The 56605-nt window shown below is 71.6% G+C and carries 52 protein-coding genes and 1 pseudogene (1 of these 53 cut by a window edge); 34 read left to right on the top strand and 19 right to left on the bottom strand.

Annotated elements, in window-relative coordinates; genetic code table 11:
• The 3 genes from AB0J04_RS23975 to AB0J04_RS23965 form a co-directional block, all read right to left on the bottom strand.
• A protein-coding gene (locus AB0J04_RS23975) for a S8 family serine peptidase (protein WP_363170594.1) crosses the window boundary here: on the bottom strand, positions 1-2032 show its 5' portion. The gene continues 1364 nt to the left of window position 1, outside the view; the window shows 2032 of its 3396 coding nt (coding positions 1-2032); it begins with the start codon at positions 2030-2032; its stop codon lies off the left edge, out of view.
• Between the two features lie 103 nt (positions 2033-2135).
• The gene (locus AB0J04_RS23970) at positions 2136-3002 is read right to left on the bottom strand and encodes a L,D-transpeptidase family protein (RefSeq protein WP_363170593.1); all 867 of its coding nucleotides are present in this window, start codon (positions 3000-3002) and stop codon (positions 2136-2138) included.
• A complete protein-coding gene (locus AB0J04_RS23965) occupies positions 2999-4282 on the bottom strand; it encodes an Ig-like domain-containing protein (RefSeq protein WP_363170592.1) in 1284 nt (427 codons plus the stop codon). The genes AB0J04_RS23970 and AB0J04_RS23965 overlap by 4 nt, the downstream gene beginning before the upstream one ends.
• A 248-nt stretch (positions 4283-4530) precedes the next feature.
• Here AB0J04_RS23965 and AB0J04_RS23960 point away from each other — a divergent pair, with 248 nt between their 5' ends.
• The 4 genes from AB0J04_RS23960 to AB0J04_RS23945 all read left to right on the top strand — a co-directional run bounded on the left by AB0J04_RS23960 (position 4531) and on the right by AB0J04_RS23945 (position 11115).
• Positions 4531-5103, top strand: a complete 573-nt coding sequence (locus AB0J04_RS23960) for a PadR family transcriptional regulator (protein ID WP_363170591.1) — start codon at positions 4531-4533, stop codon at positions 5101-5103.
• Positions 5100-5978 carry an ABC transporter ATP-binding protein gene (locus tag AB0J04_RS23955; RefSeq protein ID WP_363170590.1) on the top strand — a complete coding sequence of 293 codons (879 nt, stop codon included), beginning with the start codon at positions 5100-5102 and terminating at the stop codon, positions 5976-5978. Before AB0J04_RS23960 ends, AB0J04_RS23955 begins: the two co-directional genes overlap by 4 nt.
• Before the next feature lie 2 nt (positions 5979-5980).
• Positions 5981-7753 (top strand): FtsX-like permease family protein, encoded by a 1773-nt coding sequence (locus AB0J04_RS23950; RefSeq protein ID WP_363170589.1) that lies wholly within the window; start codon positions 5981-5983, stop codon positions 7751-7753.
• Between the two features lie 605 nt (positions 7754-8358).
• A complete protein-coding gene (locus AB0J04_RS23945; RefSeq protein ID WP_363170588.1) occupies positions 8359-11115 on the top strand; it encodes an AAA family ATPase in 2757 nt (918 codons plus the stop codon).
• A gap of 43 nt (positions 11116-11158) precedes the next feature.
• Here AB0J04_RS23945 and AB0J04_RS23940 read toward each other — a convergent pair whose 3' ends face one another.
• Positions 11159-11479 carry a DUF6191 domain-containing protein gene (locus AB0J04_RS23940; protein WP_363170587.1) on the bottom strand — a complete coding sequence of 107 codons (321 nt, stop codon included), beginning with the start codon at positions 11477-11479 and terminating at the stop codon, positions 11159-11161.
• A 278-nt stretch (positions 11480-11757) separates the two neighbouring features.
• Here AB0J04_RS23940 and AB0J04_RS23935 point away from each other — a divergent pair, with 278 nt between their 5' ends.
• Entirely contained in the window at positions 11758-12405 is a 648-nt protein-coding gene (locus tag AB0J04_RS23935; protein ID WP_363170586.1) for a dihydrofolate reductase family protein, read from the top strand.
• Here AB0J04_RS23935 and AB0J04_RS23930 read toward each other — a convergent pair.
• The gene (locus AB0J04_RS23930) at positions 12386-12553 is read right to left on the bottom strand and encodes a hypothetical protein (protein ID WP_363170585.1); all 168 of its coding nucleotides are present in this window, start codon (positions 12551-12553) and stop codon (positions 12386-12388) included. The genes AB0J04_RS23935 and AB0J04_RS23930 overlap by 20 nt on opposite strands.
• A 119-nt stretch (positions 12554-12672) precedes the next feature.
• Between AB0J04_RS23930 and AB0J04_RS23925 the strand changes: the two genes are divergently transcribed.
• From AB0J04_RS23925 to AB0J04_RS23860, 14 genes are all read left to right on the top strand, one after another.
• The gene (locus tag AB0J04_RS23925) at positions 12673-13362 is read left to right on the top strand and encodes a hypothetical protein (protein WP_363170584.1); all 690 of its coding nucleotides are present in this window, start codon (positions 12673-12675) and stop codon (positions 13360-13362) included.
• 191 nt (positions 13363-13553) lie between these two features.
• Entirely contained in the window at positions 13554-15686 is a 2133-nt protein-coding gene (locus AB0J04_RS23920; protein WP_363170583.1) for a glycoside hydrolase family 27 protein, read from the top strand.
• Positions 15687-15827: 141 nt separating this feature from the next.
• Positions 15828-17120: an ABC transporter substrate-binding protein gene (locus tag AB0J04_RS23915; RefSeq protein WP_363170582.1), complete on the top strand. Its 1293-nt coding sequence runs from the start codon at positions 15828-15830 to the stop codon at positions 17118-17120.
• Positions 17121-17122: 2 nt separating this feature from the next.
• Positions 17123-18019: a sugar ABC transporter permease gene (locus AB0J04_RS23910; RefSeq protein ID WP_363170599.1), complete on the top strand. Its 897-nt coding sequence runs from the start codon at positions 17123-17125 to the stop codon at positions 18017-18019.
• Positions 18019-18942: a carbohydrate ABC transporter permease gene (locus AB0J04_RS23905; protein ID WP_363170581.1), complete on the top strand. Its 924-nt coding sequence runs from the start codon at positions 18019-18021 to the stop codon at positions 18940-18942. The genes AB0J04_RS23910 and AB0J04_RS23905 overlap by 1 nt, the downstream gene beginning before the upstream one ends.
• Entirely contained in the window at positions 18939-21062 is a 2124-nt protein-coding gene (locus AB0J04_RS23900; RefSeq protein WP_363170580.1) for an alpha-galactosidase, read from the top strand. Before AB0J04_RS23905 ends, AB0J04_RS23900 begins: the two co-directional genes overlap by 4 nt.
• An 82-nt stretch (positions 21063-21144) precedes the next feature.
• Positions 21145-21903 carry a glucose 1-dehydrogenase gene (locus AB0J04_RS23895; RefSeq protein ID WP_363170579.1) on the top strand — a complete coding sequence of 253 codons (759 nt, stop codon included), beginning with the start codon at positions 21145-21147 and terminating at the stop codon, positions 21901-21903.
• Positions 21904-21954: 51 nt separating this feature from the next.
• Complete coding sequence (locus AB0J04_RS23890; protein WP_363170578.1) at positions 21955-22716, top strand: FadR/GntR family transcriptional regulator; 762 nt, start codon at positions 21955-21957, stop codon at positions 22714-22716.
• Positions 22713-23858 carry a galactonate dehydratase gene (gene dgoD, locus AB0J04_RS23885; RefSeq protein ID WP_363170577.1) on the top strand — a complete coding sequence of 382 codons (1146 nt, stop codon included), beginning with the start codon at positions 22713-22715 and terminating at the stop codon, positions 23856-23858. The genes AB0J04_RS23890 and dgoD overlap by 4 nt, the downstream gene beginning before the upstream one ends.
• Positions 23852-24649, top strand: coding sequence for a hypothetical protein (locus AB0J04_RS23880; RefSeq protein WP_363170576.1), 798 nt, complete (start codon positions 23852-23854; stop codon positions 24647-24649). Before dgoD ends, AB0J04_RS23880 begins: the two co-directional genes overlap by 7 nt.
• Positions 24650-24693: 44 nt before the next feature.
• Positions 24694-25323, top strand: coding sequence for a bifunctional 4-hydroxy-2-oxoglutarate aldolase/2-dehydro-3-deoxy-phosphogluconate aldolase (locus AB0J04_RS23875; RefSeq protein WP_363170575.1), 630 nt, complete (start codon positions 24694-24696; stop codon positions 25321-25323).
• Positions 25317-26123, top strand: coding sequence for an SMP-30/gluconolactonase/LRE family protein (locus AB0J04_RS23870; protein WP_363170574.1), 807 nt, complete (start codon positions 25317-25319; stop codon positions 26121-26123). Before AB0J04_RS23875 ends, AB0J04_RS23870 begins: the two co-directional genes overlap by 7 nt.
• 10 nt (positions 26124-26133) lie before the next feature.
• Complete coding sequence (locus AB0J04_RS23865) at positions 26134-27111, top strand: sugar kinase (RefSeq protein WP_363170573.1); 978 nt, start codon at positions 26134-26136, stop codon at positions 27109-27111.
• Positions 27112-27220: 109 nt separating this feature from the next.
• Positions 27221-27529, top strand: coding sequence for a hypothetical protein (locus AB0J04_RS23860; protein WP_363170572.1), 309 nt, complete (start codon positions 27221-27223; stop codon positions 27527-27529).
• Between the two features lie 449 nt (positions 27530-27978).
• Here the strand turns inward: AB0J04_RS23860 and AB0J04_RS23855 are convergent, their stop codons facing one another.
• A complete protein-coding gene (locus AB0J04_RS23855; protein ID WP_363170571.1) occupies positions 27979-28338 on the bottom strand; it encodes an excisionase in 360 nt (119 codons plus the stop codon).
• 68 nt (positions 28339-28406) lie between these two features.
• On the opposite strand from AB0J04_RS23855, the gene AB0J04_RS23850 reads away from it, so the two are divergent.
• From AB0J04_RS23850 to denD, 3 genes and pseudogenes are all read left to right on the top strand, one after another.
• Positions 28407-29378: a Clp protease N-terminal domain-containing protein gene (locus AB0J04_RS23850; RefSeq protein WP_363170570.1), complete on the top strand. Its 972-nt coding sequence runs from the start codon at positions 28407-28409 to the stop codon at positions 29376-29378.
• A 77-nt stretch (positions 29379-29455) separates the two neighbouring features.
• Positions 29456-30282, top strand: a pseudogene (locus tag AB0J04_RS23845) (FAD-dependent monooxygenase).
• Between the two features lie 167 nt (positions 30283-30449).
• Positions 30450-31469, top strand: a complete 1020-nt coding sequence (gene denD / locus AB0J04_RS23840) for a D-erythronate dehydrogenase (RefSeq protein WP_363170569.1) — start codon at positions 30450-30452, stop codon at positions 31467-31469.
• On the opposite strand, the gene AB0J04_RS23835 is transcribed toward denD, so the two are convergent.
• The 6 genes from AB0J04_RS23835 to AB0J04_RS23810 all read right to left on the bottom strand — a co-directional run bounded on the left by AB0J04_RS23835 (position 31464) and on the right by AB0J04_RS23810 (position 36286).
• Positions 31464-32084 (bottom strand): bifunctional 4-hydroxy-2-oxoglutarate aldolase/2-dehydro-3-deoxy-phosphogluconate aldolase, encoded by a 621-nt coding sequence (locus AB0J04_RS23835; protein ID WP_363170568.1) that lies wholly within the window; start codon positions 32082-32084, stop codon positions 31464-31466. The two genes, denD and AB0J04_RS23835, sit on opposite strands and share 6 nt — an antisense overlap.
• 129 nt (positions 32085-32213) lie before the next feature.
• Positions 32214-33230, bottom strand: coding sequence for a sugar kinase (locus tag AB0J04_RS23830; protein WP_363170567.1), 1017 nt, complete (start codon positions 33228-33230; stop codon positions 32214-32216).
• Between the two features lie 55 nt (positions 33231-33285).
• The gene (locus AB0J04_RS23825) at positions 33286-34059 is read right to left on the bottom strand and encodes an amino acid ABC transporter ATP-binding protein (RefSeq protein WP_363170566.1); all 774 of its coding nucleotides are present in this window, start codon (positions 34057-34059) and stop codon (positions 33286-33288) included.
• On the bottom strand, positions 34056-34706 hold the full coding sequence (locus tag AB0J04_RS23820) for an amino acid ABC transporter permease (protein ID WP_363170565.1): 651 nt from the start codon (positions 34704-34706) through the stop codon (positions 34056-34058). The genes AB0J04_RS23825 and AB0J04_RS23820 overlap by 4 nt, the downstream gene beginning before the upstream one ends.
• Positions 34706-35449, bottom strand: coding sequence for an amino acid ABC transporter permease (locus AB0J04_RS23815; RefSeq protein ID WP_363170564.1), 744 nt, complete (start codon positions 35447-35449; stop codon positions 34706-34708). Before AB0J04_RS23815 ends, AB0J04_RS23820 begins: the two co-directional genes overlap by 1 nt.
• Positions 35450-35497: 48 nt before the next feature.
• Positions 35498-36286, bottom strand: a complete 789-nt coding sequence (locus AB0J04_RS23810) for a transporter substrate-binding domain-containing protein (protein WP_363170563.1) — start codon at positions 36284-36286, stop codon at positions 35498-35500.
• Positions 36287-36616: 330 nt separating this feature from the next.
• Between AB0J04_RS23810 and AB0J04_RS23805 the strand changes: the two genes are divergently transcribed.
• The 3 genes from AB0J04_RS23805 to AB0J04_RS23795 all read left to right on the top strand — a co-directional run bounded on the left by AB0J04_RS23805 (position 36617) and on the right by AB0J04_RS23795 (position 39287).
• A complete protein-coding gene (locus AB0J04_RS23805; protein WP_363170562.1) occupies positions 36617-37441 on the top strand; it encodes an IclR family transcriptional regulator in 825 nt (274 codons plus the stop codon).
• 117 nt (positions 37442-37558) lie between these two features.
• Positions 37559-38539: a pyridoxal-phosphate dependent enzyme gene (locus AB0J04_RS23800; RefSeq protein ID WP_363170561.1), complete on the top strand. Its 981-nt coding sequence runs from the start codon at positions 37559-37561 to the stop codon at positions 38537-38539.
• 145 nt (positions 38540-38684) lie between these two features.
• The gene (locus AB0J04_RS23795) at positions 38685-39287 is read left to right on the top strand and encodes a sugar O-acetyltransferase (RefSeq protein ID WP_363170560.1); all 603 of its coding nucleotides are present in this window, start codon (positions 38685-38687) and stop codon (positions 39285-39287) included.
• Positions 39288-39407: 120 nt separating this feature from the next.
• On the opposite strand, the gene AB0J04_RS23790 is transcribed toward AB0J04_RS23795, so the two are convergent.
• Together AB0J04_RS23790 and AB0J04_RS23785 are read right to left on the bottom strand one after the other, a co-directional pair.
• Positions 39408-40157: a hypothetical protein gene (locus AB0J04_RS23790; RefSeq protein WP_363170559.1), complete on the bottom strand. Its 750-nt coding sequence runs from the start codon at positions 40155-40157 to the stop codon at positions 39408-39410.
• A gap of 106 nt (positions 40158-40263) precedes the next feature.
• Positions 40264-41340 (bottom strand): chitinase, encoded by a 1077-nt coding sequence (locus AB0J04_RS23785; RefSeq protein ID WP_363170558.1) that lies wholly within the window; start codon positions 41338-41340, stop codon positions 40264-40266.
• A 341-nt stretch (positions 41341-41681) separates the two neighbouring features.
• On the opposite strand from AB0J04_RS23785, the gene AB0J04_RS23780 reads away from it, so the two are divergent.
• The 3 genes from AB0J04_RS23780 (at position 41682) to AB0J04_RS23770 (ending at position 46382) form a co-directional block, all read left to right on the top strand.
• Entirely contained in the window at positions 41682-43196 is a 1515-nt protein-coding gene (locus AB0J04_RS23780; protein ID WP_363170557.1) for a glycoside hydrolase family 43 protein, read from the top strand.
• A 62-nt stretch (positions 43197-43258) separates the two neighbouring features.
• A complete protein-coding gene (locus AB0J04_RS23775; RefSeq protein WP_363170556.1) occupies positions 43259-45019 on the top strand; it encodes a cellulase family glycosylhydrolase in 1761 nt (586 codons plus the stop codon).
• Between the two features lie 82 nt (positions 45020-45101).
• The gene (locus tag AB0J04_RS23770) at positions 45102-46382 is read left to right on the top strand and encodes a hypothetical protein (protein WP_363170555.1); all 1281 of its coding nucleotides are present in this window, start codon (positions 45102-45104) and stop codon (positions 46380-46382) included.
• An 83-nt stretch (positions 46383-46465) separates the two neighbouring features.
• Here AB0J04_RS23770 and AB0J04_RS23765 read toward each other — a convergent pair whose 3' ends face one another.
• The gene (locus tag AB0J04_RS23765) at positions 46466-47524 is read right to left on the bottom strand and encodes a hypothetical protein (RefSeq protein WP_363170554.1); all 1059 of its coding nucleotides are present in this window, start codon (positions 47522-47524) and stop codon (positions 46466-46468) included.
• Positions 47525-47593: 69 nt separating this feature from the next.
• Positions 47594-47968, bottom strand: coding sequence for a helix-turn-helix domain-containing protein (locus AB0J04_RS23760; RefSeq protein ID WP_363170553.1), 375 nt, complete (start codon positions 47966-47968; stop codon positions 47594-47596).
• A gap of 97 nt (positions 47969-48065) precedes the next feature.
• Between AB0J04_RS23760 and AB0J04_RS23755 the strand changes: the two genes are divergently transcribed.
• Positions 48066-48947 (top strand): NAD(P)-binding domain-containing protein, encoded by an 882-nt coding sequence (locus tag AB0J04_RS23755; protein ID WP_363170552.1) that lies wholly within the window; start codon positions 48066-48068, stop codon positions 48945-48947.
• 52 nt (positions 48948-48999) lie between these two features.
• Here AB0J04_RS23755 and AB0J04_RS23750 read toward each other — a convergent pair whose 3' ends face one another.
• Positions 49000-49449 (bottom strand): carboxymuconolactone decarboxylase family protein, encoded by a 450-nt coding sequence (locus AB0J04_RS23750; RefSeq protein ID WP_363170551.1) that lies wholly within the window; start codon positions 49447-49449, stop codon positions 49000-49002.
• Positions 49450-49532: 83 nt separating this feature from the next.
• Between AB0J04_RS23750 and AB0J04_RS23745 the strand changes: the two genes are divergently transcribed.
• Positions 49533-50411, top strand: a complete 879-nt coding sequence (locus AB0J04_RS23745) for a sigma-70 family RNA polymerase sigma factor (protein ID WP_363170550.1) — start codon at positions 49533-49535, stop codon at positions 50409-50411.
• A gap of 44 nt (positions 50412-50455) precedes the next feature.
• Here the strand turns inward: AB0J04_RS23745 and AB0J04_RS23740 are convergent, their stop codons facing one another.
• Both AB0J04_RS23740 and AB0J04_RS23735 read right to left on the bottom strand, forming a co-directional pair.
• Positions 50456-50671, bottom strand: a complete 216-nt coding sequence (locus tag AB0J04_RS23740; protein WP_363170549.1) for a 4-oxalocrotonate tautomerase family protein — start codon at positions 50669-50671, stop codon at positions 50456-50458.
• Positions 50672-50751: 80 nt separating this feature from the next.
• Positions 50752-51534: an SDR family oxidoreductase gene (locus AB0J04_RS23735; protein WP_363170548.1), complete on the bottom strand. Its 783-nt coding sequence runs from the start codon at positions 51532-51534 to the stop codon at positions 50752-50754.
• 191 nt (positions 51535-51725) lie between these two features.
• On the opposite strand from AB0J04_RS23735, the gene AB0J04_RS23730 reads away from it, so the two are divergent.
• From AB0J04_RS23730 to AB0J04_RS23715, 4 genes are all read left to right on the top strand, one after another.
• On the top strand, positions 51726-52598 hold the full coding sequence (locus AB0J04_RS23730; RefSeq protein ID WP_363170547.1) for a helix-turn-helix transcriptional regulator: 873 nt from the start codon (positions 51726-51728) through the stop codon (positions 52596-52598).
• Between the two features lie 100 nt (positions 52599-52698).
• Positions 52699-53343: a DUF4232 domain-containing protein gene (locus AB0J04_RS23725; RefSeq protein WP_363170546.1), complete on the top strand. Its 645-nt coding sequence runs from the start codon at positions 52699-52701 to the stop codon at positions 53341-53343.
• Positions 53344-53431: 88 nt separating this feature from the next.
• A complete protein-coding gene (locus AB0J04_RS23720; RefSeq protein WP_363170545.1) occupies positions 53432-55705 on the top strand; it encodes a serine/threonine-protein kinase in 2274 nt (757 codons plus the stop codon).
• Between the two features lie 70 nt (positions 55706-55775).
• A complete protein-coding gene (locus AB0J04_RS23715; protein ID WP_363170544.1) occupies positions 55776-56234 on the top strand; it encodes a MarR family winged helix-turn-helix transcriptional regulator in 459 nt (152 codons plus the stop codon).
• Positions 56235-56605 lie beyond the last annotated feature (371 nt).

The raw sequence follows: 56605 nt of genomic DNA, 5'->3' as shown, positions 1-56605 counted from the left end.
GGCCGTAGGTGCCCTTGGGCAGCCGTACCGTGAGCTCGCCGTCCTGCCCGTCGGCGTACTGGGTGTAGAAGTCCCTGTCGAGGCCCTCCAGGCTGGTTACCCCGTCGCCGGTCGGCTCGCCGTTCTCGTCGATGTGCTTCAGCGTCAGGTCGAACGACTCGACCTCGCGCTGCACCCCGACGGCGGTGCGCACCGCGACCTTGTCGTCGGCCGAGACTGCCGACACCGAGCCGCCGAACGTGCCGTCGGCGCTGCCGGAACGGGTGTCCGCGGTCACGTCGGCACTGGCCTTGCCGCCCGCCGGGACGGTGAGCCGCTGCGGGGACACGGCGAACATGCCCTCGGCGGCGGGCTTGCCGTCCACCGAGAAGGCGTCGACGGAGAGGTCCAGGGTGACCGGTTCCGTACCGAGGTTCTCGTAGGTGAGCTGCTTGGTCACCGGTTCGTCGTCGTTGTGCGGCCACTGCTGCGCGCCGAAGTTGATCGGCTGCTGCTCGGTGATCACGCTCTGCTCCAGCGCCCGCACCAGATCCGTACGGCCGGTGCCCTGCTGGAAGGAGCTGTACGTGCCCGGCTTGGCGGAGCCGGTGAGGACGGCCTTGATGCGCTCGCCGGTCCAGTCGGGGTGCTGCTGGGCGAGGATCGCCGCGGCGCCCGCGACATGCGGGGTCGCCATGGAGGTGCCGCCGACGGTGATGTAACCGGGTGCCGGGGACGGCTTCGAGCTTTCCAGTTCGCTGCCGGCGGCCGCGGCGGCCGTGATGGCGGCACCGGGCGCGGTCAGGTCGGGCTTGACCCCGCCGTCACCGACGCGCGGGCCACGGCTGGAGAAGTCGCCGAGCGCGTCGGACTGGTCGACCGCGCCGACGGTGAGCGCGGCCTCGGCGCTGCCGGGCGAACCGACGGTCCCCTCGCCGAACTCGCCCTCAAGACCCTCGTTGCCGGCCGCGATGACGAAGAGCGCGTCGGACTGGGCGGAGAGCCGGTTGACCGTCTCCTCCAACGGGTCGATGCCGGGCATGTCCGTGTCGCCGAGGCTGAGGTTGACGACGTCGGCCCCCTGCGCCACCGCCCACTCCATGCCCGCGATGATCCCGGAGTCCGCGCCCCTGCCGTCGTCGTTGAGGACCTTGCCGTTGAGGATCTTCGCGCCGGGGGCGACGCCCTTGTACGTGCCGCCGGCCTTGGCGCCCGTCCCGGCCGTGATGGACGCCACGTGCGTGCCGTGGCCGAGCTTGTCGGCGGTGCCGGACTCGGAACCGGTGAAGTCCTGCTCGGCGACGACCTGGCTCGCGAGGTCGGGGTGGGCCTTGTCGACGCCGGTGTCCAGTACGGCGATCTTGGTGCCGGTGCCGTCGTACCCGGCGGCCCAGGCCGTCGGCGCGCCGATCTGCGGGACGCTCTTGTCCAGGCTGGCCTTGCGCCGCCCGTCGAGCCACACCTTCTCGACGGCGGTCGATGCGGTGAACGCGTCGGCGCCGGTATCGGTCACGGTGTCCCAGAAGTCGGTGCCGCGCTTCTTGACGGACCGCATCGCCTTCCCGTTGACCACCGGAAGCGCCCGGCCCATCTTCGCCCCGGCCCCGGTGAACGGGGTCATCGAGGGCGCCTTCTTGCCCTTGAACGTGACGATCAGCGGTACGTCGGTACGGCCCGCGTCGTCGTAGCCGTCCGCGACCAGCTGGGTCACGTCGAACAGTCGGGCGTCCAACTTGCCCTGCGCCAGCAGCAGTTCGGCGTCACCGGGCACCACCCGGGTGTGTCCGTAGACCACCCGGACGGAGAACGGCACCCGCTCCCGGCCCTCCGCCCGCACCACCCTGGCGACCTTTCCGCCACCGTCCACCGTGACCTGGTCACCGGTGACCAGCGTCACCGTCTTCACCGGACCGGGCTGGGCACTCCCGGTGGCCGATGTACCGGTCGGGGCGCCTTGGGCGACCTCGCCGGGGAGGACGGTCAGCACCAGGGCGGTGGTGGCCAGCCCCGCCGCCGCGGCGATCGCGCCTTTTCGTTTCGCGCCTAACTCCACCTGAGATTCCCTCTCGGTTCGTGATCGCACGGTCTTGATTGCTCGTGCGTGATTGCCTGTTCGTGATCGGTCGTGCGTGATGGGTCGTTCGCGGTATCGGTCGTCACCGTTCGAGGGACGTGCGGTCCCCCATCACGACCACCGGGTGCAGTGCCGGGTCGAGCGCGAGCAGCAGTTCCTTCATGTGCTGCTTCGCCAGGCTCACGCAGCCGTGCGTGGGTCCCCCGTGGTCGACGTGCAGCCAGATGCCGCCGCCGCGGTTCGTGCCGAGCGGGCGGGTCCAGTCGAGCGGGGAGGTGCCGGGCTTGCGGTTGTAGTCGATCGCGACCACGTAGTCGAAGGAGCCGGCGAGCGGCTCGCCCTCGAATCCGGTGCCGCCGATGGTGAAGCTGCCGGACTGGGCGTAGGGCAGCTTCGTGCCCGGGTCGGCGAGCAGTCCGCCCGCGTCGCTGAGGGTGAACACGCCGATGGGCGAGTGCAGGTCGCCCGCGTAGTGGTCGTCGGTCCAGCCCTCGCGCGCGTTGTGGGCGGCCCAGGTCTGCCCGGCGGTCCAGCCGCTGGCGTCGGTGCGCTGGTAGAGCACCACCTGTGACTGCGGGGAGTTCTTGTCCGTCCCGGTGACGATGAGGACCTGCCGGGCGTTGGCGGGGATCTCGGCGAGCGTCTTGGGGCCGAGGCCCGGCAGGACGGTCGGCGCGGAGGCGCTCGCCTCCGCGGCTGGGGTGTCCATGCCCCTTTCGCCGGCCGCGCTCGGCTCGGATCCGGTGTCGGCGGTGGTGGGCGCGACGGCCCGGACGTCCTGTGCGCCGGCGGGGGCCGAGGGGGCGCCGCCACCCGTCGTCCCGACGTCGGGGCCGCCGCACCCGGTCAGGGCGAGAGCCAGGGCCAGGACCGCCGCGGGAACCGGCACACGGGAGCCCATGGAGGAGGAGAAGCGGTGCCTTACCGGGTGCTTCACGAGGTACCTCATCGCGCCGACCCCGCCGTCCACTCGCCCCACGGCATGTTCCAGCCGTTGAGTCCGTTGTCGGGGGCGATCACCTTGTCGTCGGAGTTCTTCACCACGACCACGTCGCCGATGAGGGAGTTGTCGTAGAACCAGGCGCCGTCCTGGCCGGAGTCGCCGCCGCCCTTGGCGTCGTTGAGCCCCACACAGCCGTGGCTGATGTTGGACTTGCCGAAGACGGAGTCGTCCCCCCAGTAGTTGCCGTGGACGAAGGTGCCCGAGGTGGACAGCCGCATGGCGTGCGGGACGTCGGGGATGTCGTACTGGCCGGCGAATCCGACCGTGGCGCCGTTCATCCGTGTCGAGATCAGCTTCTCGGAGATGACCATCTGCCCGTTCCAGGTGGGCGACGAGGCGGCGCCCGCGGTGATCGGTATGTTCCGCACGGTGGCGCCGTCCCGGACGACCTTCATGGTGTGCGCGGCGGCGTCCACGGTGGACACCTGGCTGCGACCGACCTTGAACCGGACGGTCTTGTCCTGTTCGCCGTACGCGCCGGCGGCCCCCTTCACTCCGGCGAGGCGGATTCTGACGGTGACCGTGGAGCCGGGCTTCCAGTACTCCTTCGGACGGAAGTCGAGGCGCTGCCCGCCGAACCAGTGGCCCACGACGGTCTGTCCGCTGTCCGTACTGACCTCGACGGCGGACTCGACGGCCTTCTTCTCGGTGATCGGTTTGTCGAAGGTGAACGAGACCGGCATGCCCACTCCCACCGTGGAGCCGTTCTCGGGGGTGTAGACGCCGGTGAACCGGTCGGCCTCGGCAAGGGTCTCGAAGGACACGGTCCTGGTCGTACGGCGGCCGCCGGCGCCGGTGGCCTCGACGGTCAACCGGTAGGTCGTTCCGTGCTTGAGTTCGCGCGAGGGAGCCCAGCTCCGCTTGTCCGGGGACCGTTCGCCCGCCACGGCCCGGCCGTCCGCGGTGGACAGGGACACCTCGGTGATCGTGCCCCCTTCGACCGTGACCCGGCCGCCGGCGGTGACCGGGACATGTTCCTGCCCGTCGGTGACGTGCAGGTCCAGCCGTGGCCCCGTCGCCGCCTGGGCGGCCTGCGCGGGTGTCTTCGCCGGGTCTCCGGCGGGGTTCTTCGCGTCCGACGCCGCGGGGCCGCAGCCGGCCAGCAGGCATACCGAGACGGACAGCAGCGCCAGGGCGGACCGGGCCGGGACGCGGCGGGCCGGGCCCGGCGCCGAGGCGGCTGCCGGGGACGGGCCGCCGTGATGTGTGGGTTCTCCGTGATGCATGGGGCCAGCGTGGAGCGCGGATATCAGGAAGTTGTCAGGGTGTGGGAAGGACCTCAATGGGGCTGTTCACCGTGCTGACGACGCCTCAGCGTGTCCGCTGCATGCCGCGCCGGGACGGGCCGCGGTCTCTTCTCGGGGCCGAGTGCCACCGTGTGAGGCGATGTTGCGGCGGGGACGCGGTGCGTCCTCCGGACCGCGGACGGGGTGCAGGACCGGTTTGACGTTCCGATTGGCTAACCGCTATCTATATGAGCGTCGTGGAGGAGGGCGGTCTGTTGCAGGACGGGGTGCTGGCGCTGCTGGTCAAGGAGCCTTCGCACGGGTACGACCTGCGCAGGCGGTTGGCGGCGGCGCTCGGACCGCTGGGCGAGACGCTGAACGCGGGTCAGGTCTACGTCACGCTCAGCCGACTGGAGAAGGCGGGCCTGGTGGTCCAGGAGCGTGAGGACGCGCCGGTGCGCGGCCCGCGGCGCAAGGTGTACGCGCTGACCGCGGCCGGGCAGGAGCGGGTGGCCGCGTGGATGGCCGAGGAAGCCGGGCCCAGAGCGGACGTGGCGGAGTTCCACCTGAAGCTGGTGGCCGCCGCCGAGTCGGGGCTGGCCGATCCGCTCGCGCTCGTGGACAGACGGCGGAGGGAGCTGATGCGCAGTCTCGCCGAGGTCCAGCACGCCGCTCTCGCTCACGACACGGATTCGGAGGCCGGGTTGCTTCTGGAGGGCGTCGCCCTCCGGTTGCAGGCCGATGTGCGCTGGCTGCAGGCGTGCGAGCGGACCTGGTCCGTCCGCACCTCGCGCGGGAAGAAGGGCGGAAGGACCGGATGACGAGGAATGTGCTGCGGGCCAGGGGCCGGTCGCGGCGGAGCGATGCGGACGTCAGCCCGAGCGCGGGGCCGGTCGGCCGCCGACCCGGCGACGCCCCCGGGCCGGTGCTGCGGACGGTCGGCCTGTCACGGGTGTACGGGGAGGACGAGAACCGGGTGTGGGCCGTCGACGGGGTCGACCTCGACGTGCCGGCCGGGCAGACGCTCGCGGTGACCGGGCCCAGCGGCTGCGGCAAGTCGACGTTACTGCAGCTCCTCGGCGGTCTCGACCGGCCCAGCGACGGCGAGGTGTGGCTCGGCGGTCGGCGCATCGACTGTCTCGGCGAGCGGGCGCTGGCCCGACTGCGGCGGCGCGCCGTCGGCTTCGTCTTCCAGGACTTCCACCTGATGGACGAGCTGACCGCGGCGGAGAACGTCGAGTTGCCCGCGCTGCTCGCCGGCGCCTCACCGCGCACCGCCCGACGCTGTGCCGCCGGACTCCTGGACCGGGTCGGGCTCGCCGACCGTGCCCGGCATCTGCCCTCGGAGCTGTCCGGCGGGCAGCGGCAGCGGGTCGCCATCGCCCGTGCCCTGGTCAACGAGCCGCTGGTGGTCCTCGCGGACGAACCCACCGGCAACCTCGACAGCGCCGCGACCCACGACGTCCTCCGCCTCTTCGGCGAACTGCGCGCCGCCGGCCAGACCCTGGTCGTGGTCACCCATGACGAGCGCGTCGCCGCCACCGCGGACCGCGTCGTGTCCCTGCGCGACGGGACGCCGGCCGACGACACCCGCCTGAACGACAGCGGCAGTCACAGCGACACCGCACACCTGGACAGCAGCGGCGGCCACGGCGGCACGACACGGCTCGGTGCACTGCTGAACTGGGGGGACTGACCGTGGGACGCCTGCTGCTGATATGGCGCCTGATCGCACGTGACCTGCGCCGCCGTCCGGGCGAGGCCGTCATGTTCCTGGTCGCCGTCACCGCCGCCACGGCCGCCCTGGCTCTCGGACTGGCGGCCGACAACACCGTGGCCACCGCCTACGCGAAGACCCGCGCGGCCACCGCCGGCCCCGACGTGATGGCCTCGACGACGGCCCCGGATCCCTCCGGCATCGCCTCGCGCCTCGCGAAGGCACCCGGCGTGACCGCGCTCGGCGGGCCGTTCTTCGCGTTCGACACCACCATCCGGGCGCACGGCCGTTCCGCGCACTCCGCGGTCGAGGGGCGCGGTGGCGCACGGTCCGCCGTGGACCGGCCGCTGGTGACCTCCGGCAGCTGGGTGCGGGCCGGCGGCGCGGTGATCGAGCGCGGCTTCGCGCAGTCGCTCGGCGTGCGCGTCGGCGACAGCATCACCGTCGGCGGGCGCGACTACCCGGTCGTCGGGACCGCGATCAGCGCGGCCACCGCGGTGTATCCGTGGGGCGACCCGGCGCAGGTCGGGCCGCCCGAAGCCGGCGGCCTGGTCTGGCTCACCACCGCCGACGCCCACGCGGCGGTGGGCGACGCGCCCGTGATCCACCTGATCCACCTGAAGCTGTCCGATCCGGCCGCGACCGACGCCTTCGACAAGTCCGCGGCCGTCCAGGCCATCGGGGCCGACGGCCGACTCGACTACCACTACTGGCAGGACGTCCTCCAGATGGACATGGCCATGGTCCGGTTCACCCGGCCCACTCTGGTCATCGGCGGCTGGCTGCTCGCCCTCGCCGCTGTCGTCACCCTCGCCGCGCTCACCGCCGTACGCGCGGCCCGAGACCATCGGCGTACCGGACTGCTCAAGGCCGTCGGCGCGGGCCCCGGCACCGTCACCGCCGTCCTGCTGACGCAGCACCTGCTGCTGACCGTCCTGGCCACCGCACTCGGACTGGCCGCCGGGACCCTGACCGCACCCGAACTGACCGACCCCAGTGCCGGGTTGCTCAACACCGTCAGCCCACCGGGCGCCGACACCGTCGTCGGCACGGTCTTCCTCGCCCTCGTGATCGCCCTCGCCGGCACGCTCGGCCCCGTCCTGCGCGCCGCCCGCACCAGCACCGTCCGCACCCTGGCCGCCCCGGCACACCCGCTCACACACCACCCGCGGCTGAACGCGACGACGGCCTACCTGCCCACGTCGCTGCTGCTCGGCGTCCGACTGCTCGCCCGGCGGCCCGGCCGCGCCGCACTGACCGCCACCGGTACGGCCGCCACCACCGTCATGGTCACCGCCATGCTCACCTGGCACGCCGCGCTGAACGCGGCCCCCGACGCCCTGCGGTTCGGCCCCATCGAGGTACGGACCGAACAGACCGGCCAGGTGCTGCTCGGCGTCACGCTCGCGCTGGTGGCACTGTCCACGCTCAATGCCCTGCTGCTCGGCTGGAGCACCGCCGTACAGGCCCGGCGCGCCCTGACCGTGGCGCGCGCCCTCGGCGCCACCCCCGGCCAGGCCGTCTCGGCACTCTGCGTCGCCCAACTCCTGTCCGCCGTCCCGGGGTTGGCGGTGGGCATCCCGACCGGGCTCGGCCTGTACTGGCTGTTCGGCGCCGCGGTCACGCCGCCGGCGTGGTGGCTGCTGACCGCCGCACTCGTCATCCTGACGGCAGTCGGAGCGCTGACCGCCCTGTCGGCCTGGGCTCACACCCGCCGCCCCGCCGGACGCGCCCTCAACGCCGAACCCGTCTGACAGACCCAGCGGGGTCCGAGGAAGCCGACACCAGGGGGTACAAGCTTGCCCTGACGCGGAAGACTCCCGGTATCTGACCTTCAGAGGCCCTCCAGGGTCGGATCCCGATCCTGAACGGCTTCAAGGACGCCGTGATGACGTGCCGGAAGGGCCTGCGCACATACTCGGGCACCATGGCCCCGCCGAACTGGCGGACGCCTCCCTGTCGGAGCCGGCCGACCTCACCACCGAGCTCTACCGGCACTCGCGCGTCAAGGTGGGTCGAGCAGCACCGGTGGCCGACGGTGGCGCGTGTCGGCTGCCCGGCTGCCCGGCCGTCGAGTTGCCGAGGGCGAGCGTCTCCTCCCCTCCCCTCCGGGGTGCCGTCCGCGATCGGCGGGGTTGTCCTTGCGGATACGCCCGCGGGCCCCGATGCTTGGTACCTCACGACCCGGTACGTCACTCGGAGACCACGGGTCACGGATCAAACCGTCCGTCTGCATTCGCTTTTCCCCCGCCGGGCTGCAAGGCCCGACCGACCCACGGCGGGAGCGTTCGGGACTGTCCTGAGGGCCACCCGGCCGCTGTGCCGACGCGGCTCGTGCGGCCTGTACAGAGGAACTGCCATGACAAGCGGCGGCTCACGAGTCCGACTCCTCGGGCGGAGGAACGAATGCCGGGCCCTCGACGACGCTCTGGCGGCCGCCAGCGCCGGGCGCAGTGCGGCTCTGGTCCTGCGCGGGGAGCCGGGGATCGGCAAGACCGAGCTGTTGAAGTACCTCCTCGGGCGTTCCGCCGGATGCCGTGTCGTCGAAGCCGCCGGCGTCCAGTCCGAGGTGGAGCTCTCCTATGCCGGGCTGCACCAGCTCTGCGCTCCCCTCATCGCCGGCCTCGACTCGCTCCCGGAGCCTCAGCGCGACGCGCTCGCCACGGCACTCGGTCTGCGGGGCGGCCCTGCGCCCAACCGGTTCCTCGTGGGCCTGGCCACGCTGAGCCTCCTCGCCGACAGCGGAGCAGAGCAGCCGCTGCTCTGCGTCGTCGACGACGCGCAATGGCTGGACCGCGTGTCGGCGCAGACTTTGGAGTTCGTCGCCCGCCGACTGCTCGCGGAGTCGGTCCTGCTCGTCTTCGCGGTCCGTGAGCCGAGCCCCGGCGAAACGCTCGCCGGCCTCCCCGAACTCCACATCACAGGGCTGACCGGCAACGACTCGCGTACGCTCCTCGACTCGGTCATCCCCGGCCCGCTCGACGAGCGGGTGCGTGAGCGCATCGTGTCCGAGACGCGCGGCAACCCGCTGGCCCTGCTGGAGCTTCCCCGCGGGCTGACCGCGGCCGAGATGGCCGGCGGCTTCGCGGGCCCCGACGCGCAACCCCTGTCGAGTCAGATAGAGCAGGGCTTCCTCCGTCGTGTCCAGTCACTCCCGGCAGAGACGCAACGTCTGCTGCTGACCGCCGCCGCCGAGCCGGTCGGCGACGTGACACTGCTGCGACGCGCGGCCGAACGGCTGGGGATCGCGGCGGACGCGGCAGCGGTGCACGCCGAAACGTCCGGGCTGATCACATTCGGCGCGCGCGTGCGCTTCCGGCACCCGCTCGTGCGGTCGGCGGCCTACCGGGCGGCGGCGCTGTCCGACCGGCACAAGGTGCACAAAGCGTTGGCGGACGCGACCGACGCCCGCCTCGATCCCGATCGCCGAGCCTGGCACCTGGCGTGCGCGACCTCAGTGCCCGACGAGACGGTGGCCGCCGAGCTGGAGCACTCGGCGGACCGGGCGCAGGCGCGCGGCGGAGTCGCCGCCGCGGCGGCGTTTCTGGCCCGGGCCGTCGAACTGACGCCCGACGCCGCCCGCCGCGGGGCCAGAGCGCTGGCAGCCACCCAGGCCAAGTACCAGGCCGGCGCGTTCGGCGCCGCGCGCGAACTGGCGAACGCGGCGGAACAGAGCCCCCTCGACGAGCTCGGCACGGCGAAGTTGACACTGCTGCGCGGTCAGATCACGTTCCTCACTCAAGGCGCGCACTACGGGCTGCCGCTGATGACCGAGGCGGCCAAGCACCTCGAGCGCCACGATTCCGAACTCGCCCGCGCCACCTACCGGGACGCGATGTTCGCCGCGCTCACCGCCGGCCGCGTACCGCGCGACCTGGCCGAGGCCGTTCTCGCCGCGCCGAAGCCCGCCGGGCCCACGCGGGGCCCTCAGCTCCTCGAAGGCCTGGCCCGGATGATCACCGACGGTTACTGTGCCGGGGCGCCGACGCTGCTGGCGGCGCTGGCCGCCTTCCGCACCGGCGAGGTCTCGAAGGAGGAAGGGCTCGGCTGGCTCCCTCTGGCGTGTGGGCTGGCTCAGGACGCGTGGGACTTCGAGACCTGGTCCGTGCTCTCTGCGCGGCTGGTCGGCCTGGCCCGGGAGACGGGAGATCTGTCCGTGCTGCCGACCGCGCTCCTTCACCGCATCGGCAACCGGGTCCGGGCCGGCGACCTCGATGACGCGCAGTCTCTGGTCGTGGAGAACGTGGCGATCGGCGAGGCCACCGGCAAGGACATCTGGGCTCTCTACGGAGCGCTGTTCCTCGAGCCGTGGAAGGGCCGGGAATCCGCCACGCTCCAGGCGATCAAGGCAATCACCCAAGAACACATGCTGGGCGGACAGCCGAAGGTGATCGCCGACACCCAGTGGGCGGCGTCCGTGCTCTACAACGGCCTCGGCCGCCACGAGGAGGCCTATGCCGCCGCCCGGCGCGGATGCCGGAACCCGGAGGAGATGGGCCACACCATCGCGTCCATGATGGAGCTCATCGAGGCCTCGGCACGACGGGGACGACCGGCGGACGCCGCCGACGAGGTCCGAAGGATCAGCGACATGGCGCTGGGCACCGGCACCGACTGGGCTCTGGGCAACGCGGCCCTCGCACGGGCTCTGGTCGGCGAAGAGCAGGCGGCCGACGCCCTGTACCGGGAGGCGATCGAGCGGCTCGACACGACCGAGATCCGGATGGACACGGCCCGCGCCCGGCTCCTCCACGGCGAGTGGCTGCGCCGGGAGAACCGTGGCGCCGACGCCCGTCTCCAGCTGGGAACCGCCCACGACATGCTCAGCCGTATCGGGGCCGACGGGTTCGCGGAACGCGCACGACGCGAGCTCCAGGCCACCGGAGCCAAGGTCCGCCGCCGCTCCGCCGCACACCAGACCCCCCTCACCTCCCGGGAAGCGCAGATCGCCCGTCTCGCCCGCGACGGGCTGACCAACCCCGAGATCGGAGCCCACCTGCTTCTCAGCCCCCACACCGTCGAATGGCACCTGCGCAAGGTCTTCTCCAAACTCGGCGTCTCCTCCCGCAAAGAGATCCCCGCCCTGCAGCACGAAGACGACACGACGACAGCCTGAAACACCGGCCTGCACCGGGACGTTCGGCGGACCGGCGCTTGCCCTATCGGCCGGCCGAAGGCATCCGGACGACCGCTGTTCCACCCTCCAGATCCACCATGGTCCGGTTCGGCGGCGCCCCGTCCTCCTCGTCGTCCCTCAGGATGAGCGCCGACCGGCGCTCCTTCAGTTCGCTCTGCTTGCCCGGCGAGAAGCTCGCGTGAAGCTGCTCGAAACCGGTTGCCGAGATCTGTCCTTGCCTGACGCTGTTGCGCCACGGCAACAGCCCGGCTCGCCCCGCGCGCAGCAACAGCTGATCGACGAAGGCCACGACGGTGAGCACGATGACCAGTCCGGGCAGAGTCATGAAGACGGCGAATCCCATGCCCCCAGTATTCGGTCCGACCGGCCCGCGCCGACACGGCTGTTCGCCTCCGCGTCCGGATCCGGATCCGCCTCCGGATCCGGAGGCGGAGGCGGAGGCGGAGGCGGAGGCGGAGGCGGACACGAGACGACCGGACCTCCGTCCTCCAGGACGCCTACGCCTGCGTGACGCTTCTCCGGACTTCCGTGCCGACAGCCGTTCACCACGGGGGCCATCCTCGTGCGGGACTGTGCTGATCCGACGAGAATGGACCGGCAGACGGAAAGGAGTCGCCAGTCATGTCACTCGCCCGCGTCCACAACTTCTCCATCTCGCTCGACGGCTTCGGCACCGGTGAGGGCCTGAGCCGTGACGCGCCGTTCGGCCACGCCGGCGAACGGCTGCACGAGTGGATGTTCACGACCCGGTTCTGGCACACGGCGACCGGCCGACCCGGCGGGACCGGCGGTCTCGACGACGCCTTCGCGCAGCAGTTCACGCCCGGGATCGGCGCCGAGATCATGGGCGCCGGGAAGTTCGGCCCGCCCGGATGGCACGAGGACCCGGCGTGGAAAGGCTGGTGGGGGCCGAACCCGCCGTTCCACACACCGACCTTCGTCCTCACCCGTCACCCGCGCCCGCCGATCGAGATGGAAGGCGGCACGACGTTCCACTTCCTCGACGCTTCGCCCGCCGAGGCGCTCGAGACGGCCCGCGAGGCCGCGGGCGCCCAGGACGTACGCATCGGCGGCGGACCCACCGTGGTCCGCGACTTCCTTGCCGCCGGGCTCGTCGACCGCATGCACATCGTGGTCGTCCCGATCCTGCTCGGCCGAGGCGTACGCCTCTGGGACGGACTGGAGGGCGTCGAGAAGGACTACGAGGTCGAGGCGACTTCCTCGCCCAGCGGGGTCACGCATGTGACGTTCACCCGTGCGGGTCTGTGACGGCCTGCGGCCAGGTCCCGGTGAGGATCCAGCCGATGAGCCGTCCGAGGCGGTGGATGTCGCCGACGGGCGTCACGTCGTGGCCGTCGAGCAGTGGGATGCCGGCGGGTTCGATGTCCCGGTGGATCCTGTGACTGTGGTGCCGCACAGCGGCGTGCGCAGCCGTCCGGCCGCGCTCGTCCACTCGGATGGATTCGTGCGGCCGGTGAGTGCAACGGCACTCGTGGTGGACGGCGGCGTGGTGCGGGCGGCGGAAGGCTGTCGCGCATGTTCACCCCACAGGTACGACCGGCGCGGCAGCGACACGGCAATCGCCGCCGCCGGTTCTTCCCGGCCCGGGCCGGGACCGTCGCGGCGAGTGTCCTTGCGCTCGTCCTGATCATCCCCGGCACCGCGGCCGCGGCCCCGGGCGGCCTGGATGCCGCCTTCAGCGGTGACGGCAAGGTGCTCACCTCCATCGCCGCCGACGATCGCGCCGACGACACGGCGGTGCAGCAGTCCGACGGAGCCGTCGAACCGCGGGCCACCGGCACCCTCACCGACCGGGCCACGGTCACCGCCGCACAGACCGACCCGAACTCCGGCGACAACACCGCGACGACGACCACCACGCTCAACAACGCACGCGGCTGCACCCGCGTCGGCACCAGCGGCAACGACACCATCACCGGCACCTTCGGCAACGACGTGATCTGCGCCCTCGGCGGCGACGACACCGTCAACGCGGGCAACGGCAACGACACCGTCCACGGCGGGTACGGCAACGACCGCCTCGACGGCGGCTCCGGCAACGACACCCTGACCGCGGGCCCCGGCAACGACAACCTGATCGGCAACTCCGGCGCCGACAACCTCAACACCGTCGACAGCGTGTCCGGCAACGACACCGCCAACGGCGGCCTCAACACGGACACCTGCACGACCGACGCGGGCGACACCCGCATCAGCTGCCCCTGACCCGCACGACACCGGGCCCCGCACGACACCGTGCGGGGCCTGCGTGCGCCACTGCGAGACCCCGTTTTTAAGTTAATTAGCAATTAATATTGACAGGGTTGAGGGGCCTGGGCACAGTTTCCGCCGTGGCACCGGCGCCCGGCACGACCGGAGCAGCGTGCCCAGAGCACCTCAACTCTCGGGAGACTTCAGTGGCTTCACAACGTGCGGGGACGGCGGCGCTGCGGCGGACCGCGGCGGCACTCGGCGCCGTCGTGCTGGTCGGGTCGGCCGTGCCGACGGCACACGCCGGGGACGACCAGGGCGCGCCGCAGTACTACGACAGCGGCCTCACCCCCACGCCGTACATGGGATGGAACACCTACTACGGGCTCGGCGCCCCGACGGAGGACCAGGTCAGGAAGGTCGCCGACCACCTCGTCAGCAGCGGGCTGCGCGACAGCGGCTACGACATCGTCTGGCTGGACGGCGGTTGGCAGGCGGACCAGCCGCGCGACCCGGAGACGGGCCGGCTCGTGGCCCACCCCGCCCGCTTCCCCTCCGGCATCCCCGCGTTGGTGACCTACCTTCACCAGCGCGGTCTCAAGGCGGGCATCTACACCGACGCGGGCGCGTACGACGGCGGCAAGTGGTGCGGCCTGGGCAGCCGTGGCCACTACGAGGAGGACGCCCGCCAGTTCGCCGACTGGAAGGTCGACGCCATCAAGGTCGACTTCCTGTGCGGCATCGGCGCGGGGCTCGACCCGGGCCCGGCTTTCAAGGGGTTCAGCGACGCCGTCGCCAAGTCCGGGCGGAAGATGCTGCTCAACCTGTGCAACCCGCTCACCGACGACTGGGGCATGCCGCACACCCCCGAGCAGGACGCGCACAACGCCTACGTCTACGGGCCCACCACCGCCGACTCCTGGCGCACCGGCACCGATCTCGCCTGGGGCACCCCGACGGCGGGCCAGTGGCCCAACATCCTGCGCAGCATGGACGCCAACGCCTGGCACCCCGAGGCCCAGGGCCCCGGGCACTGGAACGACCCGGACTACCTCATCCCGATGCGCAAGCTCACCGAGGGCGGCTACGAGCTGACCGAGGAGGAGTCCGTCACGCAGTTCGTGATGTGGGCCGAGATGGCCTCGCCGCTGGTCCTCGGCAGCGACCCGCGCACTCTGCCGCAGTCGATGATCGACACCCTGCGCAACCCCGAGATCCTCGCCGTCGACCAGGACGCGCTGGGCATCCAGGGCGCCCGCGTGGCGACCGACTCCGTCGGCGACGTGTACAGCAAGGTGCTGAAGGGCGCCGGCAAGCGGGCCGTCGTCCTGCTCAACCGCTCCGACCAGGCGCAGGACCGCACGGTGACCTTCGCCGACGCGGGCCTGACGGGCAGGGTCGAGGTGCGCGATCTGCGGGCCCGTACCTCGCGCGGCGCCTTCAGCGGCTCGTACACGGTGCGCGTCCCCGCGCACGGGACGGCCTTCCTCAAGCTGACCGGCGCCGACGACGCCCCGGGCGCGCAGTTGCCCGGCCGCTCCTCGGCGAGCCCGGCGCTGGTGCGCGACGGCGCGGACCTGATCGTCTTCACCCGTGGCACGGACGGCGCGCTGCGCGCGCAGACCGCGCGCGGCGGTGACTGGTCCAGGGCCAGGACCACCGAGTTGGGCGGCCCGACGCAGGGTCGTTTCCTCGGCCAGCCCGCCGCGTACGCCTCGGCGGGCGGCCGGATCGACGTCTTCGTGCGCGGCACCGACGACACCTCCTACCGGCGCGTGTACGCGAACGGGCGCTGGGGCCGCTGGCAGAGCCTCGGCGGGACGCTGACGGACGCGCCGACCGCGGCCTTCGCGGGACCGGACGACTGGACGCTGTTCGCCCGCGGCGCGGACGGCAGGCTGTGGTCCCGCGGCCCGGCGGGCGGCTGGACCTCGCTGGGCGCGCCGCAGGACCGTCCGTTCTACGGACGCCCGTCGGCCGTCGTCGACGACGCCGGGCGGCTGCACGTGGCCGTGCGCACCTCCGAGGACTCGGTGTGGTCGCGGACTCGCGACGCCTCCGGCGCCTGGTCGGACTGGACGGCCCTCGGCGGCACGATCAGCGGCAGTCCGACGCTGGTGGCCTCCGGCGGCACGGTGCACCTGTACGCCCGCGCCGGTGACTACACGCTCTGGACGCGCAGTTGGAGCGCATCCGGCGGCTGGGCGGGCTGGAGCAAGAACGACGACTTCGTCAGCGGCGCGTTCGACGGCGCTCTCGGCGGCGTCGCCGGAGCGGACGGCGGCGTGCTGGCCGCCTTCCGCGGGGTGGACGGCCGCGTCCACCAGACCGAGCTCTGAGCTCCGCACAGCACTGGCAACATAAATTAGTAATTAATCTTGACGGTGCCCGGACCCCTGCGCCAGGCTGTGCCTGCCGCACGGGAGCCGGGCCGTCAGGGGGCCTCAGCTCCGTTCCGTGGGCACATAGGGAGTGCACAGATGACCGCCTTCAACGCCACCCGCCGCAGATTCCTCGCAGGAACAGGCGCAGTCGGCGCCGGCGCGCTGCTCAGCGGCTGCGTCACCCAGAGCCCGTCCGCCTCCGGAGGAAAGTCCGGCGGCCCGGTGACCCTGCAGTCCAACCTCTCCTCCCCGCAGGCCAAGACCGCGCTGCAGGCGATCGTCGCCGCCTTCGACAAGCGCGGCGACACCGAGGCACAGCTCAACACCGTCGCGGCGGAGACCTTCCGCACCCAGCTGCCGACCTACCTCACCTCGGCCAACCCGCCGGACGTCTACACCTGGTACCCCGGCTCCGTCGCCGAGTCGTACGCCACGAAGGACCTGCTGCTCGGCCTCGACGACATATGGGAAGGACCCGAGCTCTCCGGATACTCCGACGCGCTGAAGAAACTGTGCACCTCGGCCTCCACCGGCAAGAAGGTCTTCGTGCCCACCAGCTACTACTGGTGGGGCATGTTCTACCGGAAGTCGAACTTCGCCAAATGGGGCGTCAAGGAGCCCAGGACCTGGGACGAGTTCCTCGACCTGTGCGACAGGCTCAAGAGCAAGGGCATCGCCCCGATCGGCCTCGGCGCCGGCGGCGACACCCCCTGGGTCGCCTCCGCCTGGTTCGACTACCTCGACATCCGCGTCAACGGCGCCGCCTACCACCGTGAACTCCTCGCGGGCAAGCACCGCTTCGACGACCCCGAGGTCCGCAAGGTCTTCGACAAGTGGGACGAGGCCCGCCCGTACTTCGACCCCGACGGCACGGCCATCCCCTTCCAGGACGCCACCACCGCCCTCCTCCAGGGCCGCACCGGCATGATGCTCATCGGCACCTTCTTCGCCGACGCCGCCCCCAAGGACGCCCTGGGCGACCTGGACTTCTTCCAGTTCCCCATCATCGACCCGAAGGTGCCGGTCGCCGAGGAGGCGCCCACCGACGGCTTCTTCGCCGGCGCCCGCACCAAGCGCGCCGACGGGGTCAAGGAACTGCTGCGCTACCTGGCCACCGCCGAGTCGCAGGAGCTCTACCTCAAGAGCGGCTCCGGCACCACGCTGCCCACACACCCCGACGCCAAGGACACGGGCACCCCGCTGGTCCTCAAAGGCCGCAAGCTCATCGAGAGCGCCACCGATCTGACCCAGTTCTTCAACCGGGACTCCAGCGACGCCCTCCAGCCGACCGCCGACACCGCGCTGGTGCACTATCTGGCCAAGCCCAAGGAGATCGGCTCCATCCTCACCACGTGGCAGCGCAGCGCACAGAAGATCTGGAGCCAGTGACCATGGCGCTGCTCGCCCCCACCCGACGGTCCAGGCCCACCCGGGTGCCCCCGGTGGTCCTGGCCTTCGTCCTCGTCCCGCTGCTCGCCGAGGCGTTCTGGGTCTTCTGGCCGGCCCTCCAGGGCTTCTACCTCTCCCTGACCTCCTGGGACGGCCTGGGGACCCCGGAGTTCGTCGGCCTCGACAACTACAGCGAGATGCTGCACGACGCGGTCTTCCGCACCGCCGCGATCGACACGGTGCTGTGGCTGCTGTTCTTCGGCGGGCTCTCTGCCGCCCTCGGGCTCGGCGCCGCGCTGCTGCTCCAGCAGGAGCGGCGCGGCATCGGGTTCTACCGGGCGGCGCTCTTCCTGCCGGTGGTCTTCTCCCTGGTCGCGACCGCGCTGGTGTGGCAGGCCATGTACCAGCCGGACGGCCTGATCAACAACGTGCTGGAGGGCGTAGGCCTCGGCGGCTGGCAGCACGCCTGGCTCGCCGACCAGGACACCGCCCTCTACGCGGTCATCGTGCCCGCGCTGTGGCGTCAGGTCGGCTATGTGATGGTGCTGTACCTGGCCGGCCTCAAGGGCATCGACCCCGTGCTGTACGAGGCGGCGAAGGTCGACGGCGCCACCCGCCTGCAGCAGTTCAGGCACATCACCCTGCCCCAGCTGCGCAGTGTCAACGCGGTCGTCCTGTCGGTGATCGTCATCGACTCGCTGCGCTCGTTCGACGTGGTGTGGGCGCTCACCCGCGGCGGCCCGTACCACTCCTCCGAACTGCTGAGCACCTACATGTACTCCACCGCGTTCCAGTCCCTGCGGCTGGGATACGGCTCCGCGCTCGCCGTCGTCATCTTCGTGCTGGCCTTCGGCGTCATCGCGGGCTACCTCGTGCGCGCCTTCCGGGAGGCCGACTGATGACCGCCACCGACGCGACCGCGCACGTCAAGGACGCCGAGAGCCCCGCGGGCCGGGCCGGCCCCGGCAAGGTCGCGGCGCCCCGCCGCCCCGTCGTGCGCGGGCGCGCCCTGCGCACCACCGGCTTCCATCTCACCGCGGGCCTGCTGTCCGCGCTGTGGCTGCTGCCGATCGTCCTCGTACTGGTCACCAGCACCCGCACGTTCGACGACATCGCCGCGCACGGTGTCGGCAGTTGGCCGCACTCGTTCACCTTCGACAGCTTCCGCCAGGCGTGGGTGGACGGCGGCCAGCAGCGTGCCCTCATCAACAGCCTGCTCGTCACCCTCCCCACCGTGCTGCTCTCGCTCGGCCTCGCCTCCATGGCGGCGTTCGCGCTCAGCCGCTACGACCTGCCCTTCCGGCGCGCCCTGCTGCTGCTCATGCTCGGCGGCAACCTGCTGCCCCCGCAGATCCTGCTGATCCCGGTCTCCAAGCTCAGCGAAGTGCTGGGCATCTACGACCGGTTGTACGCCCTGATCGGCGTGCAGGTCGGCTTCGGCGTCGGCTTCTACGTCTTCGTCCTGCACGGCTTCATGCGGGCGATCCCCGGCGAGATCCAGCAGGCCGCCGTCATCGACGGCGCGAACCCGTGGCAGATCTACCGGCGGATCATCCTGCCGCTGGCCCGCCCCGCGCTGGCCGCGCTGACCGCGTTGTCGTTCACCTGGATCTTCAACGATCTGCTGTGGGCCATCACCGTGCTGCGCACCGACACCCAGATGCCCATCACCGCCTCCCTCCTCGGACTGCAGGGCCAGTACGTGTCCATGTGGAACGTGATCGCGGCCGGCTCGGTGATCGCCGCCGCCCCGACGGTGGCCGTCTTCCTCCGCTTCCAGCGCTACTTCGTGGCCGGACTGAACCTCGGAGCCGTCAAGTGACCTCGCACGACCGGTGGCTGCTGCGCACCGACACCACCACCTACGCCGTCACCCTCGGCGGCGACGGCCGCTGGGCCGAACTCGCCGCCTGGGGACCGCACGGCGTCGAGGACGGGCCGTCGCCCATGGACCGGTCGCGGCGCACCCACTTCCTCGTCCCCGCCGACGCAGCCCCGGCCGAGTACATCCCCTACGGGCTGCGGCCGTTCACCGGCGCGGACCTGGTCGCCGCCCGCCCCGGCGGCGACCGCGGGAGCTGGTGGCGCTTCACCGGCGCCACGCAGGACGGCGACCGGGCGCTGCGCCTGGAGTTCGCCGACGATCTGCTCGGCCTGCGCACCATGCTGTGCTACGCGACGGCGCCCGGCACCGACGTCGTCCTGCGCTGGACGGAGCTCACCTGCACCGGTGCGGACGAGGTGCGCCTGGAGCGCTTCGACTCCGCCGCCGTCAACGTCCCCGTCCAGGGCGGCGCGCGGCTGACGTACTTGGCCGGACAGTGGTCGCAGGAGTTCCAGCTGAAGCACCTGGAGCTGGAGCGCGGCCGCTTCGAGATGGAGAGCACCCAGGGCGCGGCCGGGCACGCGTACCACCCCTGGCTCGCGGTCCAGGACGCCGCCGACCCCGCCGAGGGCGCCACCCCCACCTACGGCATCGCCCTGGAGTGGTCGGGCAACTGGCGGATCACCGCCGACGCCGAGCCCGGCGGCGCGGTACGGGTGCGCGCCGGCCGGGTGCCTCACGAGGGCGCGGTCCGCCTCTCCCCCGGCGCCACCCTCGTCACGCCCCGGCTGGCCTGCGCCTTCAGCCCGGACGGGCTCGACGGGCTGGCCCGCGTGTGGCACCGCTACGAGCGGCACCTCACCGGCGAGCGCATCGACCGGCCGCGCAAGGTCCTCTACAACTCGTGGGAGGCGACCGGCTTCGACGTCGACGCCGCCGGACAGCTGGAGCTCGCCAGGGCGGCCGCGGAGCTGGGCGCCGAACTCTTCGTCGTCGACGACGGCTGGTTCACCGGACGCCCCGACGACACCGGCGGCCTCGGCGACTGGGACCCTGACCCGGCCGGGTTCCCCGGCGGGTTCGACCGGTTCGTGACGGACGTCCGCGCCCTCGGCATGGACTTCGGCCTGTGGGTGGAGCCCGAGGGCATCAGCCCCCGCTCCAGGCTCTACGCCGAGCATCCCGAGTGGGTGTACCGGATCGAGGGCCGGCCCGCGACGCTCGTCCGCAACCAGTTGCTGCTCGACCTCGGCCGTGCGGACGTCCAGGAGTTCGTCATCGGCACCTTCGACCGGCTGCTCGGCTCCCACGCCATCAGCTACCTCAAGTGGGACATGAACCGGCCGCCCACCGAGCGTGGCCGTCCCGGCCACCCGGCCGGTCCCGACCCCGAGCTCCAGGACCTCGACGCCGGCCATGTCGCCGGCTACCTGCGCGTCCTGGACCACCTGCGCGCCGTCCACCCGCACGTCACCGTCGAGGGCTGCGCCGGCGGCGGCGCCCGCGTCGAGCACGCCACTCTCGCCCGCACCGACGTGGTGTGGCCCAGCGACAACACCGCGCCCATGGACCGGCTGCGCATCCAGTACGGCTACCTCCACGCGCACGCCCCGCACACCATGAGCTCCTGGGTCACCGACGCCCCCGGAGTCTTCGACCCGCGGCCCCGCTCCCTCGCCTTCCGGTTCGTCAACTCCATCGCCGGAGTCCTGGGCATCGGCGCCGACATCCGCCGCTGGACGCCGCGGCAGCGCGCCGAGGCCACCGAGTGGATCGCCCGCTACAAGGAGATCCGCGACGTCGTCCACCACGGCGAGGTGAGCCTGCTCGGCAGCCCCGCCGACCCGACCTGCGGCATCCAGTACGCGGAGCCGGGCGGCGCCCGCGTGGTGGTGACGGCCTGGAACACCGGCCCGCTCGACGGCGCGCCGCTGGTGCCCGGCCGGGCCGCCCGGCTGCGCCTGCGCGGCCTGCCGCCGGCCGCCGTCTACACCGACGCCGCCACCGGCACCGGCACCGGCACCCGCTACAGCGGCGCGTATCTGCTCCACTCGGGGCTGCCGTTCGCCTGGACCGCCGGACACGACGCGGAGTTGATCGTCCTGGCCCGGCAGTGACGACAGCGGAAGAATCTGCATCCCACTCGACTCTCGAACATCTGCACCCCACCTCCCTCGCGAACAGGAGACGATCCACCCCATGAACGCAGCCGCCCGCTTCACCAACCGCGTCGCCGTCGTCACCGGCGCCGCGTCGGGCATCGGCGCGGCCACCGCGGCACGCCTCGCCGCGGAGGGCGCGGCCGTCGTCCTGGTCGACATCGCCGCCGAACGCGGTGCGCAGACCGCGGAACGGCTGCGCGAGGACGGGTCCCGGGCCCTCTTCGTCGCCGCCGACGTCGCGCGCGAGGACGACTGGCGGCGGGTGATCGGCGCCGCCCACGCCTTCGGGCCCGTGGGCGTCCTGGTCAGCAACGCCTACACGGTGGCGGTCGCACCGGCGCACGAGACCAGCCTCGTCTCCTGGGACCGGCAGCTCTCGGTCAACCTCACCGGCGCCTTCCTGGGGGTCAGGGCGGCGTTGCCCGATCTGCGCGAGCACCAGGGGGCCGTGGTGCTCGTCTCCTCCGTCCACGCCCACCGGGGGATCCCCGGCCATCCGGCGTACGCGGCGAGCAAGGGAGCGCTGCTGTCGCTGTGCGGCCAGCTCGCCGTCGAGTACGGCCCCGGGGTCCGCGTCAACGCCGTCCTGCCGGGACCGATCCTGACCGCCGCCTGGGACCGGGTCCCGCCGGCCGATCGCGAGCTCAGCGCCGCCGGAACCGCGGTGCGCCGCTTCGGCACCCCCGAGGAGGTCGCCGCCGCCGTCGCCTTCCTCGCCGCCGACGAAGCCTCCTACATCACCGGATCGAGCCTGCTCGTGGACGGCGGCTGGAGCGTCGCCAAGGACTCCGCCTGACGGAGCCGACCGCTCCGGCCATCGACCGACCAGCAAGAAAGGCACACACACATGACGCCATACGCACGCCGCGGGGTGCACGGCCAGACCGTGGAGACCCTCGCCCGCCGGGTGCTCAGCGGCGAGATCCCCGAGGGAGCGACGCTCGACATGGCGGCCCTCCAGAGCGAGCTGGACGTCAGCCTGACGGCCCTGCGTGAATCGCTCAAGGTGCTCGCGGCCAAGGGCATGGTCGACGCCCGGCAGAAACGCGGCACCTTCGTCCGGCCCCGCTCCGACTGGAACCTGCTCGACGCCGACGTGCTGCGCTGGCAGTTCTCCGAGAGCGACGGCACCGGCGCCGACCCGGCGCTGCTGCGCAACCTCGGCGAGGTCCGCGGCATCATCGAACCCGCCGCCGTGCGGCTGGCCGCGGCCCGCCGCACCGACGCCGACCTCGAGGCGTTGGAGGCGGCACTGACCGCGATGGGCCGGCAGGGGGGCGCGAGCGACGCCGTCGAGGCCGACCTCGCCTTCCACCGGGCGCTGCTCGCCGCGACCCACAACGAACTGCTGGAACGCATGGAAATGGTCATCGAGTCGGGCCTGGCCCAGCGCGACCGGCTCGTGCACAGCGCCCCCCACAGCGAGGACCCGGTCCCCAGCCACCGAGCCGTCCTCGACGCCGTGCGCGACCGGGACCCGGACGCCGCCGAACACGCCATGCGCGCCCTGCTCGACCAGGCCACGCGCGACCTCGACAAGCTCGGCGGCCCGTCCGGGCCCCAGGGCGCGAACGGCTCCGCCGAGCAGAAGGACGGCCGGACACAGTGAAGATCGTGCGCGTCGAGACCTTCCTCGTCCCGCCCCGTTGGCTGTTCTGCCGCATCGAGACCGACGACGGCGTCGTCGGCTGGGGCGAGCCGGTGGTGGAGGGCCGGGCCGAGGTGGTCCGGTCGGCCGTCGAAGTGCTGGCGGAGTACCTGGTGGGCCAGGACCCGCTGCGCATCCAGGACCACTGGCAGGTGCTGAGCAAGGGCGGCTTCTACCGCGGCGGCCCGGTCCTCTCGAGCGCCGTCGCCGGCCTCGACCAAGCCCTGTGGGACATCGCGGGCCGCGCCCTCGGGGTGCCGGTGCACACCTTGCTCGGCGGCCCGGTCCGCGACGCCGTCCGGGTGTACGCCTGGGTCGGCGGCGACGAACCCCGGCGGCTCACGGACGAGGTCACCGCGCAGGTGGAGGCCGGCTTCACCGCCGTCAAGATGAACGCCGCCGGGCGCACCCCGCCGATCGGCAGCCCCGCCGAGACGGCTGCCGTCGTCGAGCGCGTGGCGGCCGCCCGCGCGGCCCTGGGCCCGCACCGTGACGTCGCCGTCGACTTCCACGGCCGCTTCAGCGCCGCCAACGCGCGGCGCGTGCTCCACGAGATAGCCCCGCTGCACCCGCTGTTCGTCGAGGAACCCGTCCTGCCGGAGCAGGCACACCTGCTGCCCGGGCTGGTCGCCGCCTCGTCCGTGCCGGTGGCCACCGGCGAACGGCTCTACGGGCGCGCCGACTTCCTCCCGGCGCTGACCGCGGGCGTCGCCGTGGCCCAGCCGGACCTCTCGCACGCCGGCGGGATCTCGGAGGTCACCCGGATCGCCTCGCTCGCCGAGACCTTCGGCGCCCACCTGGCGCCGCACTGCCCGCTCGGTCCCATCGCGCTGGCCGCCAGCCTCCAGGTCGCCTTCGCCACGCCCAACTTCCTGATCCAGGAGCAGAGCCGGGGCATCCACTACAACAAGGACGCCGACCTGCTGTCCTACCTGGTCGACACCGAGCCCTTCCGATTCGTCGACGGCCAGGCGCACCGCACCGCAACTCCCGGGCTCGGCATCGCCGTCGACGAGGACGCGGTCCGCGCCGCCGACCGGTCCGGCCATGCCTGGCGCAACCCCGTCTGGCGGCACGCCGACGGCTCCTTCGCCGAATGGTGAGCGCCACGCGGCTGTCCGTCCGCGTCGCCGCCGACCCGGACCACGGCGGACGCTGGACGTCGCTGACCGCCGGCGGCCGCGAGTGGCTGTGGCACCGCGCCGAGCCGCGCCGCCAAGGGGTCCGGCCCGGCGCCCCCTTCGCCGACGCCGGCGGGCTGGAGGAGTGCGTGCCCACCGTGCGTGGACTGCCCGACCACGGGGACGCCTGGTCACGGCCCTGGCGCAGGGCGGGGGAAGAGGAGGTCGCGCAGTGCCCCGACTTCCGTCTGACCCGGCGCATCGGCGAGCGGGAGGACGCTGTCGTCGTCGACTACACGCTCGCCGCCGAGCCCGGCTACCGCTTCGTGTGGGCCGCCCACGCCCTGCTGGACCTCTCCCCCGCCGCCCGGATCGGCGTCGTCGGACCGGCGCTGACCCGGCTCTACCCGGACGAGGGCCACCGCTGGGTCGCCGGCGCCTGGCCCAGCGTCGACGGCGTGCGGTTGGACCGGCTCGGCCCGGACGACGGGAGCGCCGTCGGAGCGGTCGTCCTCACCCCCGGGGTGTCCGTGCACGACGGCGCGGACACGCTGCACCTGTCCGTCGAGGCCGACGGGCAACCGGTCGCGGTCGCCCTCTGGCGCAACCTCGGCGGCTTCCCCCGGGGCGCGCCGTACCGCTCGATCGGCGTCGAGCCGATGCTCGGCCGCGTCTTCGACCGCGCCGTGGCCGACGACGGCGACACTGCCGTCGTGCCCTCGACCGGCGAGGTCGCCTGGCGGCTCACCGTCGCCGCGACCCGCCACGCCTGAACCCACCCGAAGACCTGAACCCCCATCACCGGAAGGGATGCCGGATGAACCTGCTCGCCGCGCTGCGCGCCCGCCGACTGCTCGCCATCGTCCGCGGCAGCGACCCGGACGCCGCGCTGACCACCGTGCTCACCCTCGTCGAGGAGGGCGTCACCCTGATCGAGGTCTCCCTCTCCGGGCGGGACGCGCTCGACGTCATCGCGCGCGCCCGCGCCGCGCTCGGCCCCGACGCGACCCTAGGCGCCGGAACCGTCCTCAGCTCCGACGACGCCCGGGCCGCCCGGAAGGCCGGGGCCGCCTTCCTCGTCTCCCCCGGGGTCAGCGACGGCATCGCCACCGGGCGGGAACTCGGACTCCCCGTACTCGCCGGAGTGATGACGCCCACCGACATCCTCCAGGCGCTGCGGCTCGGCGCCGACGCCCTCAAGATCTTCCCGGCGGGCAGCGCCGGGGGCCCCGGTTATCTGCGGGACCTGCGCGGGCCCTTCCCGGACCTGCCCTTCGTACCCGTCGGCGGAGTGGACGCGGCGGCCGCCGCCGACTACCTGCGCGAGGGAGCCACGGCCGTCGGCGTCGGATCGCCTCTGGTCGGCGACGCAGCCGAGGGCGGCGACCTCACCGCCCTGCGCGAGCGCGCCCGTGCCTTCCTGGACGTCGTCCGCGCGCCGTGCTGACCGACATCCTCACCGGTCGGCTGCTCGCCCTGCCCGACGGGCCCGACGCGCCGCTCGCGCCGATCACCCGACTGCCCTGCCCGCTGGGCGCCGTGGCCCCGTTGGCGGGTCGCCCCGGCCACTGGGTCGCGGCGGCGGGCACCGGCTTCTGCCGCATCGACGCCGCGGGCCGCGCCGACTGGATCGCCCGCCCCGAGGACGACGCACCCGTGCCGATGCGCATGAACGACGGCGTCGCCGACCCGCACGGCCGCTTCTGGGCGGGCAGCATGGCGCACGAGGCCACCGGGAAGGCGGGCTCCCTCTACCGCCTGGACCGCGACGGCCGCGTGACCCGCGTCCTGCGGGACGTCACGATCCCCAACGGCCCGGCCTTCAGCGCCGACGGCGCTGTCATGTACCTCGCCGACAGCGCCCGTGGGGTCGTCAGCCGCTACCCGGTGGACCGCGCAAGCGGCGACCTGGGCGCCCCCGAACCCTTCGTCACCCTCGGTTCCGGCAGCCCCGACGGCATGACCACCGACGTCGAGGGCGGCCTGTGGACCGCCGTCTGGGGCGCCGGGCAGGTCCACCGCTATCGCCCCGACGGGAGCCTCGACCGAGTGGTCGACGTGCCCGCCGGGCAGCCCGCGGGACTCTGCCTCGGCGGCCCCGACGGCCGTACGCTCCTCGTCACCAGCGCGCACATCGGCCTGGCCGCCCCGGGCCCCCTCGACGGCGCCGTCTTCGCGGTCCGGGTGGACGTCCCCGGCGCCCCGGCCGCCCCCTACCGCCCGGCGTACCGCGCCGACGCACCCTAGGAACCCCACCTTGAGCACGCACCGGCCCCTGCGCCCCGGCCCCGTGGTCTGCGTCGGCGAGACCATGGCCGCCCTCGCCCCCGACCCTCTCGGACCGTTGGACGACGCCGATCTGCTGCGCGTCGACATCGCGGGCGCCGAGTCGAACGTCGCCCTCTACCTCGCCGACCACGGCATCCCCGCCCGCTGGGTCTCCGCGGTCGGCGACGACCCCTTCGGCCGCCGCGTCCGCGCCCGGATCGCCGCGGGCGGCGTCGACGTCAGCGGCGTCCGCACCGACCCGGAGCGGCCCACCGGACTGCTCCTCAAGGACCCGGGCGCGCACGGCACCCGCGTCCACTACCACCGTGCCGGCTCCGCCGCCTCGGCCCTCACCCCCGACGTGCTCGACGACCCCGCGGTGGCGGGCGCCGCGCTCGTCCATCTCAGCGGCATCACGCCCGCCCTGTCGCCCGGCTGCCACGCCCTCGTCGAACGCGCGCTGCGCCCCGACCGCCCGTGGCCCGTCAGCTTCGACGTCAACCACCGCCGCGCCCTGTGGGCCGGACGCTCCGCCGCCGACGTGCTGCGGGCGCTCGCGGACCGGGCCGACATCGTCCTCGTCGGCCTCGACGAGGCGCAGGCGCTGTGGGGGGACGGGATCACCGACGCCGAGCAGGTCCGCGCCCTGCTGTCCGGCCCGCACGTCCTCGTCGTGAAGGACGGGGACCGCGCCGCCACCGCGTTCGTGGGGACCGTCGTCCGCAGCGTGCCCGCCCTGACCGTGCGCGTTGCCGAACCGGTCGGCGCGGGCGACGCCTTCGCCGCCGGATTCCTCAGCGGTCTGCTGCGCCGACTGCCCGTGGACCGCGCCCTGCGACTGGGCCACCTGACCGCGGCCTCGGCCCTGAGGGTCCCCGCCGACCACGGTCCGCTGCCCGCACCCGCCCTCATCGCGACGCTTCTGGACGCCGACGAGGAGGCGTGGCGGGCCGCCGTGATCGACTGATCGGTGTGGTTGATGACCGCGCCCGAGCTCCCTACTCAGACGGAACGCGCCTCACAGATGAGTACGCGCCCCCATGTCCGCGGCCGCCGGCGCTGATGAAGTGGCTCTCATGACGACGCAGACCGCCGCGCCTCGGCGCCGAGCAGACCACCCGACCTGGTGGAGGGTCCCCCTGGTGGCGTCCGCGCTCGGCCTGCCGGTCCTCGCCCTGGAGTACAGCGCGATCCGGGCACAGGCGGGCATGGGCCAGTACGGAGCGGTGATCTACTGGGCCCTCGCACTGTTCGCCGCCGCCTGGGCCCTGCCCCACCGCCGCTCGTTCAGAACGTTCCGCGTCCTGGTGGCCGGAGCGGCTCTGGTGATCACGCTGCTGCCGGTGACGCTCCTGCTGCTCCTGGCCGTGATGCTGGCCGACTGACGGCATTCGACTTCCCGCCGTGCGGAGGCGGAGATCCGATGGCTTCTGTACGACATGCACGGATGGCCGGCCAGGCAGCTTGGACTGCGATCGGCCGACGCGGAGCCGAGCGTGCGGCGGGCGTCGTCTGTCGGGTCGGCGGCGGGCCGCTCTGCCCAAGGCGGGTGCGCGGTGGGCGGATCCGTGGCTGCCGGTGAACGGTGATCCGGAGTGGGTGTGGGGGTTGCTGGACTCGGGGGTGAAGCCGGAGGCCCGGTCCGCGGCGGCGGTGTACCGGACGTCGGCGCACCTGTGCGCACCGGGACGCGGGCGCGGTGGGCACGGTGGCAGTTGTCGGCACTGGACGCGGCCCGGTAAGCACTGGTCCGGCGCGGTCCGTGTCCACGGCGGCCGCGGTGAGTTCCGTTGCGGGCAGTTCCGGGCCGCTCGCACGCTGCTGCCCGCGCCGGTCACTTCCGCTCCAGCGCCGCCAGCCGCAGCTCAAGCTGGTCGACCCGGTGCCGTAGCAGGGTGACCTGGGCTTCCAGGCTGACTTCCCGTTCCGCTCTGCGCTGGATGCGCGGTGACGCGGCGGCGCGTTCGATCACCGCGTCCAGCTGGACCAGGCGCTGCGGCCCGTTGGGGCCGTCCACCAGCCGTGACCGGATCTCGCCGTTGCGGTACCAGGACCGCAGGGCCGAGCGGGAAACGCCGGTCTCGGCCGCTGCCTTGGCCAGCGTGACCCACGGTGTCTCGTCCAGCTGCTCGAACAGCTCCAGCTCGCTCTGCCAGCGCGCGAGCCGGTCCTCCCAGTCCGACGGTGTCTCCATCACACCCTCCCTTCGACATGGTGACCCTATCAATAACAGTGTATTGACATGGTTGAGACCATGGAGCCATGTCATTTGAGAGGTTCACAGTGGAAGCCCGCAAGGTGGTCGTCACGGCTCAGGAGGAGGCGAGGCTGCTCAAGCACAACCACATCGGCACGGAGCACATCCTGTTGGGGCTGCTCGACGCACCGGACAGCACGGCGGCGAAAGTCCTGCACCGGCTCGGGTACGACAAGGAGACGGCGCAGGTCGACATCGCCGCGATGGTCAAGCCCGGCACGCAGGAGCTGCGCGGCCATATCCCCTTCGCGCCGCGCGCGAAGAAGACGCTGGACCTCGCCCTGCGCGAGGCGCAACAGCTGCACCACACCTCCATCGGCACGGAACACATCCTGCTCGCCCTGGTCAGCGAGGGTGAGGGCGTCGGCGCGAAGGTGCTCGCCGAGCGGATCGACCCGATCAGCAGGATCCGTGCCGCGGTGCTGGCGTCGGCGGAGGGACCGCAGGACGTCGCCACCGGCCCCTGGCCGGCCGGCACACCTGCCACCGAGGACACCCTGTCCGCCGCCGCCGCGCTGGCCGGTGGGGCGCCGGTCGGCAGCCACCACCTTCTGGAGGCGATGCTGCGGACGGAGAACAGCATGGCGGCCAGGGCGCTGCGCGAACTCGGGGTCGACCCGGACGCGGTCGCCGCCAAGATCGACGAACTGGATCCGGAGACGACCACGGACGCGAACCCGGAGGAAGCCGCCGCACGCAAGATGGAAATCCGGCTGGTCGACGACGAAGTGCACCTGATCCTGCGGGATCCGACGACGGTCACGATCGCCAAGAAGGTCACCGAGCTGTCCGACGGCCCGATCCAGGGCGTCGGGCCGGTCGCCGGCATGTTCGTCCCGCTCTGGCGGTCGACCAACCAGCTGCTGTTGCAGCTCCAGCGAGTACTGGAACCGGACCCCGAGGACGTGGACGGATCCGCCGCGGGCAAGGTGGCCGAGGTCGTGCGCACGGTGCTCGCACCCCGGCTCCGCCGGTGACCCGTTCGCCGCGCCCACCGAGGCGCAGCGCGACGCCTGACCCGTCGTCGCCCCAAGCACGCAGGCGAGGAAGCGCCATCGTCGGAGCCGGCTCGGGCGGCCTGGCCCTTGCCCGTGTGCCGCACGTGAACGGCATCGACGCCGTCGTGTACGAACGTGAGGCGTGGCGCGGCGCGCGTGTTCAGGGCGGCATGCTGGATCTGCACTCCGGGACCGGGCAGCGGGCGTCGGGCGACGCCTCGCTCGAGCGACCCGAGGTCGACCGTGCAGGTCTGCGCAACCTGCTCCTGGATTCCCTTCCCGAACGCACGGTGCGTCGGGGCGCGCGGTCGAGTCCGCCGACAACGGCCTGCTGCACTTCGCCGACGGCAGCAGCACGACGTACGACCTGCCGGTCGGCGCCGACGGCCGGGCGGACTCGCGGGTCCGTGCGTTGCTCACCGACGCCCGGCCGGCGCACACCGGTCACGACGTCGTCGAGCGCGGCATTCCCGACGTCGACCGCACCCACCCCGATCTCGCGGCGTCGGTCGGGCGCGGCGACTACTGGGTGCTCGGCAACGGACAGTCCCTGTCGGCACAGCGCAACGGCGACGGCCGCGTACGCGTACGCGTCTGCCTCGGCTTCTGCAAGACCGCCGAGGACTGGTTCTCGACCGGCGGGATCCCGGTCGGCCTGACCTGGCCGTCGACGCCAGACGTCACGCTGCTCGGCGATGCGGCGCACCTGATGCCGCCGGTGGGGCAGGGCGCCGGCACGGCGCTCCTCGACGGCGCCCTGCTCGACCTCGCGCCGGTCGCGCCCGGACGACTTCCCGCCGCCGTCAAGGAGTACGAACGCGAGATGTTCGAAGGCACCAGCGCCGCCGGCCGACAGTCCGCGCACGTCCAGGGGCGGGGGTGAGGAAATGGCCGGTGGGCGGTGTCCGGCGGCCGGGCGTTTGACGGATGTGTCTGCGTGGGTAGTTCGCCGTCGCTGTCGGACCGGGGACGCCCAGCCATCGGGATCGCCGGGACGCCGTTGCGGCCGGACGGTTCCGCGCCACCGGCACGCATACGAGGAGAAGATACGTGAGGGTCGTCATCACGGGCGCGTTCGGCTTCCTGGGCCGCCGACTGGCCGGCACGCTGCTGCACACCCGGACGTTGCGCGGCACACCGATCACACGGCTGGTGCTCGCCGACCGCATCGTGCCGCCCGACTCCGTGGTGGCGACGGACCCGCTGGTGGAGATCGTGCACGGCGACCTGATCGACCGCCTCGACGACGTGTTCGCCCAGCCGGTTCATGCGGTGTTCCACCTTGCCGCCGCGGTGTCGGCCGAGTGCGAGGCCGACTTCGACCTCGGCATGCGCGCCAATGTGGACACCACCCGCGCCCTGCTCGACGCCGCCCGGGCGCAGTCGGCCGCCGGAGGGCCGACTGCGCAGGTGGTGTTCGCCAGCAGCCTCGCCGTCTATGGTTCGAGCCCTGAGCTGAGCCTGCCCACGGTGGTCGGTGAGTCGTCCCTTCCCGTGCCGCGGTCGAGTTACGGAACGCAGAAGCTCATCTGCGAGCAGATGATCGCGGACTGCACGCGCCGCGGTTTCCTCGACGGACGCGTCGCCCGCCTGATGACCGTCGCTGTGCGGCCGGGCCGGCCGAACGCGGCCGCCTCCGGGTTCCTGTCCAGCATCGTCCGGGAGCCGCTCGCGGGACTCCCGGCTGTCTGCCCGGTGCGGCCCGACCTGCGTGTGGCCCTGGCGTCACCGCGCCGCACCGTGCAGGGGATCCTGCGCATCGCGGAGGCCGAACGCGGCGTCGGGCCTGGGCGGCTCGACGGCCGGGCGCCGGTCAACCTGCCCGCGCTCACGGTCTCGGTCGCCGAGATGCTCGCCACGCTGCGGCAGGTGGCCGGCGATGCCGTCGCCGACCTGGTGACCATCGCGCCCGACCCTGCCGTCGAGGCCATCGTGGCCTCGTGGCCCGCCGACTTCGACAGCACACGCGCCGCCGCACTCGGTCTGGAACCGGACCCGAGCTTCCTGTCCGTCGTGCAGGACTACCTCGCCGATCATCCGGAGGCAAGTCCGCCGACACGGCGGCTATAGCGCCCTCATGAATCGCCTCGCGTTCTCGGTGACGGTGGACCAGTCGGCGGCTGCGACGGCGGGAGCGGGTACCACCTCTGAGCCGGCGCATACGGCGTGGGCTCCTGCCGCCAGGAACCGGGCGGCGTTGGCGCTGTTGACACCGCCGGAGGCGACGAGGGGGACACCGGGGTAGGGGCCGGCGAGATCGCTGAAGTAGCGGGGCCCCAGGGAGTGGGCCGGAAAGATTTTCACCGCGGCGGCTCGGAGGTCCAGGGCATGAGCGACCTCGGTCGGCGTCAGCGCTCCCATGACGACGGGGATGCCTGCCGTGGCGGCGGTCTCGGCGACCTCCTGACGGCAGCCGGGGGTGACGAGGTAGGTGGCGCCCGCGTCGATCGCCGCCTGGGCCTGAAGCCCGGTCATGACGGTGCCGGCGCCTATGCGGGTTTCGCTGTGTGCTGCGGCGCGCCGCAGGTGGGTGGTGACGTCGGGAGTGGTGAAGGTGAACTCGACCCATCGGATTCCGCCTTCTGCGAGGGCGGCGCAGAGCGCTGCGGCGTCGGGGATCTCAGGGGCCCTGATCACGGCGATGACGCGGTCTGCGGACAGAGCGGGCAGGAAGGCGGAACTCACAGCGGCTGATTCCTCGGACGAGTTGGGGAGGGGAGAAGACCCGGGCCGGTGCGGGAGCCTGGTCGGTGCGGATCTCCCTCGTCGGTATCGCCGTCCGGGTCTCGTGGTGCTCCTGGTGGGGGAAGGGGGTCAGGTCAGGCGCAGGGCGGACCAGGCCGCGTCGTCGAGTGCGAGGTGGCGGTCGAGGGTGTCGCGGGTCAGAACAGCGGCGACGTCCTCGCGGGTACTGAGGGTCGCGGCGGCCGCCAGGTGGCCCAGGCGAAGTCCGTTCGCGGGGCTGCGGTCTTCCAGGAGCGCCGCGAGGTAGCCGGCGGCGAAGGCGTCGCCGGCTCCGACGCGTTCGACGACCCGGGTGGCTGGGGTGGGGACGAATGTCTCCTCGCCGTCGGCGCAGTACACCGTCGCTCCGTGCCCGGCGTCCTTGACCACCAGCACGGGGCCGGGGCCGAGCAGGTCGCGGACGTCTTGCGCTGTACGGGTGCCCCACAGGGTTTCGGCCTCGTCGCGACCGACGAACACGAGGTCGGCGCCGCGGGCCAGTTCCATCAGCGTGGGGGCCGCGTCGACCGGGCGGTGCCGCCACAGGGCCGGACGGTGGTTGACGTCGAAGGAGATGACCGGCCCGGGGACGGCTCGTCGGGAGACGATGTGCGTGACGAGTTCGGCGCAGCTGTCCGAGAGTGCTGCGGTGATGCCGGAGAGGTGCAGCACGCGGGCTCGGTGGAGCAGCGGAAGGCTCGCCAGGCCGGTGTCCATCGCGGCGGCTGCGGAGTCCCGGCGGTAGTAGTGCGTGCCGGTGCCTTCGGGGCCGGTGTCCTTGAAGTAGACGCCGGTCGGCCGCGCGGGGTCCGTCCTGACGCCGGAGACGTCGACGCCGCGGGCGGTGAGGTCCTCCAGGACACGGCGTCCGAGTGGGTCGTCGCCCACTCGGCCCAGCCAGGCGGCGCTGTGTCCCAGGGCGACCAGGCCGCAGGCCACGTTGGACTCCGCTCCGCCCACGGCGAGCGCCAGTGCGCTCTGGCGCGCGAGGGGCCGGGCGTCCGGGGGGCTGAGTACGGCCATGGTTTCTCCGATGCACACCACGTCGGCCTTGGTCTCGGTGCCGGACGGCGGGCGGGGAGGCGGAAGCGGAGGCGGGATGGGCACGGGGGTTCCTTCTGCGGGTGTCCGGCATCGCGGTGTCAGGGCGGTGGAGGGCCCCTCAGGTGTCGAGGACGCGGTGCAGGAACTGCTGGGTGCGCTGTTCGGCGGGATGGCCGAAGACCTGCTCGGGCGAGCCCTGTTCGAGGACGACGCCGCCGTCCATGAACACGACGCGGTCGGCGGTGTCCTTGGCGAAGCGCATCTCGTGCGTGACGACGACCATGGTCATGCCGTCCTCGGCGAGGGAACGCATGACGCCGGTGACCTCACCGACGAGTTCGGGGTCGAGGGCGGAGGTCGGTTCGTCGAAGAACATGATCGCGGGGTCCATTGCGAGGGCGCGGGCGATGGCGACGCGCTGCTGCTGTCCGCCGGAGAGCTGTGCGGGGTAGGCGCCGGTCTTGTCGGCGAGCCCGACCCGCTTCAGGGCGGCCCGGCCGCGTTCCTCGGCCTCCGGGCGGGAGAGCTTCCTGACCTTCAGCAGGGCGAGGGTGACGTTGCCCAGCGCGGTCTTGTGCGGGAAGAGGTTGAACTGCTGGAAGACCATCCCGACGTGCCCGAAGATCTCCGGGGCCCGCTTGCGGTCGTGCAGGGGGACGCCGCCCACCCACACCTCGCCGGCGTCCGCGCGCTCCAGGTCGCACATGATGCGCAGCAGGGTGCTCTTGCCGGAGCCGCTGGCGCCGATGAGGACGACGACCTCGCCCGGCTCCACCTCGATGTCGACGCCCTTGAGGACCTCCAGTTCACCGAAGCGCTTGTGCACGCCGGACAGCGAGATCCGCGAGGTGGTCACCGCCTTCTGGTGGGCGGCGGGGTCGGTGATCATCATGCGGTGACAGCCTTTCGCTCCATGTGCCGCACGAACAGCGACAGCGGGTAACAGATGACGAAGTACAGGACGGCGACAGCGATGTAGGACGTGGCGGGGTCTCCCACGCGGTCGATGACGGCCTGCCCCTGGCGGACCAGTTCGACGTAGCCGATCACCACGGCGATCGAGGTGTCCTTGATCAGGGAGAGGTACTGCCCGACGAGCGGGGGAAGGACGATCGCCCGGGTCTGGGGAAGGATGACGCTGACGAACGTCCGGATGCGGGGCAGGCCCAGCACGCGCGCCGCCTCCCACTGGCCGCGGGGCACCGCCTCGATGCCGGCCCGGAAGATCTCCGCGATGTAGGCGCCCTGGTAGAGGGTGAGGGCGAGCAGGGCCGCGCCGAAGACGGTGATGCCGGCGAGGCCCAGGTATGCCGCCCCGAAGTAGATGAAGAGCATCTGGATCAGCAGCGGCGTGCCGCGGAAGACCTCCAGGTAGCCCCGGGCGAGCTGGGCGAGGACCGGGACGCGGCTGGTGCGCACGGCCGCGACGGCCAGCCCGAGCAGCGTTCCGGTGGCGATCGCCGCGATCGACAGCAGTACGGTGGCCCACAGGCCGGAGACGTACAGTTCGCGGTTCGACCAGATGACCGACCAGTCCATCAGGCCTCCTTCTGGACGGGGCGCGCGGGACGGGCCGGCAGCAGACGGCGTACGGCGCTCAGGGGACGAGATCTCACGGAGGGACGCAGGGGCGGCTTGAAGGCGACCCGCCCGATGAGGCCGGCCACGAGGACGACCGCGTTGGTGAGGACGAGGTAGAGCACGGCCGCGATGCCGAAGACCTGCACGGTGAGCAGCGTGCGGGAGTTGATGACCATGGCCGTGCCCGTCAGCTCGGGTACGGAGATGGCCGACAGCAACGACGAGCCCAGGATGATCTGCACCAACTGGTTCACCACAGCGGGGTAGACGTTGCGCAGGGCCTGCGGAAACACCACATGTGCGAACGTGCGCAGCGGGCTGAGTGCCAGTACGCGGGCGGCCTCACGCTGGCCGCTCGGGACGGCCTGGATACCGGCGCGGAAGATCTCGGTGAGGTAGGCGCCGACGTTCAGGCCCAGGGCGAGCACACCCGCCTGCACCGGGCTCAGCCGCAGGCCTGCCGACGGCAGCGCGAAGTAGGCGACGAACATCTGCAGCAGCACAGGGGTGTTGCGGATGACCTCGACGTAGACGGCGGCGGGCGCGCGCAGCACCATGTAGCGGGATCTGCGGGCCAGCGCGCCGAGCAGGCCGAGGACGAAGGCGAGTGCGAAGGCCTCGAGTGACAGTTTCAGGGACAGCCAGGCCGCGTCGAGATAAGTGGCCCAGTCCCGGAGGGCGTAGGTCCAGTCAACGAACATGGGACTCCTCCATGGGGCGGCGGCGAGGAGGCCGCCGCCCGGCCGGGCTCAGTAGGACGGGTTGAGCGGGAAGACGCGGTCCACGCCGAACCACTTCCGGTAGACGGCGTTGGCCTGTCCCGAGGTGTTGAACTCCCGCAGCCATGTGTTGACCCACTGCAGCCAGGTGGCGTCTCCGAGGGGCACGCCGATGCCGTTGTACTCGAGCGGGACGACAGAGTCCTCGGTGACCTTGAGTGAGGCATCCGACTTGGCCTGGAAGTTGAGGAAGTTGGAGTCCTCGACCATGGCGTCGGCCTGGCCCTGCTTGACGGCGAGCACAGCGGCGGAGGACGTGTCGTACTCCTGGATCTTCGCCTTCGGGTTGCCGGCCTTGACGGCGTCGCCGTTGGTGGATCCCTTCGTCACGGCAACGGTCTTGCCGCTGAGGTCCTTCAGCGTGGAGATGCCGCTGGACTTCTTCACCAGCATCACCTCACCCGCGACGATGTAGGGATCGCTGAAGGCGACCTGCTTCGCCCGCTCGGCCGTGGTCGTGAAGTTGCAGACCACCGCGTCGACCTTCTTGGTCTGCAGGTTGGGGATGCGGTTGGCGGACGTGGTGTCGACGATCTTGACCTTGACGCCCAGCGCCTTGGCCATGGCGGTCGCGACGTCGACGTCGAACCCCTGAGGCTTGTTGTTCTCGTCCATCGAGCCGAACGGCGGGAACGACAGGCAGCTGGCGACGTTGAGGGTGCCGCGCTTGATGACGTCCTGAAGCGTCGAGGACTGCTGGTTCGCAGCCGACGTACCACTGCTGGAGGTGCATGCGGCGAGCGATGCGACAGCGGTCACACCGATACAAATCGCCATCAGATTGCGGTTACCGTGACGAAGTCTCATCACATACATCCCTTCCGGGAGGGTTTGAGGGTGAGCCTGGACGGCCGAAGAAGGGGGGTGATCACCGTCGATCGCCAGCGTGTTTTGCACTGCAAAACTACGTTTCACATTGCATCGGGTTGCGTTGGGGAGAAGCTAGTCCGGCGCCCCACGGTCGTCAACGGCCGATTTCAACATGTGACATATCGTTTTGCTATGCAGTACGGTAGGGTCCCGGTCGGGTCCTGCCAGGGGACCCGCGGGGACCGCACCCCGCATCGCGTCTCCGCAGGAGGAACCGGCGTGGCTTCGCTCGACAGCGCGCATCAGACACCCGACCCCGGGCCCCGTCGCAACGCCTCGTCGTCCCTGCGACGCGCGCTGAGCATCCTGACGTACCTGGCCGAGGACGAGGGGCATCCGCAGGGGACCTCGCTCACCGACCTCGCCACCGGGCTGCAGATGAGCAAGAGCACCCTGCTGCGGCTCGTCGGCCCGCTGCGGGAGGAGCGGCTGGTGGACCAGGATCCGGAAAGCGGTCACTACCGGCTCGGCCCGCAGAACGCCCTGCTCGGACAGCTCTACCTGGAGCGGCTCGACATCCGACGCACGGCATCGCCGCTGCTGCACCAGCTCGCCCAGGACGTGCACGAGGCGGTGCACCTGGTCAGCTTCGATCCTCCCGAGATCGTCTACATCGACAAGGTCGAGAGTCCGCAGGCCGTGCGGATGCACTCCCGGATCGGCGGGCGCCAACCGGCCTACTGCACAGCCACCGGCAAAGCCTTCCTCGCTCACGCCACCGACGACGTCCTCGACACGGTGACAGCGGCCGGCATGCCCGCACGCACACCGGCCACCATCACCTCCCCCGAGCAACTGCGGGCCGAACTCGCCCGCATCCGCGATCGCGGCTACGCCGTCGACGACGTGGAGAACGAGCTCGACATCCGGTGCGTGGCCGCACCGGTCTTCAACCACAACGGGGTCGTCGTCACGGCGGTGAGCATCTCCGGCCCAGCCTCCCGCGTGACCCCGGACCGCATCGCGGAGATCGGAAGGCAAGTCACCAAGACCGCCCAGGCCCTCACCGACCGCTTGGGCGGAGTTGTTCCGCCACCTCGGTGAACGCCCGCCTGCCCCCAACGCCTGCGAGCAGGCCGTGCATGAGCAGTGCGCAGGGAAGGGCGAACAGCCGGGCTGCGGCCCCCGTGTCGGCGACGGCGCGCGCTACGCTCCCGTGTCGTGCACAAGACGCGGCTCGACACTGCTCGGATCCGGGCGGCCCGCCGGGTGATCGACCCGGTCTTCCTCGACACTCCGCTGTACCGCTGCGAGGCGCTGGAGCCCGGCCTCGGGTGCGCGGTGAGCGTCAAGCTCGAAACGGCGAACCCGGTGCGCAGCTTCAAGGCCCGCGGCACCGAGGTGGTCGCGAGCCTGCTCGCCGAGAACGGCTCGCGGGACGTGGTGTGCGCCAGCGCGGGCAATCTTGGCCAGGCCCTCGCCTGGTCCGGTCGCGGCCGCGGGCTCGACGTCACCGTCGTGGCGTCCCGCTTCGCGACCGTGGCCAAGCTTGACCGCATCCGCGCACTGGGCGCCGGGTTGGAGCTGGTGGACGGCGACCACGAGCTGGCTCGCGAGCGGGCGGCGGCCATCGCGCGCTACGACGGCATCCGGCTGGTCGAAGACAGCCTGGACCTCGAGACCTGCGAGGGCGCGGCGACCATCGGCCTGGAACTGGTCGACACCGTGCCGTCGTTCGACGCCGTCCTGATCGCTCTCGGCGGCGGGGCGCTGGCCACCGGTGTGGGGCATGTGGTGAAGTCCTCGGCGCCCGAAGTAGAGGTGATCTGCGTCCAGCCGCTGGGCGCACCGGCGATGACCCGCTCGTGGCGCGAGCGGCGCGTCGTCACCACCGACTCGACCGACACCATCGCTGACGGCGTCGCCGGCCGGCGTCCCGTCCCGGCCGTCCTGGACGACCTCCTCCTGGTCGCCGACGACGCCGTCCTGGTCCGGGAGGCGTCGATCACCGCCGGTATGCGGATGCTCCTCGACCACGCCGGCCTCGTCGTCGAACCGTCGGCCGCGCTCGGCATAGCGGCGATCCTCGAAGACCGCGACCGCTTCGCCGGACGGCACGTGGTCACCATCGTGTGCGGCAGCAACGTCGACGTGGACGCCTATCACCACTGGGTCGGTGCGGCTCCCAGCCGGAGGTCTTGACGAAGGCGATGCGTGTGTAGAGGACAACCAGAGGCCGGAAAGGGCTCATGGTGTCTTAGCGGTGCACGTAGGCTCTGCATGCGCGTGCTCGATGGGGAGCGTGTCGCGCCTGTGCTCGAGGGGTTGGTGAACGGAGTGTTCCGCTGTGTCGCAAGCTCGTGAGGAAGAAGTCCTGGCCCGGATCGGTAAGGGACTTGTCTATACCGAGTCGGAAGCTGCGTTCCAGGCCCCGCGACGCCGGACGGACCAGATCTTCGAGTTCAACCACACGCCACCGAGCGAAACGGAGAAGCGTCGATCGCTGCTCGTGGCGATCTTCGGATCGGTCGGAGAGCGCACGGTGCTGTTGCCGCCGTTTCACGCCGGGTTCGGAAGCAACGTCCACATCGGTGACGACTTCTTCGGAAACGTGAACCTGACGTTTGTCGATGACGTGGACATCCGTATAGGCAACGGTGTCATGATCGCCCCCAGCGTCACACTGACCACGACGGGACACCCGGTGCATCCCTCGCGACGCGTGGACTTCGGGCGGTTCTCGGAACCGATCGTGATCGAGGACAAAGTGTGGATCGGCAGCAACGTCGTCGTCCTGCCAGGCGTCCGGATCGGCTACGGATCGGTCATCGGCGCCGGCAGCGTCGTCGCCCGCAGCATTCCCCCGATGAGCGTCGCGGTCGGAACGCCTTGCCGTGCAATCCGTCCCATCACGGACGAAGACCTCACCACGCGTACTGCCGAGCGTTAGCGGCGGGGATGCCCAGCCGGCTCACGACGGTGTCGCACAGGGTCCGGCGCCTACTTGAGCAGTGAGCGTTCAAGCCGACGCTCAGTCATGCGGTAGTGCAGTAGTGATGCAGTCACGCAGTCAGGCGTCCGGCAGGAGGAGCCAGGCCTCGGAGAAGGCGAGGCCGTGCTCGTGGGTGGCCACCCCGCACGGGCAGCTCAGCGTGATCAGACGCCAGTCGCAGGTCACCGTCCACGGACCGGCCGTGCCCCCGCACCCCGGGCAGCCGACGGTCTCGGCCGTCCACACCCCCGGAGCGGGCCTGCCGTAACGACGGAACCGGCCCGCGTACCGAACCTCCCAGGGCACGGCCGGGGGCGTGAGCGGGGCCCTCCCGGGCAGACACCTCTCGGCCAGGGTGGCGAACAGGGCGATCAGATCCGGGAGCAGGGCGTCGCCCGCTTCGGTCGGCGGCACCGCCACTGCGTCCGACGGCCTCGCCGCCGCCGCGTATCTCGGGGCCGCCGCCGCGGCCGGTGGGTTCGGGTGGGCATGCCAGGGCAGCAGCGCGCGAGCGACGGCGGCCAGGAGGGCGGCGGCGGGCGGGCTGACGGCGCCCGCGTCGAGGTGGTGCAGCGTGGTGCGCAGGATGCGTTGGAGCCGACGGTCCCGGTCCGTGGCCAGGGTCCGCGCCGTCGCGGCCCGCCGGGTCGGGAGCGGGGCGGTGAGACGGGCCAGGACGGCCGCAGCCGCCTCGGCATCCGACGCGGCGGGCCGCCACTCCCCGGCGGCCAGGAGTTGCCGGGCCCGCCCTGATTCCCGGCCGAGGGCACGCGTCGACAGCGGATGGGCGCCGGAAGCCGAAACGTGGCTGCCGCGTCCACTCGTCATGGTCCCCCCCGGCTCCCTGTATCGCCGCCGTACCGCCGTACCGCCGGAGATTCTCACACGTGGACGGTTCGTGTCGGCGTGCGCCCCCGGGGCTGCCGGCAGGCCGTCAGCGGGTGTCGACGCGGTGCGTGAACGGCTCGAAGGCGTGGCTGAAGTACCAGGTTTCCTGGGCGATGCCGGAACAGGAGTCGGAGCCCCCGGTCCCGACGCAGCCACCGTTGTCGCGCTGGAGCGCCCAGAAGGACAGGGTGTCGATCCCCTTGGCGACGGCCCACTTCTCGACCTCGACCGCGTTCTTGGTGGTGAACGTCTCGTCGGGGCCGTAGTCGTCGATGCCGGGCATCTCGGTGACGCCGATGCGGCCCCACAGCTTCGCCGGGTTCGTCTTCGGGTAGAGGGCGGCCAGTTGGGCGTGCAGGCCGGCGGCGGCGGTCTTGGTGTCGGCCGCCATGTCGTGGGCGGCGCCGTCGTAGTAGTCGAACGTCATGATGTTGACGACGTCCACCCGGGCGCCGTTGTCGACGGCGTTCCGCAGCAGGGCCACGCCGTTGGCTTCGAGGCCGGTCGTCGTGGTCGGCAGGGTGTAGGAGAACTGGAGGCTGCGGCCGGTGCGTTCGGCCCAGCGCTCGGCCTTGGCGACGGCCTTGTTGCGGCGGTCGATGCCGGCGGCGTTGTCGATGGAGTCGGCCTCCACGTCGAGGTCGATGCGCGTGATGCCGTAGGTCGTGGCGAGACTTTCGTACACCGCGGCGATGGCATCGACGCTGGTGCAGCTGTCGGCCAGTTCGGTGCCGGTGGTGTCGGCGGTGTATCCGCCGAAGGACGCGATGACGTTGCCGCCGCGGGCCTGGATCGCGGCGATGTCCCGTCCGAAACTCGCCCGGGCGATCGGCTGGGTCGAGTCGCCGTTCCAGTAGGCGGTGCACGAACCTGCCGCGGGCGTCTGGAGGAAGGCCATCGTGAGGTACTTGTTGCCCGACTCGGCAGCGAGCGCGGCCGGGCTTTCACCGGTCCAGGCCTCGAAGTACGGCGCCGCCACATGTGCGGGCATGGGCTTGGCGGCGTGCGCCGGCAGTGGCGACGACGCCTGTGCACCGCCTCCCCCGAGGGCGACCAGCGCCGCTGACAGGGCAGTTGCGGTCGCGCCGTACAACGGCGCACGAAGATGACCGAATCGTCTCATTGACACTCCCATTGACACTTCCCGTGACGAACAGGCCAGGCGGGAATCGGGAAACCGGAACAGCGACCATGCTTGGACTAGACCAATAAACTGTCAAGGTTCTTTACAATTAACTGACCCAAACGGCGGCCGGGACATTGGCGCAAGCCACCCGTGATGCCATTCGTCGAAGCGCATCGACACCGCCCACCGCCCTGACGGGCCGCCAAGACCGCCCATACGGCAGGGCAAAGAAACCTTCTTTTGATTCTTCCTATTGTTTCGTCGGAAACATGTCACTAGCTTTCGCTGCCAAGTGAAGCGCTTCGACAGTCGTTCCATCCGACGAAAGGACGCAAGGGATGCCCCTCCAGCACCCGGCGGACGTCACCCTCGCCAATCCCGTGATCCCCGGCTTCCACCCGGATCCCAGCGTCTGCCGCGTCGGCGACGACTACTACCTCGCGTGCTCCAGCTTCGAGTACTTCCCCGGCGTCCCCCTCTTCCACAGCCGCGACCTGGTCCACTGGACGCAGATCGGCAACGCCCTCGACCGGCCGAGCCAACTGCGCCTGCCCGTCGGCGTACCGTCCTCCGGCGGCATCTACGCCCCCACCCTGCGCCACCACGACGGCCGTTTCTGGCTGATCGTCACCAATGTGAGCGAAGGCGGCGGCAACCTGCTCGTCACCGCCACCGACCCCGCCGGCCCCTGGTCGGACCCCCTCCCGCTGCCCGACGTCCCCGGCATCGACCCGGACCTCGCCTGGGACGAGGACGGAAACTGCTGGTGCACGTTCGCGGGGGTCGGACAGGTCCGCCTCGACCCCCGCACCGGCGAGACGCACGGCCCGCAGAGACGACTCTGGTCGGGCGGTCCCGGCGCCAAGGCTCCGGAGGCGCCGCATCTGTACCGGATCGGCGACCACTGGTATCTGCTCATCGCCGAAGGCGGCACCGAGCGCGGCCACGGCGTCTCCATCGCCCGGGGCGACGGGCCCACCGGCCCGTTCGAGCCGTGCCCGGCCAACCCGATCCTCACCCACCGCGGCACCGATCACCCCGTCCAGAACACCGGCCACGCGGATCTGGTGCAGGCCCCCGACGGTTCCTGGTGGATGGCGCTGCTCGGGGTACGGCCGGGCGGCGGCACGCCGGGCTGGCACGTACTCGGCCGTGAGACGTTCCTGGCCCCCGTGACCTGGGTGGACGGCTGGCCGGTCGTCGGCGAGGTGACCCTGCGACTGCCCGCTCCCCCGTGGCCGCTCGCCCCGGTCCGCGGCGAAGCTCCCCGGGACGACTTCGACCTCAGCGAACTACGGCCGTCCTGGATCTCCCTGCGCGATCGTCCCGCCGAGCACTGCACCACCAAGGAGCGCGCCGGATGGCTGACGCTCCGCGCACGGGGCGATTCCATGGACGAGCCCGACGTCGTCCTCGTCGGCCGGCGCCAGCAGCACCTGTCGTGCCGGGCGCGTGCTCTCGTCGACCCGGCGGAGGGACGCGGTGGTCTCGTCGTCCGCCTCGACGAGCGGCACCACTACGAGATCGAGGCATCCGGCACGACGGCACGGGTGATCGCACGCGTCGGCACGCTGCGCACCCTCGTCGCCGAACAGCCCGTCCCCGCCGGGCCGTTGGTCCTCGGCATCGAGATCGGCGAGCCGCCGACTCCGCATGACTCACGCACCGGGCCCGACGTCGTCTCCCTCGGCGTCGAGGAGTCCGACGGCACGTTCACCACGCTCGCGACGCTCGACGGCCGTTACCTGTCCACCGAGGTGGCCGGCGGCTTCACCGGTCGCGTCATCGGCATGTACGCCGCCGAGGGCACGGTCCACTTCGACTGGTTCGCGTACGAGCCGCAGGTCCCCTGAGCCACTCCCCGCCCCCTGACCACGGATCGGACCACCCGCACGACCGACCGAAGGGACGACACATGAACCACGCACAACGCCCCGTGCGCCCGCGCCGCCACGGCCCGGGGCGACTGGCAAGCCTCCTGCTGACGTTGATCGTCATGCTCGCGACGGCAGGCGGCACGGCGTCCGCCGCGTCCGCCGAGCCCGGTGGGGCCACACCCTCAAGGCCGGCGATCCGCGTTCCGGCCGCGGCTGCCGACGCCGTGGCCGCGATGCAGCCCAGCTGGAACATGGGCAACACCCTGGACGCCATCCCCGACGAGACCTCCTGGGGCAACCCGCCTGCCACCAAAGCCCTGTTCGACACGATCCGCTCCCAGGGCTTCCGCAGCGTCCGGATCCCGGTCACCTGGACCGACCACCAGTCCGCGACCGCTCCCTACACGATCGACACCACGTTCATGAACCGCGTCAAGCAGGTCGTGGACTGGGCACTCGCCGACGGGCTCTACGTCGTCGTCGACATCCACCACGACTCGTGGCAGTGGATCGCGAACATGCCGGCCGACCACGACAGGACGCTCGCCCGCTTCAACGCGTCCTGGACGCAGATCGCGGCCGCGTTCAAGGACGAGCCGCGCACGCTGCTCTTCGAGAGCATCAACGAACCGCAGTTCAACAACGCCTCGGACGCCCAGAAGACCCAGCTCCTGGACGAGCTGAACACCTCGTTCCACAGCATCGTGCGCTCCTCGGGCGGCCAGAACGGCAGCCGCCTGCTCGTGCTGCCGACCGTGGGATCCACGCCCTCCCAGGACCTCATGGAGCACCTGTCCACCGCGATGGGCGCGCTGCACGACAACAACCTCGTCGCGACCGTGCACTACTACGGCTACTGGCCGTTCAGCGTGAACATCGCCGGCGGCACCCGGTTCGACGCCACCTCCCTCAAGGACATGACGGACGCCTTCGCCCGCATGCGCGACGTCTTCGTCGCCAAGGGCATCCCGGTCTACGTAGGCGAGTTCGGCCTGCTCAGCTATCCCGACTACTTCCAGCCGGACGTCGTCGAGCGGGGCGAGGCGCTGAAGTACTTCGAGCAGTTCGGCCACCTGGCACGCACCACCGGGGTCACCACCGCCCTGTGGGACGCCTACAACTACCTGAACCGCAGCACGCTCCAGTGGCGTGACCCGGGTCTGATCGCACAGATCAGGTCGAGCTGGAGCACCCGCTCGGGAACCGCCTCCTTCGACAAGGTCTTCGTGCCGAAGTCGAGCGCCGTCACGGCGCAGACGCTCACGCTGAACCCGAACGGCACCGCCTTCCAGGGCCTCTGGCAGGGCGGCACCAGACTCGTCGCGGGCCGGGACTACACCGTCTCCGGCAGTCAGCTCACCCTCACGGCCGCCGCGCTCACCCGGCTGACCGGCAACCGCGCCTACGGCGTGAACGCCACACTCCAGGCCCGGTTCTCGCAGGGCGTCCCCTGGCCGATCGACATCATCACGTACGACACTCCGGTACTGGCCGGCGCGACCGGATCGACCGGTTCCCTCGAGATCCCGACGCAGTACCGCGGCGACGTCCTGGCGACCATGGAGGCCAGGTACGCCGACGGCGGCAACGCCGGCCAGGCCGACTGGACCCCCTACCAGCAGTTCAACACCGCCTTCTCCCCCGACTACCCGGGCAGCTCCCTCCTCCTCACCGCCGGATTCCTGGGCGCGCTGCGCGAGGGCGCACCGGTCACACTCGTCTTCCACTTCTGGAGCGGCGCGACGGTGACGTACCACGTGACGAAGTCCGGGGGCTCGGTGACCGGCACGGCCTCCTGACCGTAGAAGTCCAGCCCCTTCAGTCCTCTCGTGATCATTCACGGTTGTGGCATCCGCTCAAGACTCTCTACCTTTGCTCGTGATGACCCTCACACGCAGATCAATCGTCAAGGCAATCTCCGCCGCGCCCTTCGCCGCAGTCGCCGGGAGCGTCCTTGCCCCCGCCACCGCGCACGCGGCCACTGTCGACCCCGGCCAGTTCACCCTCACCAGCCGGTCCTCCAACCGGTACGGCCAGTTCGCCGATCTGACGGCCGGTCTGGCGACGCAGCTGACCGAGGTCGACGCGTCCACGGTCCTGGCCGACGCCACCCGCAGCGCCGACGTCCTCGCCAGTGCCCCCAGCACCGCTGAGGCGTTCCAGGCCGGCTTCGCCTGGGACAGCGCCGACCAGGCGGTCGACTACTGGATTCCACAGGGCGTCACCACGAGCGCCGACGCCTACGGCAACGGGCTCTACCCGGCGGGCGGAAGCAACAAGGTCGTCCTCGTCTCCTGGTACTTCGAGACCGATCCCGACGCCGACGGCGTCGACGAGTACGCCCTCGACAAGGGCATGCGGCTGACGTTCGTCGACCACACCGACGCCTCCGCGCCCAGGTACCGGCACGTCCTGCTGGTCGAACCCGTCACGACCGCCACGGGCGAGTACTCCTTCAACCCCCTGCGCAAGCACGCCGGCGGCATCATGTGGTACGGCGATCTGCTCTACGTCGTCGACACCTACAAAGGCCTGCGGGTGTTCGACCTGAGCACGATGTTCAAGGTCGCCACGGCGGAGGGGGACGTGTGCGGTCTGCACACCGACGGCCAGTACTACGGCTATGGCTACCAGTACGTCCTGCCGCAGAGTCATGCCTACGACAACGCCGGAACCTACCTGCGCTACACGACGATCGGGCTGGACCGCGCCAGCAGCCCCGACAGCCTCGTGATCAGTGAGTACTCCTCCTCCGGCACCGTCAGCTACACGGACGGCGCCTTCACCGGCACGGGCGCGGGCAGCGTCACCACGCCCAAGGTGGTCCGCTGGAACCTCGACTACACCGACCGCCACCTGGCTTCGCTGAGCGCCGTCGAAGCCGTCAGCGTCGGCCAGCAGAAGATCCAGGGCGTCGTCTCCCGGGGCACCCAGCACTACCTCTCGGTGAGCAACGGCCCTTCCGGGACGGGCGCGTTGCGCACCTTCGCCTCCGGCGCCTCGACCGCGAGCACCGTCTGCGATCTGGCCGTCGGCTGCGAGGACCTCAGCTATCACAGCAGCGGGGCGTCCGGCTGGACGTACGGCGAGTCCGTGATCTGGAACGTCAGCGAGTACCCCGACAAGCGCTTCGTCTACGCGGTCCGCGCGGACGGCACGTAGCCGCATCAGGAAGAAGTGACCCGAGCACCGCAGGCGTGATCCCCTCTGCACCCCGCCCCCCACCCGACATCCCGGGCCCGCGCTCAGGACGCCGCTTCGCTCCAGCGGTTGAGCGTCTCGGCGCCGGCGTCGTAGGTGAGCCAGGTTCCGTCGCCGAGCGGGCGGACGTAGCTGTCGACAGGGCCGGTCGGGTACGCGACCGGCCCGCGTATCTCCAGGGTGCGGGCGTCGAGCAGCCAGTGGCGGGCCCGTTCCGGGTCGTCGTCGGATTCGACCGTCGAGGCGATGACGGTATCGGCGTCGACGAACCCGCAGCCGTCGTCCCAGCAGGGCGTGTCCTCGTCGGCCGCCTCGGGCTCCCCCTTCGCGAGCACGGTGCCGTCCAGTGCGTGCAGTTCCAGGTCCGCTCCGTAGTGCTCGACCGTCAGGAAGCCGGAATGTCCCGCGTGGACGTCCGTCAGGATGCGGTCGGTGGTCTTGTCGAGGTCCCAGGCGGTGAGCCTTTCGCCGTCCCGGCGTGCCCAGTGCAGCAGGATGCCGTCCTGGCCCATGCCGATGCACAGCCCCATGTGGACGCCGTCCGGGTGGGAGAGGTGGTGCGAACCGGCGGCCGCGCTGTCCAGCGGCAGCCGGGCCGACTCCCGCCCGTCCCGGGCGTCCAGGACGACCCAGCACTCCCGCCCGCCGCGCTCCTCCGGCTCGACCACATGCGCCCAGACGAGCCGCCCGTCGTCGGAGACCCGGCAGGAGCCGTGTTCGAGGCCTGTGCACACCTCCTGCTCGTCCCCCGTGTGCGGGTGACCGACCTGCGGCCCCCAACAGCCGTGCCGGTACTCCCACAGCGTCTCTCCGCTGCTGCCCACGGCCCGCACCGCGCGCTGACCCGAGAACACCGCGACCGTGCCGTCGGAGCTCACCGAGTGGACGCCGCGGTCCCATCCGGGCCAGGGAAGAGCGAAGACGGCAGCCGGCGCGCGCTCCCCCTCGAAGACCTCGTGCAGGTCGTAGACCTCCAGCTCATGCCCGTTCTGGAGCAGGGCACGACGTGCCCCGTCCCCACGGCTCTCGAAGGCGAAGCCGTTGACCAGCGCGCGTCCTCCCGGCAGCCTCACCGAGTCGCGCAGTTGTGCGGTGATCGACATGCCCCGAAGGTAACCGGCCCCACTGACATCGGGACCGGCGCGGAGCAGCATGCCGTGACCCACGCCTTCTCACCGAACGCGCCGGCCCGCCGTCTCCTCCGTCCGCCCGCCCGTCGGCCGCTCGCGTCCCCAGGCGGCCAGCGGCTGGAGCGCGTCGTTGAGGCGCGTGCCGTCCTCGGTCAGTGAGTACTCCACGCGGGGCGGCACCTCGTCGTAGGAGACGCGGTGCACGACGCCGTCCGCTTCCATCTCGCGCAGATGAGAGGCCAGCACCTTCTCGGTGATCCCCGGGAGCAGTCGGCGCAACTCGCCGAAGCGGCGGCAGGGCTGCTCGTGGAGCGCCCAGAGGATCAGCACCTTCCACTTGCCGCCGATCACCTCCATCGCGGCGTCGATCCCGCAGGTGTGTCCGTCCGGTGCGCCCGGCCGGTTCAGCGTCGTCATGCCCCCACCCTTCCGACGTGCTCGCTCACCTCAGGGTAACCACCCACTCCCAAGTGCGTACTTGATCGTTTCCGGAGCTGCGACCAGCCTGATCGGCATGACACACAACACTGTGGAGAAGACCCCCGTCACACTGCTGGGCCTCGGCGCGATGGGCACCGCGCTGGCGCGCGCCTGGCTTGCCGCAGGCCACCCGCTCACCGTCTGGAACCGCACTCCGGCCCGCGCAGCGTCTCTCGCCGCCAAGGGCGCCCGGGTCGCGGACAGCGCCGCCGAGGCGGTCGCGGCCGGCACACTGGTCGTCGTCTGTCTGTTGGACGACGCCTCGGTCGACGAGGTGCTGGCCGACGCCGACCTCGCCGGGAAGGACCTGGTCAACCTCACCACCAGCACCCCGGCCGAGGCCCGCGCCCGCGCCGAACCGGCCCGCGAGCGCGGCGCCCGCTACCTGGACGGCGGAATCATGGCCGTCCCTGCGATGATCGGCGTCCCGGGAGCCGGCGGTTACGTCTTCTACAGCGGCTCGCGGGAACTGTTCGAGCGGCACCGGGACACGCTGAGCGTCCCGGCCGGAACTACCTACGTCGGCGAGGACGCGGGCTTCGCGGCGCTGCACGACGTGGCCCTGCTCAGCGCCATGTACGGGATGTTCGCCGGCGCCGCGCACGCCTTCGCCCTGATCCGCAAGGAGGACATCGACCCCGCGTCGCTCGCCCCGCTCCTCGCCGACTGGCTCGTCGCGATGGCCCCGGCGGTTCACCAGACCGCCGACCGGCTGCGCAGCGGCGACTACACCAAGGACGTCGTCTCCAACCTGGCCATGCAGGTGGCCGGCACACCGACCTTCCTGAACACCGCCGAGGAGCAGGGCGTCAGTCCGGGACTGCTGCGTCCCTACTTCGACCTGATGCGCCGCCGCCTGGCCGAGGGCAGCGGCGCGGAGGACCTGACCGGCGTCGTCGACCTGCTCGTACGCTGACCGGTCGTCGAGGGCAGGCGTGGCCTCAAAGGCGGGTGACGCCCCGTCCGACTCACCAGGTCTTGCCGGCCTGTTCGCGGATCGTGTGGTTGATGCGGTTGAAGAAGTTGGTGATCGAGATGTTCAGGATGATCGCGGACAACTGCTTCTCGTCGAAGTGGTCGGCGGCGGCGTCCCAGATCTCGTCGGTCACGCCCGGTGCGCCGTCCTGGATCCGGGTGGCGGCTTCGGCCAGTGCGAGCGCCGCCCGCTCCTCCTCCGTGAAGAAGGGCGTCTCGCGCCAGGTGCCCACGCTGTGGAGCCGCTCGTCGGTCTCCCCGTGCTTCTTCGCCGACCGGACCCCGGCGAACACACAGGGGGCGCAGCCGTTGATCTGGCTGGCCCGCAGGTGGACCAGCTCGAGCACGAGCGGGTCGACGCCGGCGGCTTGGATCGCCTTGATGAGCTGCTGGATCGCCGCGATCACCTGGGGATCGCCCGGGCTCTTCATACGTGTTTCCATCGGTGCTGCTCCTTCATCGGTTACCTGTGGTCGTTCGGGCCCGTCATCACCCATGACGGAGCAGCACCGAGGAAGGTGACAACATGTCCGACAGCAGCCCCACGAACCCGGTGGCCGAGGCGTTCGACGCCCAGCGTGACCGGCTGTGCGCGGTCGCCCACCGCATGCTCGGCTCGCACGCCGATGCCGAGGACGTGGTCCAGGAGGCGTGGCTGCGGCTGTCCCGCCAGGACACGGCGAGCATCCACAACCTCGCCGGCTGGCTGACCACGGTGGTCGGCCGGATCAGTCTCGACGTGCTGCGATCGCGCCAGTCCCGTCCCGAGGCGTCCTACGACGCCCGGCTGCCCGAGCTTGTCGTGGCGGCCGACGACGGTCCTGCGCCGGAGGACGACGTGGCGCTCGCCGACTCGGTCGGGCTCGCGCTGCTGGTCGTCCTCGAGTCGCTCGGGCCGAGCGAGCGGCTCGCGTTCGTGCTGCACGACCTGTTCGCGGTGCCGTTCGAGGAGATCGGCCAGATCCTCGGCAAGTCCACCGCCGCCACCAAGATGCTCGCCAGCCGAGCCCGCAGGAAGGTGCAGGCGACGGACCGGCCGTCGGCCGTCGGACAGGAGCAGCGAGAGGTCGTCCGGGCGTTCCTGGCGGCAGCTCGCGGCGGCGACTTCGACGGGCTGCTGCGCGTGCTCGACCCCGAGGCGCGGCTGACCGCCGACACTCCCGACGGCGTGGTCGTCACCATCGGCGCGACCCGGGTCGCCGCCGGCGCGCAGTCGGCGGCCCGCGCCGCCACGCGGGGGCGGGCGGTTCTCGTCAACGGCCTTCCCGGCGTGGTGTCGTGGCATGAGGACGGCACCCCGCTCTCGGTGCTTGCGTTCACCGTCGCCGACGGCCGGATCACCGGCATCACGGCCGTGACCCACCCGGCCAGGCTCGCGTCGATGGAGCTGCCGGATCCTGAGTGAGTCACCGTCGGCTGTCGCTCCCGTCCGGCGACCGTCCGCAGGCGTCAGCCCTCGGACGGTTCCTCGAGCATGGCGAGGGTCAGGACGTTGCCGCCGATGCCCCAGCCGCCGTCGGTGACCTCCTCGACCAGGACCATGGTGTTGGCGCGGGCCCGCTCTCCGTAGAGCTCGACGTACAGCTCGGTGGTGCGCGTGACGATCTTCTCCTTCTGCTTCTCGTCGAGGGTGCCGGCGGGGACCTTGAAGTTGGCGAACGGCATGACGGATCTCGTTTCCGGGATGGGGATGGGGATGGGGTGGAGATGGGGTGGGGGCCCCACGGCACGGGCGCTGTGGCCGCTCAGATGACGCCGCCGTTGGCGCGGATGACCTGGCCGTTGACCCAGTGGCCGGCCGGGGAGGCGAGGAAGGCGACGACCTCGGCGATGTCGGCGGGGGTGCCGAGCCGTTCCAGCGGGGACTGGGCGGCCAACCGGGCGATGGTCTGCTCGTCCTTGCCCTCGAGGAACAGGTCGGTGGCGGTGGGACCGGGGGCGACCGCGTTGACGCTGACGTCCCGACCGCGCAGCTCGCGGGCGAGGATCATCGTCAGCGCCTCGACCGCGCCCTTGCTGGCGCTGTAGGCGCCGTAACCGGGGAACGCCAGGCCCACCACGGACGTGGAGAACGTGATCACCGCCCCGCCGCCGCGGATCCTCCGGGCGGCCTGCTGGGCGACGACGAAGCTGCCGCGGATGTTGGTGCGGTGGACCGCGTCCAGCTCCGCCAGGTCCAGGTCGACGATCGGGGACAGATTCATCCGGCCGGCGGCGTGGACGACGACGTCGACGCCGCCGAACGTCGACTCGGCCGTGTCGAACAGTGCGGCCACCTGCTGCTCGTCCGCGACGTCCGCCCGGACGGCGACCGCCCGGCCCCCGCCGGCTGCGATCTCCGCGACGGCGGCTTCGGCCAGCTCGCGGTTGCCGGCGTAGCCCACCACGACGGCGAGCCCGTCGGCGGCCAGCCGGCTCACCGCCTCCCGGCCGATACCTCGGGAACCACCGGTGACGACGGCGACGCGCGGCTGGTCTGCGGGCTGGTCGACTGCGGCATGGGTCGCCGCGGTGTCCTGCTGTGGCATGGAGACTCCTGCGAGGAATACGGGTGCCGCGACCGGTGGTCGTGGCGCGGAGCGTCGGCGTTGCCGCCGAGGGCCGCTCCCTGCTGTGTGTCTTCATCGTGAGCCGGTGTTCCCGTCCCAGCCAGGGCTGTCCCTACCCAGGGGTTGTCATCCCCTGGCTCACGGCTCCCGTGCGCGTCATCCTGGGGAGCGTGAACCACTCCGAACTCGCCGCGTACCTGAAGTCGCGGCGCGCCCGCGTCCGCCCGACCGATGTCGGCCTGCCGGTGGGTCCGCGGCGACGGGTGCCCGGACTGCGGCGCGAGGAGGTCGCCCAGCTGGCCGGGCTGTCCGCCGACTACTACACCGAGCTGGAACGCGGGCGCGGCGCTCAGCCCTCCGCTCAGGTGCTCGCCGCGCTGGCCCGGGCGCTGCGGCTGAACGGCGACGAACGCGACCATCTCTTCCATCTCGCCGACCGCCCCGTGCCGCCGGCCGCGCACGGCCCGACCGCGCATGTCCAGCCCGCGCTGTTCGGCCTGCTGGACCGGCTCACCACCACCCCCGCGCAGGTCATCACCGACCTCCACGAGACGGTCGTCCAGAACGAGCTGGCCGTGGCCCTCGTCGGTGGGCGCCCGGCCGTGCGCGGCCCCGCAGCCAGTCTGGTCTACCGCTGGTTCACCGAACCCGAGGCCCGCTCCCTCTACCCCGCGGAGGACCACTCCCACCACTCGCGGGTCTTCGTCGCCGACCTCCAGGCCGTCGCCGCCCGCCGCGGCGGGGACAGCGAGGTGCAGCAGCTGGTGGCCGCGCTCCGACGACGCAGCGACGAATTCTCTCGTCTGTGGGACACCCATGACGTCGCCCTCCGCCGGACCGACCACAAGCGCATCGCACACCCGACTCTGGGCGTCATCGAGCTCGACTGTCACAGCCTGTTCAGCGAGGACGGACGGCAGCGCCTGCTGTGGTTCACCGCGCCGCCCGGCAGCGAGGGCGCCGCCCAGCTGGAGCTGCTCTGCGTCATCGGCACCCAGGACCTGTCGCCGGGCCCGACCGCATCCGAACAGCGCCGCACCTGACCCCGTGGTCGGGCCACGGCCGCCGGCCTCGATTGCGGAGAGGGGGAGCCGGCAGGTTGGGTGTGTGGAACAGACAGCCCAGCATGAAGAGGTAATCAGCGTGCGCATCAACCGACTTGCCGTGGTCCTGGCGGCTTCCGCCGTTCTCGCCGTGGCCCTCACCTCGTGCGGACGCGAAGAAGGCGACGGCGACGGCGACGCCAGGTCGGCGGCCACCGGGTCCAGCGACGCGACCGTCACGCCCACCGCCCCCTCGGCATCGGCATCGGCCACCGCCACTGCCTCACCCACCCGTACGGGTTCCGGCAGCGCCAAGGCCGTGGACTGCACGCCCGGTTCGTTGGAGTTCGCCGTCAAGAAGGTGAGCCGTCCCCTCAACCATGTCCTCATCACGGCCACCAACACCGGCGCGCAGGCCTGCCGTGTCCACAGCTACCCGGCCTTGCGGTTGAGCGAGGACTCACAGTCCGTCACCGACAGGGTCGAGGAGAGCCAACCGCAGTCCGTTGTCACCCTCGATCGCGGCGCCACCGCATACGCGGGCCTGACCACCGCGTCCGCCGACGGCAACAGTCAGACCAAGGTGACCACGTCCACGATCGGTCTGTATCTGTTCGGCCCCGACGAGGAACCCAGCGACTCCGGGGCGGAGCTGCCCGTTCCCGGCGGTTCCCTGTACGTCGAGGAGGACAACGCCCGGGTCACGTACTGGCAGGACGACGCGAACGCCGCCCTCGCCTGGTGACCGCGCAAGTGCCCGGCCCGGTAGCGACATCGACCCTTGACCTATGCTGAGCCGCCCATACACGTACAGGGAAAGGTGCGACCGGTCCATGCCGTTGCGAGATGGTGATCCTGAATCCGTCGGCGGCTACATCCTGCTCGACAGGATCGGCGCGGGCGGCATGGGCACCGTGTTCCTGGGCCGATCGGCCGCCGGGCGCAGGGTCGCGGTGAAGCTGGTGCACCCTCAGCTCTGCGAGGACGAGGAGTTCCGCGCCCGTTTCCGGCAGGAGATCGCGGCGGTCCGCCGGGTCAGCGGAGCGTTCACGGCCCCTGTCGTGGACGCCGACCCGGATGCCGATCAGCCGTGGATGGCCACGCTGTACATACCGGGCACGAGTCTGTCGGCCCGGGTGGACCGCGGCGGCCCGCTGGCCGGGCCGGAGCTGCGGAGCCTGGCGCTGGGTCTCACCGAGGCGCTGCGCGAGATCCACCGGGTCGGTGTGGTGCACCGCGATCTGAAGCCGGGGAACGTGCTGCTGGACGAAGAGGGCCCACGCGTCATCGACTTCGGCATCTCGCGCGCGGTCGGAAACCGGCAGTTGACCGTCACGGGCAATGTGATCGGCACGCCCCCGTTCATGTCTCCGGAGCAGTTGCGGTCGCCGCGCGACGTCACTCCGGCCTCGGACGTGTTCTCGCTGGGCTCGGTGCTGGCCTACACAGCCACCGGTAGCGGGCCGTTCGACGCGGACACGCCGTACATGGCCGGCTATCAGGTGATGTACGAGGCGCCCGTACTGGAGGACGTTCCGCAGCCGCTGCGCGCTGTCGTCGAACGCTGCTTGGACAAGGATCCCGCGGCCCGCCCGGGGGTGGCGGAGCTGCACGAACTGTTCCGCGCGCTGCCGGAGACCGGGGCCTCCCCCGTCGGCGTCGGCGGGGCCCACCGCGGTTCGGGGGTGGTGACGAGCGGTGGCACGGGTCGCTTCGTCCGCGTCCCGCACACCGTCCACCCGGCCGACTCCGACTCCGACTTCGCCGCCGTCGCCGTCCCTGCCGGTTCGCACGACACGGTCGGCGGGGCGGCGCCCGAGGCTTCCACCGAGCCCGGCGGCGGCCGACGACCGCGCTCGAAGCGTCGCGGCCGACCGCGCACCCGACTGCTCGCGGCCGTCGGCACGGCGGTCGCCGTCGTCACCGGCGGAACTGTCGTGGCGGTCAACGCACTCGGCGGCGACGAGCGGACCGCCTCGCACACCGCCTCGCTGCCGACCGGCTGGCAGCCCTGGCAGACGACGCTCCGCATCGACCACGCGCCCGACACGATGATGGACTCCGGTCCGCCGGGATGCGTACCCGAGGGCGCCGTCCTCTACTGCGGCGGCGAGGGCTTCACCGTCGCCAGGATCGATGCCGCCACCGGCCGTGTCGTCTGGCGTTCCGGCGACTCCGTCCAGAACGCGACGCCGTACGGAGTGCGGGACGGCGTCGTGTACGTCGCCGAGCAGACCCACGGTGAATTCCGGACGGCGGCCCTGGACACCGCCACCGGGAAGCGCAAGTGGGCGCAGGACACCCCGAACGACGACTCGGTCGTCTTCAGCGGCGGGTTGCTGACCTCTACGGGCGACGCCAAGGGGTTCATCGCGTACGACACGGCGGGGAAGGTCCGGTGGCGGTCGCCGAAGGCCGCGTTCTGCACACCGCTCTCGCTGGCCGGCGTTCCGTACGCCGAGTGCACCGTCGCCGGCGAGGACGGTCACGTCCCGGTCACCCTGATGCGGCTCGACCCGGACGACGGCACGGCCCGTAAGCTCGCGACACTGCCGATCGGCGCTCTGAGCATCGGACAGGCCAAAGGACAAGCGATCTACGTCCAGCCCGCGGCGGCGGCGAACCAGGACGGGGAGATCGACAGCGAGCGCCAGTACACGACGCTGCTGCGGGTCGACCCGGACACCGGCTCCGTGCGTCCCGTGCCACTGCCCGGCACCCTGCGCGGTGTTCCGGCCCTGGTCGGCGACGACGTCGTGGTCTTCGCGCAGACCAACGGCACGGTCACCGCGGTGTCCGCCACCGACGGCAGGCAACTGTGGCAGCGGCCGACCGACATGGAGGGCCTGTCGCGGCCGGTCCTGTCGGCCGGGTACGGACGGATCTACTTCGCCAACCGCATCGGCCGCGTCGTGGCCCTCGATCTGAAGACCGGCGCGGAACTCTGGCGGTCGTCCGCCGTCAGCAACCTGGGAGACGCGTCCCAGGACTGGGCGCCGAGCGTCTCCCTCGTCGGTGACGAGATCGTGGCCATGGCCGGCAGCACCCTCTTCTCCCTCGGCCCGGACGGCCCCGAAACAGAGCCCACCGTCTCCGAACGGCCTTGACCTCAAGTCGGGTTGAGATTCTACGGTCGGTCGCATCGAACCAACGCAGGCGACGACAGAGGGACCGGCCATGGAGTACTCGCACAGCGACACCGAACTGATCCGGCAGCCCATCGGGTACTGGAGTTGGGCTGCCTCCAAGGCGGTCGTCACCCGTATCCGGGCCGGACTCGCCGAGTCGGGCACCACCCAGCCGCAGTGGTGGGTCCTCGCGCAGGTCGCAGGCGCCGACACCGTCAAGACCCGCGACGAGGTGTCTCTCCTCCTGGGGAACTACCTCGACGAGGGCGCGGAGAGCATCGAGTCGGAGATCGACCGGACCGTCGCCCAGGGCTGGGTCACCGAGGACGCCGACGGACGCCTGGGCATGACGGCGGACGGCAGGGCGTTCTACGACAAGGTCGCGGCCCTCCAGGCGGAGTTGAGCGCCGAACGGCATGCGGGCATCTCGGACGAGGAGTACCTGACCACGCTCAAAGTGCTCCAGCGGTTCATCCACAACACGGGCGGGCGGGCCTGGCACCACTGACGAGCTCGGCGAAGCCGTGGGGCTCGCACAGGGCGCGGCAGCGGGCGTCCGGGTCTCCTCGGCCGTCCTCGCCCTGAACAACGGCGGTTCGTCTGACTGGACTTCCCGCTCCGTGGGGATGCCGTCCCGATCGGTGTCGTCATCCCCGGTGTCCCGTACGAGTCCCGCCGTAGGACCTCGGTCCGGAGGCCGCTTCGACGGCCGCTCTTCATCCTTGGCGGCGCCCCGTGAACAAGGATCGGAACCAGGGTGGCACAGTGAGAAGAGGTATGCATAAGCGGTTTCTATCGGTGGTTGCGACTCCTGGAAGGAGTCCGTCCCGTGCCGAAGTACCCGCCGAACCGCCTGCCGCTGTCGGTACCGAAGAAGTA

The sequence above is a fragment of the Streptomyces sp. NPDC050263 genome, from assembly GCF_040655955.1.
Classification (GTDB): Bacteria; Actinomycetota; Actinomycetes; order Streptomycetales; family Streptomycetaceae; genus Streptomyces.
Note: the sequence above shows the minus strand (reverse complement) of the source record. Positions and strands in the feature narration are given on the sequence as shown.

What these genes read in the sequence shown, in the direction of transcription:
- AB0J04_RS23970 (WP_363170593.1), bottom strand. Translation starts at nt 3,002, where the DNA reads ATGAGGTACCTCGTGAAGCACCCGGTAAGGCACCGCTTCTCCTCCTCC.
- AB0J04_RS23965 (WP_363170592.1), bottom strand. Translation starts at nt 4,282, where the DNA reads ATGCATCACGGAGAACCCACACATCACGGCGGCCCGTCCCCGGCAGCC.
- AB0J04_RS23960 (WP_363170591.1), top strand. Translation starts at nt 4,531, where the DNA reads ATGAGCGTCGTGGAGGAGGGCGGTCTGTTGCAGGACGGGGTGCTGGCG.
- AB0J04_RS23955 (WP_363170590.1), top strand. Translation starts at nt 5,100, where the DNA reads ATGACGAGGAATGTGCTGCGGGCCAGGGGCCGGTCGCGGCGGAGCGAT.
- AB0J04_RS23945 (WP_363170588.1), top strand. Translation starts at nt 8,359, where the DNA reads ATGACAAGCGGCGGCTCACGAGTCCGACTCCTCGGGCGGAGGAACGAA.
- AB0J04_RS23940 (WP_363170587.1), bottom strand. Translation starts at nt 11,479, where the DNA reads ATGGGATTCGCCGTCTTCATGACTCTGCCCGGACTGGTCATCGTGCTC.
- AB0J04_RS23935 (WP_363170586.1), top strand. Translation starts at nt 11,758, where the DNA reads ATGTCACTCGCCCGCGTCCACAACTTCTCCATCTCGCTCGACGGCTTC.
- AB0J04_RS23925 (WP_363170584.1), top strand. Translation starts at nt 12,673, where the DNA reads ATGTTCACCCCACAGGTACGACCGGCGCGGCAGCGACACGGCAATCGC.
- AB0J04_RS23915 (WP_363170582.1), top strand. Translation starts at nt 15,828, where the DNA reads ATGACCGCCTTCAACGCCACCCGCCGCAGATTCCTCGCAGGAACAGGC.
- AB0J04_RS23910 (WP_363170599.1), top strand. Translation starts at nt 17,123, where the DNA reads ATGGCGCTGCTCGCCCCCACCCGACGGTCCAGGCCCACCCGGGTGCCC.
- AB0J04_RS23905 (WP_363170581.1), top strand. Translation starts at nt 18,019, where the DNA reads ATGACCGCCACCGACGCGACCGCGCACGTCAAGGACGCCGAGAGCCCC.
- AB0J04_RS23895 (WP_363170579.1), top strand. Translation starts at nt 21,145, where the DNA reads ATGAACGCAGCCGCCCGCTTCACCAACCGCGTCGCCGTCGTCACCGGC.
- AB0J04_RS23890 (WP_363170578.1), top strand. Translation starts at nt 21,955, where the DNA reads ATGACGCCATACGCACGCCGCGGGGTGCACGGCCAGACCGTGGAGACC.
- AB0J04_RS23880 (WP_363170576.1), top strand. Translation starts at nt 23,852, where the DNA reads ATGGTGAGCGCCACGCGGCTGTCCGTCCGCGTCGCCGCCGACCCGGAC.
- AB0J04_RS23875 (WP_363170575.1), top strand. Translation starts at nt 24,694, where the DNA reads ATGAACCTGCTCGCCGCGCTGCGCGCCCGCCGACTGCTCGCCATCGTC.
- AB0J04_RS23860 (WP_363170572.1), top strand. Translation starts at nt 27,221, where the DNA reads ATGACGACGCAGACCGCCGCGCCTCGGCGCCGAGCAGACCACCCGACC.
- AB0J04_RS23855 (WP_363170571.1), bottom strand. Translation starts at nt 28,338, where the DNA reads ATGGAGACACCGTCGGACTGGGAGGACCGGCTCGCGCGCTGGCAGAGC.
- AB0J04_RS23850 (WP_363170570.1), top strand. Translation starts at nt 28,407, where the DNA reads ATGTCATTTGAGAGGTTCACAGTGGAAGCCCGCAAGGTGGTCGTCACG.
- AB0J04_RS23825 (WP_363170566.1), bottom strand. Translation starts at nt 34,059, where the DNA reads ATGATGATCACCGACCCCGCCGCCCACCAGAAGGCGGTGACCACCTCG.
- AB0J04_RS23820 (WP_363170565.1), bottom strand. Translation starts at nt 34,706, where the DNA reads ATGGACTGGTCGGTCATCTGGTCGAACCGCGAACTGTACGTCTCCGGC.
- AB0J04_RS23815 (WP_363170564.1), bottom strand. Translation starts at nt 35,449, where the DNA reads ATGTTCGTTGACTGGACCTACGCCCTCCGGGACTGGGCCACTTATCTC.
- AB0J04_RS23790 (WP_363170559.1), bottom strand. Translation starts at nt 40,157, where the DNA reads ATGACGAGTGGACGCGGCAGCCACGTTTCGGCTTCCGGCGCCCATCCG.
- AB0J04_RS23785 (WP_363170558.1), bottom strand. Translation starts at nt 41,340, where the DNA reads ATGAGACGATTCGGTCATCTTCGTGCGCCGTTGTACGGCGCGACCGCA.
- AB0J04_RS23780 (WP_363170557.1), top strand. Translation starts at nt 41,682, where the DNA reads ATGCCCCTCCAGCACCCGGCGGACGTCACCCTCGCCAATCCCGTGATC.
- AB0J04_RS23775 (WP_363170556.1), top strand. Translation starts at nt 43,259, where the DNA reads ATGAACCACGCACAACGCCCCGTGCGCCCGCGCCGCCACGGCCCGGGG.
- AB0J04_RS23770 (WP_363170555.1), top strand. Translation starts at nt 45,102, where the DNA reads ATGACCCTCACACGCAGATCAATCGTCAAGGCAATCTCCGCCGCGCCC.
- AB0J04_RS23765 (WP_363170554.1), bottom strand. Translation starts at nt 47,524, where the DNA reads ATGTCGATCACCGCACAACTGCGCGACTCGGTGAGGCTGCCGGGAGGA.
- AB0J04_RS23760 (WP_363170553.1), bottom strand. Translation starts at nt 47,968, where the DNA reads ATGACGACGCTGAACCGGCCGGGCGCACCGGACGGACACACCTGCGGG.
- AB0J04_RS23755 (WP_363170552.1), top strand. Translation starts at nt 48,066, where the DNA reads ATGACACACAACACTGTGGAGAAGACCCCCGTCACACTGCTGGGCCTC.
- AB0J04_RS23750 (WP_363170551.1), bottom strand. Translation starts at nt 49,449, where the DNA reads ATGGAAACACGTATGAAGAGCCCGGGCGATCCCCAGGTGATCGCGGCG.
- AB0J04_RS23745 (WP_363170550.1), top strand. Translation starts at nt 49,533, where the DNA reads ATGTCCGACAGCAGCCCCACGAACCCGGTGGCCGAGGCGTTCGACGCC.
- AB0J04_RS23740 (WP_363170549.1), bottom strand. Translation starts at nt 50,671, where the DNA reads ATGCCGTTCGCCAACTTCAAGGTCCCCGCCGGCACCCTCGACGAGAAG.
- AB0J04_RS23735 (WP_363170548.1), bottom strand. Translation starts at nt 51,534, where the DNA reads ATGCCACAGCAGGACACCGCGGCGACCCATGCCGCAGTCGACCAGCCC.
- AB0J04_RS23720 (WP_363170545.1), top strand. Translation starts at nt 53,432, where the DNA reads ATGCCGTTGCGAGATGGTGATCCTGAATCCGTCGGCGGCTACATCCTG.
- AB0J04_RS23715 (WP_363170544.1), top strand. Translation starts at nt 55,776, where the DNA reads ATGGAGTACTCGCACAGCGACACCGAACTGATCCGGCAGCCCATCGGG.